Annotated in this window: 56 protein-coding genes and 2 tRNA genes (1 of these 58 running past the window's edge); 41 read left to right on the top strand and 17 right to left on the bottom strand. The window is 41.4% G+C overall.

The annotated features are described in order from the left end of the window. The 5 genes in view from PSU72_RS08090 to PSU72_RS08070 are tightly spaced (at most 17 nt apart) and all read left to right on the top strand, a layout consistent with a single transcriptional unit that may run on beyond the window. Nucleotides 1-345, top strand: the 3' portion of a protein-coding gene (locus PSU72_RS08090) for an O-antigen ligase (protein ID WP_300431818.1). Its footprint begins 975 nt before the window's first position; the window shows 345 of its 1320 coding nt (coding positions 976-1320); its start codon lies off the left edge, out of view; the stop codon is at nucleotides 343-345. Next, nucleotides 342-1196: a glycosyltransferase gene (locus tag PSU72_RS08085; protein WP_300431817.1), complete on the top strand. Its 855-nt coding sequence runs from the start codon at nucleotides 342-344 to the stop codon at nucleotides 1194-1196. The genes PSU72_RS08090 and PSU72_RS08085 overlap by 4 nt, the downstream gene beginning before the upstream one ends. 2 nt (nucleotides 1197-1198) lie before the next feature. Continuing rightward, complete coding sequence (locus tag PSU72_RS08080) at nucleotides 1199-1963, top strand: glycosyltransferase family 2 protein (RefSeq protein ID WP_300431816.1); 765 nt, start codon at nucleotides 1199-1201, stop codon at nucleotides 1961-1963. After that, the gene (locus PSU72_RS08075) at nucleotides 1963-2877 is read left to right on the top strand and encodes a glycosyltransferase (RefSeq protein WP_300431815.1); all 915 of its coding nucleotides are present in this window, start codon (nucleotides 1963-1965) and stop codon (nucleotides 2875-2877) included. The genes PSU72_RS08080 and PSU72_RS08075 overlap by 1 nt, the downstream gene beginning before the upstream one ends. A 17-nt stretch (nucleotides 2878-2894) precedes the next feature. After that, nucleotides 2895-4034: a glycosyltransferase family 9 protein gene (locus PSU72_RS08070; RefSeq protein ID WP_300431814.1), complete on the top strand. Its 1140-nt coding sequence runs from the start codon at nucleotides 2895-2897 to the stop codon at nucleotides 4032-4034. Here the strand turns inward: PSU72_RS08070 and waaC are convergent. After that, the gene (gene waaC, locus PSU72_RS08065) at nucleotides 4000-5028 is read right to left on the bottom strand and encodes a lipopolysaccharide heptosyltransferase I (RefSeq protein WP_300431813.1); all 1029 of its coding nucleotides are present in this window, start codon (nucleotides 5026-5028) and stop codon (nucleotides 4000-4002) included. The two genes, PSU72_RS08070 and waaC, sit on opposite strands and share 35 nt — an antisense overlap. Before the next feature lie 305 nt (nucleotides 5029-5333). On the opposite strand from waaC, the gene PSU72_RS08060 reads away from it, so the two are divergent. From PSU72_RS08060 to dnaJ, 4 genes are all read left to right on the top strand, one after another. Next, on the top strand, nucleotides 5334-6227 hold the full coding sequence (locus PSU72_RS08060) for a lysophospholipid acyltransferase family protein (RefSeq protein ID WP_300431812.1): 894 nt from the start codon (nucleotides 5334-5336) through the stop codon (nucleotides 6225-6227). Nucleotides 6228-6356: 129 nt separating this feature from the next. Further along, complete coding sequence (gene grpE / locus PSU72_RS08055; protein WP_300431811.1) at nucleotides 6357-6881, top strand: nucleotide exchange factor GrpE; 525 nt, start codon at nucleotides 6357-6359, stop codon at nucleotides 6879-6881. A 180-nt stretch (nucleotides 6882-7061) separates the two neighbouring features. After that, nucleotides 7062-8987 carry a molecular chaperone DnaK gene (gene dnaK / locus PSU72_RS08050; protein ID WP_300431810.1) on the top strand — a complete coding sequence of 642 codons (1926 nt, stop codon included), beginning with the start codon at nucleotides 7062-7064 and terminating at the stop codon, nucleotides 8985-8987. 106 nt (nucleotides 8988-9093) lie between these two features. Continuing rightward, nucleotides 9094-10215 (top strand): molecular chaperone DnaJ, encoded by a 1122-nt coding sequence (gene dnaJ / locus PSU72_RS08045; RefSeq protein ID WP_013148712.1) that lies wholly within the window; start codon nucleotides 9094-9096, stop codon nucleotides 10213-10215. Between the two features lie 86 nt (nucleotides 10216-10301). Here dnaJ and parC read toward each other — a convergent pair whose 3' ends face one another. Beyond that, nucleotides 10302-12599, bottom strand: a complete 2298-nt coding sequence (gene parC / locus PSU72_RS08040; RefSeq protein WP_300431809.1) for a DNA topoisomerase IV subunit A — start codon at nucleotides 12597-12599, stop codon at nucleotides 10302-10304. After that, nucleotides 12599-14584, bottom strand: a complete 1986-nt coding sequence (locus PSU72_RS08035) for a DNA topoisomerase IV subunit B (RefSeq protein WP_300431808.1) — start codon at nucleotides 14582-14584, stop codon at nucleotides 12599-12601. Before PSU72_RS08035 ends, parC begins: the two co-directional genes overlap by 1 nt. A gap of 288 nt (nucleotides 14585-14872) precedes the next feature. Here PSU72_RS08035 and PSU72_RS08030 point away from each other — a divergent pair, with 288 nt between their 5' ends. The 4 genes from PSU72_RS08030 (at nucleotide 14873) to creD (ending at nucleotide 18843) form a co-directional block, all read left to right on the top strand. Continuing rightward, nucleotides 14873-15211 carry a thioredoxin family protein gene (locus tag PSU72_RS08030; protein WP_300431807.1) on the top strand — a complete coding sequence of 113 codons (339 nt, stop codon included), beginning with the start codon at nucleotides 14873-14875 and terminating at the stop codon, nucleotides 15209-15211. Between the two features lie 26 nt (nucleotides 15212-15237). Beyond that, a complete protein-coding gene (gene creB, locus PSU72_RS08025) occupies nucleotides 15238-15912 on the top strand; it encodes a two-component system response regulator CreB (protein WP_300431806.1) in 675 nt (224 codons plus the stop codon). A gap of 21 nt (nucleotides 15913-15933) precedes the next feature. Then, nucleotides 15934-17391 (top strand): two-component system sensor histidine kinase CreC, encoded by a 1458-nt coding sequence (gene creC / locus PSU72_RS08020; RefSeq protein ID WP_300431805.1) that lies wholly within the window; start codon nucleotides 15934-15936, stop codon nucleotides 17389-17391. 93 nt (nucleotides 17392-17484) lie between these two features. After that, nucleotides 17485-18843 carry a cell envelope integrity protein CreD gene (gene creD / locus PSU72_RS08015; protein WP_300431804.1) on the top strand — a complete coding sequence of 453 codons (1359 nt, stop codon included), beginning with the start codon at nucleotides 17485-17487 and terminating at the stop codon, nucleotides 18841-18843. A 77-nt stretch (nucleotides 18844-18920) separates the two neighbouring features. Here the strand turns inward: creD and PSU72_RS08010 are convergent, their stop codons facing one another. From PSU72_RS08010 to PSU72_RS07975, 8 genes are all read right to left on the bottom strand, one after another. Then, nucleotides 18921-19181 (bottom strand): hypothetical protein, encoded by a 261-nt coding sequence (locus tag PSU72_RS08010; RefSeq protein WP_300431803.1) that lies wholly within the window; start codon nucleotides 19179-19181, stop codon nucleotides 18921-18923. After that, entirely contained in the window at nucleotides 19174-19422 is a 249-nt protein-coding gene (locus tag PSU72_RS08005; RefSeq protein ID WP_013148720.1) for a GIY-YIG nuclease family protein, read from the bottom strand. The genes PSU72_RS08010 and PSU72_RS08005 overlap by 8 nt, the downstream gene beginning before the upstream one ends. A gap of 34 nt (nucleotides 19423-19456) precedes the next feature. Then, the gene (gene gloA, locus PSU72_RS08000) at nucleotides 19457-19846 is read right to left on the bottom strand and encodes a lactoylglutathione lyase (RefSeq protein ID WP_013148721.1); all 390 of its coding nucleotides are present in this window, start codon (nucleotides 19844-19846) and stop codon (nucleotides 19457-19459) included. A 30-nt stretch (nucleotides 19847-19876) separates the two neighbouring features. After that, entirely contained in the window at nucleotides 19877-20128 is a 252-nt protein-coding gene (locus PSU72_RS07995; RefSeq protein ID WP_300431802.1) for a YfhL family 4Fe-4S dicluster ferredoxin, read from the bottom strand. Continuing rightward, on the bottom strand, nucleotides 20128-20619 hold the full coding sequence (coaD, locus tag PSU72_RS07990; RefSeq protein WP_300431801.1) for a pantetheine-phosphate adenylyltransferase: 492 nt from the start codon (nucleotides 20617-20619) through the stop codon (nucleotides 20128-20130). The genes PSU72_RS07995 and coaD overlap by 1 nt, the downstream gene beginning before the upstream one ends. A gap of 9 nt (nucleotides 20620-20628) precedes the next feature. After that, nucleotides 20629-21201, bottom strand: coding sequence for a 16S rRNA (guanine(966)-N(2))-methyltransferase RsmD (gene rsmD / locus PSU72_RS07985; RefSeq protein ID WP_300431800.1), 573 nt, complete (start codon nucleotides 21199-21201; stop codon nucleotides 20629-20631). Between the two features lie 83 nt (nucleotides 21202-21284). Further along, nucleotides 21285-22595: a pitrilysin family protein gene (locus tag PSU72_RS07980; protein ID WP_300431799.1), complete on the bottom strand. Its 1311-nt coding sequence runs from the start codon at nucleotides 22593-22595 to the stop codon at nucleotides 21285-21287. Between the two features lie 171 nt (nucleotides 22596-22766). Then, nucleotides 22767-24092, bottom strand: coding sequence for a pitrilysin family protein (locus tag PSU72_RS07975; protein WP_300432505.1), 1326 nt, complete (start codon nucleotides 24090-24092; stop codon nucleotides 22767-22769). A gap of 308 nt (nucleotides 24093-24400) precedes the next feature. Here PSU72_RS07975 and PSU72_RS07970 point away from each other — a divergent pair, with 308 nt between their 5' ends. The 7 genes from PSU72_RS07970 (at nucleotide 24401) to rpoH (ending at nucleotide 30276) form a co-directional block, all read left to right on the top strand. Then, nucleotides 24401-25648 carry an OmpP1/FadL family transporter gene (locus PSU72_RS07970; protein ID WP_300431798.1) on the top strand — a complete coding sequence of 416 codons (1248 nt, stop codon included), beginning with the start codon at nucleotides 24401-24403 and terminating at the stop codon, nucleotides 25646-25648. A gap of 78 nt (nucleotides 25649-25726) precedes the next feature. Continuing rightward, nucleotides 25727-26158, top strand: coding sequence for a YeeE/YedE thiosulfate transporter family protein (locus PSU72_RS07965; protein WP_300431797.1), 432 nt, complete (start codon nucleotides 25727-25729; stop codon nucleotides 26156-26158). An 8-nt stretch (nucleotides 26159-26166) separates the two neighbouring features. Further along, nucleotides 26167-26595 carry a DUF6691 family protein gene (locus PSU72_RS07960; RefSeq protein WP_300431796.1) on the top strand — a complete coding sequence of 143 codons (429 nt, stop codon included), beginning with the start codon at nucleotides 26167-26169 and terminating at the stop codon, nucleotides 26593-26595. Between the two features lie 95 nt (nucleotides 26596-26690). Further along, entirely contained in the window at nucleotides 26691-27692 is a 1002-nt protein-coding gene (gene ftsY / locus PSU72_RS07955) for a signal recognition particle-docking protein FtsY (protein ID WP_300431795.1), read from the top strand. Nucleotides 27693-27728: 36 nt separating this feature from the next. Continuing rightward, nucleotides 27729-28415, top strand: coding sequence for a cell division ATP-binding protein FtsE (gene ftsE, locus PSU72_RS07950; RefSeq protein WP_300431794.1), 687 nt, complete (start codon nucleotides 27729-27731; stop codon nucleotides 28413-28415). Then, on the top strand, nucleotides 28408-29328 hold the full coding sequence (gene ftsX, locus PSU72_RS07945) for a permease-like cell division protein FtsX (RefSeq protein ID WP_300431793.1): 921 nt from the start codon (nucleotides 28408-28410) through the stop codon (nucleotides 29326-29328). Before ftsE ends, ftsX begins: the two co-directional genes overlap by 8 nt. A gap of 90 nt (nucleotides 29329-29418) precedes the next feature. Beyond that, nucleotides 29419-30276: an RNA polymerase sigma factor RpoH gene (gene rpoH / locus PSU72_RS07940; protein WP_300431792.1), complete on the top strand. Its 858-nt coding sequence runs from the start codon at nucleotides 29419-29421 to the stop codon at nucleotides 30274-30276. Between the two features lie 79 nt (nucleotides 30277-30355). Here rpoH and PSU72_RS07935 read toward each other — a convergent pair whose 3' ends face one another. Beyond that, nucleotides 30356-32326, bottom strand: coding sequence for a dynamin family protein (locus tag PSU72_RS07935; RefSeq protein ID WP_300431791.1), 1971 nt, complete (start codon nucleotides 32324-32326; stop codon nucleotides 30356-30358). Nucleotides 32327-32522: 196 nt separating this feature from the next. Between PSU72_RS07935 and PSU72_RS07930 the strand changes: the two genes are divergently transcribed. The 4 genes from PSU72_RS07930 to ubiB are packed head-to-tail and all read left to right on the top strand — an operon-like array spanning nucleotide 32523 to nucleotide 35874. Further along, nucleotides 32523-32900, top strand: coding sequence for a DUF971 domain-containing protein (locus PSU72_RS07930; protein WP_013148775.1), 378 nt, complete (start codon nucleotides 32523-32525; stop codon nucleotides 32898-32900). 15 nt (nucleotides 32901-32915) lie between these two features. After that, entirely contained in the window at nucleotides 32916-33680 is a 765-nt protein-coding gene (gene ubiE, locus PSU72_RS07925; protein WP_013148776.1) for a bifunctional demethylmenaquinone methyltransferase/2-methoxy-6-polyprenyl-1,4-benzoquinol methylase UbiE, read from the top strand. 1 nt (nucleotide 33681) lies between these two features. Further along, nucleotides 33682-34290, top strand: coding sequence for an SCP2 sterol-binding domain-containing protein (locus PSU72_RS07920; RefSeq protein WP_300431790.1), 609 nt, complete (start codon nucleotides 33682-33684; stop codon nucleotides 34288-34290). Between the two features lie 39 nt (nucleotides 34291-34329). Next, nucleotides 34330-35874, top strand: a complete 1545-nt coding sequence (gene ubiB / locus PSU72_RS07915) for a ubiquinone biosynthesis regulatory protein kinase UbiB (RefSeq protein WP_300431789.1) — start codon at nucleotides 34330-34332, stop codon at nucleotides 35872-35874. Between the two features lie 39 nt (nucleotides 35875-35913). On the opposite strand, the gene mutM is transcribed toward ubiB, so the two are convergent. The 5 genes from mutM to PSU72_RS07890 form a co-directional block, all read right to left on the bottom strand. Further along, entirely contained in the window at nucleotides 35914-36729 is an 816-nt protein-coding gene (mutM, locus tag PSU72_RS07910; RefSeq protein WP_300431788.1) for a bifunctional DNA-formamidopyrimidine glycosylase/DNA-(apurinic or apyrimidinic site) lyase, read from the bottom strand. A 108-nt stretch (nucleotides 36730-36837) separates the two neighbouring features. Then, complete coding sequence (locus tag PSU72_RS07905; RefSeq protein ID WP_300431787.1) at nucleotides 36838-37749, bottom strand: DUF4340 domain-containing protein; 912 nt, start codon at nucleotides 37747-37749, stop codon at nucleotides 36838-36840. A gap of 59 nt (nucleotides 37750-37808) precedes the next feature. Further along, a complete protein-coding gene (locus PSU72_RS07900) occupies nucleotides 37809-39194 on the bottom strand; it encodes a DUF4350 domain-containing protein (RefSeq protein ID WP_300431786.1) in 1386 nt (461 codons plus the stop codon). Nucleotides 39195-39242: 48 nt separating this feature from the next. Next, nucleotides 39243-39989 carry an ABC transporter permease subunit gene (locus PSU72_RS07895; protein WP_300431785.1) on the bottom strand — a complete coding sequence of 249 codons (747 nt, stop codon included), beginning with the start codon at nucleotides 39987-39989 and terminating at the stop codon, nucleotides 39243-39245. A gap of 15 nt (nucleotides 39990-40004) precedes the next feature. After that, nucleotides 40005-40955 carry an ABC transporter ATP-binding protein gene (locus PSU72_RS07890; RefSeq protein WP_300431784.1) on the bottom strand — a complete coding sequence of 317 codons (951 nt, stop codon included), beginning with the start codon at nucleotides 40953-40955 and terminating at the stop codon, nucleotides 40005-40007. Between the two features lie 324 nt (nucleotides 40956-41279). Between PSU72_RS07890 and PSU72_RS07885 the strand changes: the two genes are divergently transcribed. From PSU72_RS07885 to PSU72_RS07805, 17 genes are all read left to right on the top strand, one after another. Next, entirely contained in the window at nucleotides 41280-43019 is a 1740-nt protein-coding gene (locus PSU72_RS07885) for a tetratricopeptide repeat protein (protein ID WP_300431783.1), read from the top strand. Nucleotides 43020-43042: 23 nt separating this feature from the next. Next, nucleotides 43043-43705 (top strand): lipoprotein insertase outer membrane protein LolB, encoded by a 663-nt coding sequence (gene lolB, locus PSU72_RS07880; protein ID WP_300431782.1) that lies wholly within the window; start codon nucleotides 43043-43045, stop codon nucleotides 43703-43705. Nucleotides 43706-43872: 167 nt separating this feature from the next. Then, the gene (locus PSU72_RS07875) at nucleotides 43873-45147 is read left to right on the top strand and encodes a carbonic anhydrase family protein (RefSeq protein ID WP_300431781.1); all 1275 of its coding nucleotides are present in this window, start codon (nucleotides 43873-43875) and stop codon (nucleotides 45145-45147) included. A gap of 95 nt (nucleotides 45148-45242) precedes the next feature. Then, the gene (ispE, locus tag PSU72_RS07870; RefSeq protein ID WP_300431780.1) at nucleotides 45243-46127 is read left to right on the top strand and encodes a 4-(cytidine 5'-diphospho)-2-C-methyl-D-erythritol kinase; all 885 of its coding nucleotides are present in this window, start codon (nucleotides 45243-45245) and stop codon (nucleotides 46125-46127) included. Nucleotides 46128-46149: 22 nt separating this feature from the next. After that, nucleotides 46150-46226: transfer RNA gene (locus tag PSU72_RS07865), tRNA-Gln, on the top strand. Between the two features lie 186 nt (nucleotides 46227-46412). Continuing rightward, nucleotides 46413-47363: a ribose-phosphate pyrophosphokinase gene (locus tag PSU72_RS07860; protein WP_300431779.1), complete on the top strand. Its 951-nt coding sequence runs from the start codon at nucleotides 46413-46415 to the stop codon at nucleotides 47361-47363. 100 nt (nucleotides 47364-47463) lie between these two features. Then, nucleotides 47464-48072 (top strand): 50S ribosomal protein L25/general stress protein Ctc, encoded by a 609-nt coding sequence (locus PSU72_RS07855; protein ID WP_300431778.1) that lies wholly within the window; start codon nucleotides 47464-47466, stop codon nucleotides 48070-48072. A 68-nt stretch (nucleotides 48073-48140) separates the two neighbouring features. Continuing rightward, nucleotides 48141-48716, top strand: coding sequence for an aminoacyl-tRNA hydrolase (pth, locus tag PSU72_RS07850; protein ID WP_300431777.1), 576 nt, complete (start codon nucleotides 48141-48143; stop codon nucleotides 48714-48716). A 106-nt stretch (nucleotides 48717-48822) separates the two neighbouring features. Next, nucleotides 48823-49908: a redox-regulated ATPase YchF gene (gene ychF / locus PSU72_RS07845; RefSeq protein ID WP_300431776.1), complete on the top strand. Its 1086-nt coding sequence runs from the start codon at nucleotides 48823-48825 to the stop codon at nucleotides 49906-49908. Nucleotides 49909-50103: 195 nt separating this feature from the next. Beyond that, nucleotides 50104-50180, top strand: a tRNA-Met gene (locus tag PSU72_RS07840). A gap of 191 nt (nucleotides 50181-50371) precedes the next feature. After that, entirely contained in the window at nucleotides 50372-51595 is a 1224-nt protein-coding gene (locus PSU72_RS07835; protein WP_300431775.1) for an integrase arm-type DNA-binding domain-containing protein, read from the top strand. A gap of 168 nt (nucleotides 51596-51763) precedes the next feature. Next, nucleotides 51764-53002, top strand: coding sequence for a DNA (cytosine-5-)-methyltransferase (locus PSU72_RS07830; protein ID WP_300431774.1), 1239 nt, complete (start codon nucleotides 51764-51766; stop codon nucleotides 53000-53002). Between the two features lie 4 nt (nucleotides 53003-53006). After that, complete coding sequence (locus PSU72_RS07825) at nucleotides 53007-53984, top strand: HNH endonuclease (protein WP_300431773.1); 978 nt, start codon at nucleotides 53007-53009, stop codon at nucleotides 53982-53984. 145 nt (nucleotides 53985-54129) lie between these two features. Next, nucleotides 54130-54678 (top strand): hypothetical protein, encoded by a 549-nt coding sequence (locus PSU72_RS07820; RefSeq protein WP_300431772.1) that lies wholly within the window; start codon nucleotides 54130-54132, stop codon nucleotides 54676-54678. Between the two features lie 208 nt (nucleotides 54679-54886). Beyond that, a complete protein-coding gene (locus PSU72_RS07815) occupies nucleotides 54887-55738 on the top strand; it encodes a hypothetical protein (protein ID WP_300431771.1) in 852 nt (283 codons plus the stop codon). A gap of 130 nt (nucleotides 55739-55868) precedes the next feature. Then, a complete protein-coding gene (locus tag PSU72_RS07810; RefSeq protein ID WP_300431770.1) occupies nucleotides 55869-56108 on the top strand; it encodes an AlpA family transcriptional regulator in 240 nt (79 codons plus the stop codon). Nucleotides 56109-56155: 47 nt separating this feature from the next. Next, nucleotides 56156-57484 (top strand): DUF3631 domain-containing protein, encoded by a 1329-nt coding sequence (locus PSU72_RS07805; RefSeq protein ID WP_300431769.1) that lies wholly within the window; start codon nucleotides 56156-56158, stop codon nucleotides 57482-57484. Nucleotides 57485-57671 lie beyond the last annotated feature (187 nt).

Here is a 57671-nt window from a genome sequence, read left to right as displayed (position 1 = left end):
GAAATGCCAACTAAAATGACCGCGCTCACTGCTGGATTTCATAATGATATTACAGCTAACATGGTCAGATCAGGCATTTGGGGTTTAATATCTACATTAGCATTATTTTTTATACCTGCTATATTTTTTGTTAAGAATCTTCGTAGTGCAAATAAAAAAATACGAGATGTTGCTTTCCTTGCATTGGCTTTTTTAACCTGTCAGTTTATTAGTAGCTTAAGTATGGAGGTACTTAACTTACGTTATTCTGCTTCATTTTATGGCTTAACTTTAGCAATATTTTGTGGCCAAATTCTATTTTACAAGTCCCATGACGCAATGCACTTTAATGGTCGGATATCATGAACCCTCAAAAATACGCAATCACCTTTGCTTGTTATAACCAAGTGGAATACACAAAAATGTGTATCGACAGCATGATCAAGCATAAGTTAGATTTAAGTCGTCTAGTTGTTGTGGATAATGCTTCAACAGACAGCACTCGTAGTTATCTTGAATCATTACCATTAGGTGGACTTATACTCAATAAAACTAACCTGGGTTGTGGCACAGCCTGGAATCAGGGTGCACTTGCTTTACAGGCGGAGTGGACGATTATTATGAATAATGATGTAATCGTTACTGAGCATTGGATTGAAAATTTAATCGAAGCTGCTGAAAAAAATAATATAAAAGTGATTTCACCTTCATTGATAGAAGGACCTCTCACAACAAACTCCATTTCCAATGGTATTCTTGATTATGATCTGGATGAGTTTGCTAAACAATCAAATTTAAAAATGCAAGATGCGATGCGAGTAGGTGGGCATCATGCTGTTTGCTTAGCGGTGCATCAATCAGTTTGGTTAGATATTGGGTACTTTCAACCAATCCCTAAACTATTAGGCTTTGAAGACACCATGTTTTTTAACGAGATGGCTAAAGCCAATATTACTGGCGCGATGACTGGTGCAACTTGGCTGCACCATTTTGGCTCCATCACCCAAAGTGCGATGAAGCAAGAGCGCGGCTTATCAGAAAAAGATGGTCTAGGTTATCGTTATAACTACCGCTTACTCAAACATAGTTGGTTCACACGTAAACTAAATAAAATGAGAAAGAGTCGTCAAAAAAGACACTGGTTATCCAAAGAACTGATGGAATATTCTATGTCTATGCATGGCACCCGTGTTAAGGGTAGTTTTGTTTGGCAATAAAAATGAACTCCATAAAAAGTCTTAGCCTTTCAGTCATCATCATCACCAAAAATGAAGCGCATGATATTCGTGACTGTTTGACTTCAGTGGCTTGGGCAGATGAAATTATTGTATTAGATTCCGGTAGTACTGACGAAACGCTTAGTATCGCTCGGGAATTTACTTCCCTCGTTTATACCTCGGCAGACTGGCAAGGTTTTGGAGTACAAAAGAATCGCGCCTTAGCTTATGCAACTAAAGACTGGGTGCTATCTTTAGACGCTGATGAACGTATAGATGCTACTTTGCAGAGTGAAATTCAAGATGTATTAAAATCTCCACAATTCGACATCTATTTTATGCCGAGACTATCCAGCTTTTGTGGTCGATTCATCCAACACTCAGGCTGGCGACCAGACTATGTGGCACGCCTATTTAAACGCGACAGTGCAAAATTTAGTAATCATTTAGTACACGAAAGCTTATTGATAGCTATGCCCGCTGGTTATTTAAAACAATCTTTACTACATCTTAGTTATCAAAATCTTGATGAGGTCTTAGATAAAATGCAACGTTATGCAATGTTAGGTGCAGCAGAACTCTATGCTAAAAACAAACGTACAAACCTATGTGGCGCTATAGGGCATGGCATGTGGGCATTCATTCGGACCTATATTATTAAACGAGGGTTTTTAGATGGTTCACACGGTTTGATGTTAGCGTTTAATAATGCAGAAACGACTTATTATAAATACTTACAACTCTATTTTTTAAATAAAAAAATTTAATGCAAGCTTCCTTTTTATCTAAAGCGCCTACAGTTAGCAAACACCACGGCACAATCAACTCAACAGACGAAGTGTTTTCAATCGTTATTCCAAGTTGGAATAATTTAGACTTTTTAAAAACCTGTATCAATAGCCTGAGAAAAAACTCCCGTTACTCACATCAAATTATTATCCATCTTAATGAGGGAATAGATGGCTCGCTGTCTTGGGTGAAAGAACAAGGCTTAGACTATACTCATTCAGTAGAAAACATTGGTATTTGTTATGCCATGAATATAGCTCGTACACTCGCCACAAGTAAATTGTTGGTCTATTTTAATGACGATATGTATGCTTGCCCAGATTGGGATTTTTGGTTGTACGAAGAGGTAAAGAAACAAACTTCCCCCTATTTTTTCCTATCTTGCACCATGATAGAACCACGTGAATCAGGAAATATGTGTGTAATCGCACCATTTGATTTTGGTAGCAACCCTGAAAACTTTAACGAAACCACACTTCTGGAACACTTCTCTAAACCGATTAAGGATGACTGGAACGGTGCCACATGGCCACCAAGTGTGCTGCCTACAATGTTATGGGACTTAGTTGGTGGATATAGTACGGACTTTTCACCTGGTATGTATTCTGATCCTGACTTTTCAATGAAACTTTGGGAGTTTGGCGTGAGAGACTTTAAGGGCATAAGTCAAAGTCGCGTTTATCACTTCATGTCTAAATCTACCGGAAAACTTACTTTTAAAAAAAATGGCAGCCATTTATTTTTGCGTAAATGGGGCATAAGCTCTAATCTGTTCACTCAATACTATTTACGCAGGGGACAAAGCTGGAGTGGTCCGCTCAATCTACCTAGCAATACGTTTAAATTTAAAATGAAACTCTGGCTAAATAAAATGAAACGAAAATTCATTTAACCACTGGTACTTCATTCATGTTTAAAGACACCCCACCAAAAAAAGTGATACTCATTGCCACGCAACAAATTGGCGATGTCTTATTGTCTACTCCTTTACTAAAATCAATGCGTACAGCTTGGCCAAATGCAATTATTGACGTACTAGTCTATCGTAATACCAGTAGCATATTAATGGGAAACCCAGATTGCAATAATATTATTGAAAGCGACAACCACCCGTCTTTAGGCGCATATTTAAAACTAATAAAAACTTTATTCAGGAAATATGACCTCGCGGTTACCACACAGGGCAACGATAGAGCACACCAATACGCGTTTATAGCTGGGAAAAAACGTATTGGTTTAATTCCAAACCTTAAGAAAAAGCATTGGTGGAAGAAACTATCTTGTCTGCGCTGGAGTTTACTGGATGAAGAAAATACGCATACCGTCGTGCAAAACTTACATTTAGCTGACCTCATGGGTATTGAAAGACAGTATGCATTAACGCCCACAAAAGCTGACTCAAGCGATGCAATAACACACCTTAATGAACAGTTGAGGTTCAATTTAACAGAGATTCCTTACACCATCATCCATCCAATGCCAATGTGGCATTATAAACAGTGGACAGATAGTGGCTGGATTGCCTTAATAGAGCACGCAATCAACTTAGGACACCACGTCATTATTACAGGTGGGCCTGCGATTGCAGAACAGAATTATGCTCTTCAACTTACTAAGCATTTTGTAGGAAACGAAACTGGCTTTGTAACCAGCCTAGCTGGAAAAACCAGTTTTGCAGAAATGAGTACGCTTTTAAATCATGCAGCTGCGTATGTTGGCCCAGACACCGCTACAACACATCTCGCAGCCGCTTGTGGAACGCCCACATTAGCAATTTTTGGTCCTACCAACCCCGTAAAATGGGCACCATGGCCAATGGGCTATCATGAAAGCAAAAGCCCTTGGCAACGGTATTCTCCAGAATATCAAATGGTGAGCAATGTATTGCTACTTCAAGGCCGCGGTGAGTGTGTGCCTTGTCACAAAGCGGGTTGCGATGATAATAATAATAGTTATAGCCAATGTTTAGACACCCTTGAGGCTAAGCGTGTCATTCAGGCATTTAGGCGACTTATTAAGGTTGATATTGAGGTTGTACCTGTTCGATAGCGGCTATTACTTGCGGCACACTTGGTGGCTGACCAACATCACCTAAGTTTCTAATCTTTTCACTCCAAAAACCTTCTGTTTTCCAACGTGGGGAATCACAATAAAGCTCTATAGTAGGTTTACACATAATCGCTGAAAGATGAGTAAGCCCTGTATCCACACCAAGGACTATCTGTGCGCCAGCCACAATAGTAAAAGCCTGTGTCAAATTGAAAGCCTCTGGCACCACAGCATTTGCAATGTGTCGACACAACCTCTCACTCACCGCTTTTTCTGCTAAATTGCCCCATGGCAAAATCACACGGTAGCCTTTCGCAGCTAAGTGTTGACCTATCTCAACCCAGTGACTTTCACTCCACATTTTCCCTTCGCGCGCGGTTGCATGAAAAATCAGGATATACGGCACATTAAAATTAGCATTTATTTTTTGATTATTTTTAGCGAGCATTTCCACAAATGCCTGTGGATAGAATTTTGGCGTACTTAATACAGTAGAAATATTCATCGCAGCCGCAGCGACCAAGCGTGAGCGCTCCACAGCGTGGCATTGCTTTGGCACTTGCACACAATGCGTATAAAACCATCTCGCGATGGGTTCATACCCCGAACCTTCAGTAGCATTACCAAGACCAGTAATTGTCCCACCTACATTACGTTTTGCTAAACGACTAACGACGGCAGACTTTAGCAAACCTTGAGTTTCAATCACCAAATCATAGCTGACATACTGAAAATTCCTGCGAAACTCGCTAATCTCCATAAAAGTCTTTTTGCTAAAAAGACTTTTCTTCCATCGTCGAAATCCAAGCGGGATAATGCGATTGATACCCTTAAATTCAGCATTCTTTTGTAATGGCTCGATTAGGTGCACATAAGCCTCTTCTACTACCCAATCAATATTGGCTTCCGGGTACTGCGCTCGCAAATCCCAAAAAATTGGCAAGTTATGCAATACATCTCCCAAAGATGAGAGTTTTACTATCAGAATATTCAAGAAAAAACCTTAATAGAGGTAAATAGACAGCAACTTATTTAGCATTCTCTCCAGCACTTTGATTGGGAGTGTTTCTGGATTTTTTAACACATTCTTAGGCAAATGACTGTGATTACACAACCTCTTCAATCCTTGCCTAACTAGATTATTATCAAACCTTAACCCTAGCGGTTAATGTTTATCTAGACTTCCCAACACAAACTACCTTATTGCAACATTTTAGCTCTGGATAACCTCATGCATAATACTTGTGTTATTGTAACTCACAGCAACCGTACAACTTAACGTATTAAATACGATTTCGAATGAATTCAAAAAAATCTACTTTTAAAAGCAATGTCATCTTACTTGCAGTAGCCTGCCTAAAACTTTTGCGATATTTACCCCTACCAGTCATTCATGGCCTTGGTGCAATGCTGGGTTTAATGAGTTACCTATTTAATAAAGATCATCGTGACCATGCTATACGTAATCTTAAGCAATGTGCTTTAGCCACGAATAAAACTCAGTTCAACCAACTACTTTTTAAAAGCACTTTAGAAAATAGTAAAGGTGCACTAGAAACATTTGCCATTTGGTTTAAACCTCAAAGTGAAGTTATAAACTGGGTAAAACGAGTATTTGGTTGGGAAGCGGTTGAACAGGCACTACAAACGAGCAAAGGTGTGATCTTTCTTACTCCGCATTTAGGTTGTTTTGAAATTACATCACTTTACTACGGCGCACACCACCCTATGGCGGTACTTTACCGCCCTCCACGCCAAAAATGGCTGCTACCTCTTATTACAGATGGAAGAGAGCGAGGGCAAATCACTTTAGCACCTGCCAATGCGCAAGGCGTGAAGCAGCTATTACAAGCACTTAAACGTGGTGAAGCTATTGGCATTTTACCCGATCAAGCCCCCTTGGCAGGGGAAGGCGAATGGGCACCATTCTTTGGTCGCCAAGCCTACACTATGACGCTTGCCTCAAAATTAGCACAAAAGACTGGCGCTCAAGTATTTATGGCGTTTGGAGAGCGTTTAAGTTTCGGACGTGGCTATAACATTCATATTCGTGCAGTAAATGCTGAAGGTATTGATACACCCACTTTACTGAATGCAGAAATTGAACGTACCATTCAGCAATGCCCCGCCCAGTACTTATGGATGTATGATCGCTATAAAGTTCGCAACCAGCCCCCCCCACCAGCACTCTAATGTGCCTTTACAACTAGATGCTACCCTTTAATTTCATTTTTTTTATTTGAATGCTTGAGATTTAAAAAAATGCCTCCATTATCTGTTCATTGTTCTAAATCGTTACTGACAAATAATTAGGGAAACTTCATGACTGAAAATACACAGGACTCACAAAACAACATCTCACAATCTGAAGAAGATTTACAACAAAGTGGCGCTGCAGGCTCATTAGATGATCGTATTGGTGAACTAGAAGCTCAACTCAAAGAAGCGCAAGCCGCAGTTTTATACGTAAAAGCTGATGGTGAAAATATTCGTCGACGCGCGATGGACGATATTGAAAAAGCGCGCAAGTTTGCGTTAGAAAAATTCTCAAATGAATTACTTGCTGTAAAAGATAGTTTAGATGCTGCCTTGCTGATAGAAGCGGCTGACGTGCAAAGCTATAAAGATGGCGTGCAAATCACCACCAATCAATTAGCTTCTGTATTTGATAAATTCAACATTGCTGAAATTAATCCATTAGGTGAAAAGTTTGATCCTAATAAACATCAAGCCATCAGTATGCTGGAAAATAGTGGCGAGCCTAATACAGTGACATCTGTATTGCAAAAGGGTTACACACTAAATGATCGCGTACTACGCCCAGCTTTAGTGATGGTGGCTAAGTAATTGATTGAAAAATTAAGCTAGATTTTCAATTAAATCAAAATCTTAATTAAATTTAGCAATCTCAGACCCTTGAAATAACAAAAACAATCACCACAATAGCTTCAAGGTAAAAATTTAACACCGCTGTTTACCGCAAAGTAATGCAGCAAATTAATTAGTAAAAAATAAGGAATAGGAATTATGGGAAAAATTATTGGTATTGACTTAGGAACAACGAACTCTTGCGTAGCTGTGATGGAGGGTGGAAAACCTCGCGTTATTGAAAATGCTGAAGGTACACGCACTACACCTTCTATTATTGCGTATCAAGAAGATGGTGAGATTTTGGCTGGCGCTCCAGCAAAACGCCAAGCGGTGACTAACCCTAAAAATACGCTATACGCAGTTAAGCGTCTGATTGGTCGTCGTTTTGACGAAAAAGAAGTACAAAAAGACATCGGTTTAATGCCGTACACCATTGCAAAAGCGGATAACGGCGATGCATGGGTTGAAATTCGTGGCGTAAAAATGGCACCTCCGCAAATTTCTGCTGAAGTGTTACGCAAAATGAAAAAAACGGCTGAAGACTATTTAGGCGAAGAAGTGACTGAAGCGGTGATTACTGTGCCAGCTTACTTTAACGATAGCCAACGTCAAGCGACTAAAGATGCAGGCCGTATTGCAGGTTTAGATGTTAAACGCATCATCAACGAGCCAACTGCAGCTGCACTTGCGTTTGGTTTAGACAAACAAGAAGGCGATCGTAAAATTGCTGTGTATGACTTGGGTGGCGGTACATTTGACGTTTCTATCATCGAAATTTCAAGCATTGATGGCGAACATCAATTTGAAGTGCTTTCAACCAACGGTGATACATTCTTGGGTGGTGAAGACTTTGATAACCGTCTAATCGACTTTTTAGCAGATGAATTCAAAAAAGAAAATGGCGGCTTAGATCTACGCAACGACTTATTGGCAAAACAACGTTTGAAAGAAGCGGCTGAGAAAGCAAAAATTGAGCTTTCTGGCGCAACGCAAACTGAAGTGAATTTGCCATACATTACTGCCGATGCAACAGGCCCTAAACACTTAGTCGTAAAAATCACGCGTGCAAAATTAGAAAGCTTAGTAGAAGATTTAATTGAACGCACAATGGCACCATGCCGTGTAGCGATTAAAGACGCGGGCGTTTCAATTGACGATATTACCGATGTAATTTTGGTTGGTGGTCAAAGCCGCATGCCAAAAGTACAAGAGAAAGTAAAAGAGATTTTTGGTAAAGAACCTCGTAAAGACGTTAACCCAGATGAAGCAGTAGCTGTTGGTGCTGCGATTCAAGGTGGTGTGTTAAAAGGTGATGTTAAAGATGTATTATTGCTTGATGTAACCCCATTATCACTAGGTATCGAAACACTTGGTGGTGTAATGACTAAAGTGATTAAGAAAAACACAACGATTCCAACCAAAGCATCACAAACATTCTCTACAGCTGATGACAACCAAAATGCTGTGACGATTCAAGTGTTGCAAGGTGAGCGTGAAAAAGCTGCTGCGAATAAATCGCTTGGTCAATTTAACTTAAGCGATATTCCACCAGCACCACGTGGTATGCCACAAATTGAAGTGACATTTGATATCGATGCCAACGGTATTTTGCATGTTTCTGCTAAAGATAAAGCCACTGGTAAAGAAAATAAAATTACCATTAAAGCGAATAGCGGCTTGTCTGAAGCTGAAATTCAACAAATGGAAGAAGATGCCATTAAATATGCAGATGAAGATAAGAAATACCGTGAATTAGTTGATGCACGTAATGCTGCAGATGGCATGGTACATAGCGTGAAAAAATCATTGGCTGAACATGGCGATAAATTAGATGCTGCTGAAAAAGAAGCCATTGAAGCGGCTATTAAAGGTGTTGAAGAAGTGTTGCAATCAGATGATAAAGATGCGATTGAAGCTAAAACAACAGTATTGACTGAAGCATCACAAAAACTAGGTGAAAAAGTCTATGCTGCTGAGCAAGCTGAAGCCAACACACAAAGTGCTCAACCTAGCCAAGAAACTGAAAAAACAGTCGATGGTGACGTGGTAGATGCTGAGTTTGAAGAAGTGAAAAAAGACTAATTCACAATTTTTAGTCTTTAGCTTATAGTCGTTAGCATCACACAATGATGCTAACGACTTTTCGCTATCAACACCCTGCTAACAACAACTAAATACTGACTGAATTATGGCAACTAAAAGAGATTATTACGAAATATTGGGCGTTAATAAAGACGCTTCAGAAGAAGAGATTAAGAAGTCTTATCGCAAACTTGCGATGAAGCACCACCCAGATCGTAATCCAGATAACCCAAAAGCAGAAGAACAGTTCAAAGAAGCTAAAGAAGCTTATGAAATGCTGTCTGATGACCAAAAGCGTGCAGCTTACGATCAATACGGCCATGCAGGTGTAGAGCAAGGTGGCGGTGCAGGCGGCTTTGGTGGCGCAGGTTTCGGTGATGCCTTTGGTGATATTTTTGGCGATATTTTCGGTGGTGGTCGCGCTGGTGGACAACGCAACAACGTATATCGCGGCGCTGACTTACGCTATAACATGGAAATCTCACTTGAAGATGCAGCAAAAGGTACTGAATCTAAAATTCGTATTCCTGTGCAATCTACTTGTGAAACCTGTAAGGGATCGGGCGCACGCCCTGGTACGCAGCCTGTAACATGTACGACCTGTGCGGGCCACGGCCAAGTACGTATGCAGCAAGGCTTTTTTTCGGTACAACAAACCTGTCCAAAATGCCACGGTAATGGCAAAATGGTCAAAGACCCTTGCCCAACTTGTAGCGGCGCGGGCAGAACCAAACAGAACAAAACGCTCTCAGTAAAAATTCCAGCTGGTGTAGATGAAGGCGATAGAATTCGTTTAAGCGGCGAAGGTGAAGGCGGCGTGAATGGCGGCCCAACCGGTGATTTATATGTTGTGATTCACCTAAAAGAGCACAACATTTTCCAACGTGAAGGCGGAAACTTACACTGCGAAATGCCAATTAGCTTTAGTACAGCAGCTTTAGGTGGCGAAATCGAAGTGCCAACCTTAGGCGGCTCTGCCAAAATGAAAATTCCAGCTGAAACGCAAACCGGTGGCGTATTCAGGTTACGTGGTAAAGGCATTAAACCGCTACGCCAATCTGAAAGTGGTGATTTGATGGTGCACGTAGTTGTGGAAACACCAGTTAAATTAACGGAAAAACAGAAAGATTTACTTCGTGAATTTGAAACCAGCACTCAAGCGGACTCTGGTAAACATAGCCCAAAAAATAAAAGCTGGGTAGATAAAGCAAAAGATTTCTTTGGTTAAACTACTCTTAAAACAAAACAGCCCGCAATAGCGGGCTGTTTTATTTTAAGGCTTCATTGAAATGAGAAACCAAATTCAACTATAGATTAAAAGAGTGAAACTTGGCGCTTTACTGGAGCTTTAGTTTCCTTCACGTCATGCCCTTTTCTAGCACGTTTGAGCAAAAATTTACTTAGAGCTTCTCCCTCAAGTACTTTCACTTTACCTCTAACAATCACATTAGCTGAAAGTCCATCACTTAGCTCAATACGAGACAATGAGGCCTTATCTGGAATATCCATCATACGTACGCCCTTGCCGCCATTTGGGTACTCGTTCACTTCGCTGATAGGGAACACCAAGAATTTATTTTCGGATGAAGTCACCGCAACGTGCGTACGCTCATCCAATTTGATTGGTGGCAATACCAAGGCACCATCCTCTGGCTTCATAAAAGCTTTACCTGCTTTAGGTCTTGCCACTAAGCCTTTCAAAGGCGCAACAAATCCGTAGCTATTCGATGTGGCGAATAAATATCGGTCATCGTCTTTTCCGGAAAGCGCATGCGCTAATTTAGCGCCGTTTTGCACTTCAATGATTGAACTGAGCGGAATACCATCGCCCTTACCGCCTGGCACTGTAGATGCATCAAAGGCATAACATCTGCCGTTGGTATCTAATAGGACAATCGGTAGCACTGTGCGTGTCTCAATCACAGCAAACTCGCCGTCGCCTGATTTCCACGCAATAGACTCGCGCTCAACGCCATGGCCTTGTCTAGCTCTAATCCAACCATTCTTAGAGATAAGAATAGTCACAGGTTCATCTACCACAAAGGCTTTTTGACCGCCTTGCGCTCGCTCTACTGGCTCGATTAAAGTTCGGCGGTCATCGCCATATTTTTCCGCATCTTGCTTGATTTCTTTTGCAGTGAGTTTGCGTAATTTATTATCGCTACCTAAGATATTCTGCAAACCGTCGGCTTCTTCGCGTAAATCTTTTAATTCTTTTTCAATTTTAAAGCCTTCTAATCTAGCTAACTGACGTAGCCTGATTTCCAGAATATCTTCGGCTTGTATTTCACTTAATTGAAACGCTGCAATCAAATCCGTTTTCGGTTCATCTGAGTTACGAATCACGCGAATCACTTCATCTATATGCAAGAAGGCGATCATGCGTCCTTCTAGAATATGGATACGTTTGTTGATTTTGTCTAAATCAAACTGACAGCGTCTGCGCACCACATTCAGGCGGAAGGCAATCCACTCTTTAAGAATCGCAATCATGCCTTTTTGCGCAGGGCGACCATCGGTGCCTATCATGACCATATTCACTGGGCATGAGACTTCCATGCTGGTGTGTAGCAGCAAGAACGCCATCAACTCATCGCTGGAAACCTTACTGGTTTTTGGTTCGATAATCAGACGAACATCTTTTTTGCCTTCGCTTTTCACCGTATCTATCATGCTCAAGGCAGATTGCTTCACTAGCAACTGATCTTGATCTATGGTTTTTTTGTCTTTTTTCGGTTTAGGATTCGATATGGCAAGAATTTCATCTTGTATCGTTTCCACAGAAACCCCATGCGGCAATTCATGAATGATTATGCGCCATTGTCCGCGCGCCATCGGCTCGACTATCCATCTAGCGCGCAGCCTTAATGAACCGCGACCTGTTTCATAGGTAGAAAGAATGTCTGCAGTTTGTGTAATCAGCTGACCACCACCTGGAAAATCTGGGCCAGGCACATGCTGCATAAAATCAGCAGTGGTAGCGTCTGGGTTGTCCATCACATGCAATACCGCATTGGCGATTTCGCGCATATTGTGCGGAATCATTTCAGTCGCCATACCCACAGCAATACCAGAAGCGCCATTCAACAGCATCATTGGTAAACGAGCTGGCAGCAACACGGGCTCTTGAAAAGCGCCATCATAATTACTTTGGAAATCGACTGTGCCGCGATCAATTTCGGACAATAACAAATCAGCAATAGGTGATAAGCGCATCTCGGTGTATCGCATTGCAGCGGCACCATCGCCATCACGTGAGCCGAAATTACCTTGCCCATCAATCAGCGGGTAACGTAACGTAAAATCTTGCGCCAAACGAACCGCCGCCTCATACGCAGAGCTATCGCCATGCGGATGGTACATACCGAGTACATTACCAACCACGCGAGCTGATTTGACTGGTTTAACGCCAGCCACCAAGCCCATTTCTTTCATTGCAAACAGAATGCGGCGCTGCACAGGTTTTTGGCCATCTTCAACAGAAGGCAGCGCACGACCTTTCACTACGGAAACAGCATAAGCTAAATAAGCTTCTTCTGCATATTCGCCAATTGGCACTGCATTTTCTTCATTATTATTTTCTAACATGTTTGTATTTATCGTTGTATCCATTAAACATCCGCCTCTACATCATTACCGCGACGTTCTATCCATTCTTTTCTGGCTGCAGATTCATTCTTAGCCATCAACATATCAAACATTTTAAGTGCACCTGCGACTTCGCCTTCGGGCAAACGTACCTGTACCAAACGACGCGTATCTGGGCACAAGGTGGTTTCCCACAACTGCTCTGGGTTCATTTCGCCAAGACCTTTGAAACGCTGTATGCCTAGCTTTTCTTCAGCGATACCTTCGCGCTTGAGCTTTTCTATCGTAGACATTTTCTCAGCATCATCTGACACGTAGATTTTACGTAATGGCTTCGTTTTACCTTGTGCTGGCACGTCAATGCGGTACAGCGGCGGCTGTGAGATATACACATGACCGCGCTCTATCAGCTTAGGTGCGTGCCTCAATAGCATTGTGAGTAATAGCACCTGTATGTGCGAACCATCAACGTCCGCATCAGACAATATGCATAATTTACCGTAACGCAAACCCGAAAAGTCCGGATTATCTTTAAGTGTGTGCGGCTCAATACCTAGCGCCACAAATATGTCATGCACTTCGGAGTTGCCGAAGATGCGCCCTGCGTCAACTTCCCATGTATTTAAGACCTTACCGCGCAAAGGCAGTAAGGATTGGAACTCATTATTGCGCCCCATCTTCGCGCTACCGCCAGCGGAATCACCTTCTACTAAGAACAATTCCGCTTCCATCGTCCCTGCCGCTTCACAATCAGTCAATTTTGCTGGCATCAGATTAATGCCGCTTGATTTACGCTTTTCAATTTTTTGCGTAGATTTATTACGTGCCGCCGCAGAACGGTTCACCAAGTCAGAAATGCGCTTTGCATGGTCTACGTTTTGACTTAGCCAAGTTTCCATATAAGGCTTCACGGCAGACGCCACCATTTTCATGGCATCGCGGTTGGTCAGCTTCTCTTTGGTTTGACCTTGAAATTGCGGATCCAACACTTTTGCCGCCAATACATAGCACACGTTATTCCATACATCTTCTGATGAGACTTTAACGCCGCGTTGCATCATGCTGTGATGCTCCATAAACGACTTAACCGCCTCAAATACCCCATTACGCATACCAGCCTCGTGCGTACCGCCAGAGAGCGTAGGAATCAGGTTCACATAAGACTCACCGCGCCCGCCACCTGATCCAAAAGATAACGCCCAAATCGCGCCCTCGCCTTTTGATATACCATCAGTATTCTCATTATGGTAAAACTCACCCGAGATGATAGGAATCGGCGTTTCGTCATCCTCGTACTCGCGCTCGCCGATTAACTCATCCAAATATTGCGGCAAGCCGTCAACGTAAGTCCAAGAGCGTTCTTCAAAGCCGTCATTGCCTTCAATTGACAACGTCACGCTTACACCACGCAGCAACACCGCCTTTGATTTAATAAGATGCTCTAGCTGCTGAAGTGAAACCTTGGGCGAATCAAAGTATTTAGGGTCAGGCCAGCACTTTACCGTGGTACCAGTATCTTTTTTAAGGCACTTGCCTGTTTCTGTTAACGGCGTAACGCAGTTGCCATTTTCAAAAGAAAGGCTATGCACTTTGCCATCACGCTTAACCGTCACGTCTAATCTTGTAGATAGCGCATTGGTGACAGAAACCCCTACTCCATGCAGACCGCCTGAAAAGCGATACGAACTATTTTCGTCTTCTTTATCAAACTTACCGCCAGCGTGCAATTGTACGAAGACAAGCTCAACGGCCGGCTGTGTTTCACCTTTTGGAATTTCAACAGGAATACCACGACCGTTATCAGTGACTTCAACCGCACCATCTTTAAAAATAGTGACTTGAATAGTGGTCGCATGACCACCCAATGCTTCATCGGCCGCGTTATCAATCACCTCTTGCACAATGTGCGTAGGAGATTCTGTGCGTGTGTACATGCCGGGTCTGGCACGTACAGGTTCTAATCCTCTCAGAACCTTTACCGAGTCTGCGTCGTATTCTTTTTCTGCCATTACTCTAACCTTTGAAATTGATGTTGCACGTCTAATTAAATCCAGCTTAATTTATTGAAGTTTAATTGACTTGGCGCTATTTTAAAGAACAAATTAACTTTTTGAGCGAGTTGCGATTAAAAATTCACTTTAACAGAGATTTGCGATATAACTGCAATAAGGATTCTGGTGATAATGAGTCTCCACAATTTCTGTGGATAACATTGTGAGGTGTGTGGGGATATAAGCGCTAAGTCACTGCTATGCCTATGAATCCGGAAATCGAAACAATTTTAAGCAAGCCCTGCAATGAACCTAAATAATCATGATGCAAAATACTCAATGAATAAAGCAGAAATCGAGCAATTAAATGGTCTTACTGTCATTGAGTTTGGCGCCAATTGGTGTACTTATTGCCAAGCCGCTCAAGCAATCATAGCTAAAGCCCTACTTAATTATCCTAATGTGAAACATATCAAGATTGAGGATGGTAAAGGGCAGAGATTAGGACGTCTGTATGCAGTCAAACTCTGGCCCACATTAGTATTTCTAAAAGATGGTATCGAACTTAGTCGCCTAGTACGCCCGAATGATGAGCAAGCCATTAGCGATGTCTTATATCAGATAAGTAATGAAACATCACATTAAAAGCTTTTCTCATCTAAAATACTGGCATGCCACTCCATGTACTGATTATTGAAGACGAACCTGCAATCGCTGAAACGCTGATTTATGCTTTTAAGGAGGCAGGTATCGCCACCACACACAAGCTTTTAGGTGGCGATGCGATGACGCAAATTAAACAGCAGACTTTTGACTTTGTGATTTTAGACGTAGGCCTGCCAGACATGACAGGCTTTGATGTATGCAAACTGATTCGTGCTGAATCTAACATTCCCATACTATTTTTAACCGCACGCAATCATGAAATTGATCGTATTGTTGGCTTAGAAATAGGCGCCGATGACTATGTCACCAAGCCGTTTAGTCCTCGCGAGGTTGTAGCGCGTGTGAACGCAATACTGCGCCGCACAGTGTTAAAACAAGAAACTCGTGATAAAAATAATTCATTTATAGTGGATGAGTTAGCCAATCGCATTCAATACCGTAGTCAACTGTTAGATTTAACGCGTTATGAATTCTTACTGCTTAAAACTTTGATTCAGCAACCGCAACGCGTATTCTCACGTAATCAATTGATGGATATTGTTTGGGTGAATGCCGAGAATACGTTGGAGCGCACTGTGGATGCGCATATTAAAACTTTGCGTGCGAAACTACGCGCGGTTGATACGCAAACTGAAGCCATCATTACCCATCGTGGTATGGGCTATAGCCTGCAGGCTTAAAAATTCCCATGAAAATGAATCATGAAAATTAGTCTTAAAATTTTCTTAGGTTATTTCTTACTGGTGGGCCTTGCGGCTTGGTTTGTGCTGTATGTGTTTGTCGATGAAGTTAAACCTGGCGTACGCCAAGCCATGGAAGATACGCTGGTAGATACAGCAAACGTTCTGGCTGAACTTGCAGCCAACGATGTAAAAACCGACACGATTCAGACTGGCAACTTTGCACAAAGCCTCATTAAATATCAGTCACACGCCACCAAAGCGAATATTTGGGGTATCAAAAAACAGTCTGCAGACTACCGCGTTTATATTACCGACACCAATGGCATTGTTATTTTTGATTCGGCGAATCTAGCACTAGGCCAAGATTATTCCAAATGGAACGATGTTTATCTCACGCTTAAAGGCAAGTACGGTGTACGCTCGAGCCCCGTTGTGATTGGCGATGAAGAAAGCGACACGATTATGTACATTGCGGCGCCGATTAAAGTCGGCGGTAAGATTATCGGCTCACTCACGGTAGCTAAGGCTAACCGCACGCTATTGCCATTTATTGAGCGTGCGCAAAATAAAATCATTCGTTGGGGCGCTTTACTGTTTGGGCTTTCACTCATTATCGGCGTGCTGTTCACATGGCGATTTACCCGAAAAATTAACGCATTGCGCGACTATGCAGTAAAAGTTACAAATGGTGAAAAAGCTGCGCCGCCTACATCCAGTAATGACGAACTCACTGAACTCGCCAAAGCCATGCAAACCATGCGTGGCGAGTTAGATGGCAAACAATATATTCAAGACTCCGTTCAGCACTTAACACATGAGTTAAAAAGCCCAATTACGGCCATTCAAGCAGCTTTAGAGCTTATTTCACCCAGCATGCCACCAGAAACCCAAGCGCATTTTTTAGCGCAAATTAAAACGCAATCAAATCGCGTACAGACCATAATTCAAAACATGCTGGGCTTGGCAACCTTAGAACATCAACAACAATTACAACATTTAACTAACGTAAATTTAAATGATTTAGTGCAAACGCAGATTATGCACTTAACTAACAAAGCCGCACAAAATCATGCCCAGTTTAAATTTTCACCACTTAATCCAATTGAGATTCAAGCTGATACATTTTTACTCGGTCAGGCGATATATAACATACTAGAGAATGCGCTTGATTTTAGTCCCCAAAATGGTGAAATTAACGTAGCGACTGAAACTAGCCAAACGCAAATAAAACTCACTATAAACGATATAGGAAGCGGAATCCCTGACTATGCTCTAGACAAGGTGTTTGATAAGTTTTACTCATTACCTCGCCCTGATTTTTCAATCAATGCTGGGCAAAAAAGCACGGGGCTAGGGTTAAACTTTGTACAAGAAGTTGTTAAGCTGCATGGCGGCTCGGTCACGTTAGAAAACACACAACAACCAAATGGCGACATACATGGCGCAGTTGCCACCATCACATTACAAAAAAAATAACTCAATACTTCACGCTCACTTCACACAAGCACATCAACACTTCACCTGTGCCCACTATTCTGCTAACTCCACATTACACATTCGGAGTTCATCATGAATCGGGCATTTATTTTTAAAGTCATCGGAATTTTTCTTCTCACCATGGTCATGTCGTGGGCGGTGATGTACATCAACTCGCTAATTTCAGAACGACAAAATCGGCAAAATGAAGTTAAACAGGAAATCGCAAAAAGCTCTGCTGGCGAGCAAACCATTACTGGCCCATTATTAGTAGTGCCATATATTGAGGAATACGCAGAAAGCACCACGGAAAACGGCATTAAAAAAACCGTCAATGTACGTGAGCAACACTGGAAGTTTATTCTGCCTGAAAATCTAGAATTGAGAGGTGGTTTCACCAATCAGTTTAAAAAGCTAGGTATTTATAAAGCGCTGACGTATGAATTAGGCGGAAATTTTAAAGGTACATTTAAACTCCCTGCTCATTTAGGCATTAGTGCGCAACGCCAGAACAGCACCCTTAGCATTCAGCCTGCTTACATCGCTATCGGCATTAGCGACCCACGTGGCATTAGCGGGCAGCCAGAATTTACTTGGAATAGCCGCACGCTTAATTTTGAGCAAGGTAGTAATGTTCGATTATTAGGTAATGGCGTTCACGTGCAAGTTGGTCAGATTGAAAATACTTACGAACAAAATATTGCTTTTGAATTCAAGCTGAACCTGCGCGGCATGGAAAATTACAACTACGTGCCTATCGCGGAAAACAACGTGATTAATTTGCAATCGAGCTGGCAGCACCCTCATTTTGGCGGTAGCTTCTTACCAGACCCAGCCACTCAAAAAATCTCACCAGCAGGCTTTCAAGCACAATGGGCGGTCTCTTCACTTTCTAGCAGCAACCAAGCTTCATTAATTAGCAATCTTGAAAGCGGTGAAAGAAAAAATGAATTAGAAACACTCAATATAGGCTTTGTAGAACCAATTAACGTCTACAGCCAAGCCGACCGCGCAACTAAATACGGACTACTTTTCATAGGGTTAACTTTTGCGGGCTTCTTTATTTTTGAAATCTTAAAACAATTACGCATCCACCCAGCACAGTACACCTTTGTTGGCTTAGCTATGGCTTTGTTTTACCTACTACTTATTTCGCTATCAGAACATATCAGCTTTGCAGCAGCCTACTTTTCAGCCAGCTTAGCCTGCGTAAGCTTATTGGGCTACTACCTGAGCTATGTACTCAAAAGTAAAGCTAATGGTATGCTGTTCGCTGTCTTGCTAACGTCTCTTTACGGCGCCTTGTACGCAATATTAGCCTCAGAGGATAATGCATTACTTATGGGCTCATTGCTGGTGTTCGGCTTACTGGCTGTGACTATGGTGATTACACGTAAGGTGGATTGGTATCAAATCAGCGCTAAAGAATCCCCTTCATTTAACAACATATAAATATTGTGAATAATGGATTGATTACCAGGCATCTTGATTAGTTAGTTACAAAAAAAAGCCCGTAACTGCGGGCTTTTTTATAAACTTAAACTTGTCAGAATCGCGTTCAACTCTTTAGTGATATCAGTAAAATCTTCAAACTTTTTACCCGCTGTTTTAGCATACCAATACTTGCTGTTCCACTCGTCACCTTCAATTTTATGCAGTACAGCATGCAGCCAATTGGCAGTGGTATTTTTATAGTCTTGAGCGATATTATGTGCATTGTCCCAGTCACCATCGAGCGCAGCTTGCACGGCTAATTTTAGTTCCGCTATATTCAACTCGGTGTTATTCATTAAAATATTGCAGCTTTTTATTTCTCGGTAGACTCTTCAATTGCGCCTCTGCCACACTGGCGCTAGATCTATCTGGATATGGTTTTGAAGCGATAATTTTGATTGGTGGGTTCGCGCGAGTATAACGCGCGCCTTTGCCTGATACATGAGTGGCGAAGCGCGCTTCTACATCATTGGTAATACCTGCGTAATAAGCGCCGTTATTGCATTCCAGCAGGTATAAAAACCAAGAAGTAGTCATGAGTTTTAAGCGACTAATTTACAAACAATTTAACTTAATAAGTTCCAGCTTGGATGAATTCAACTTTATAGCCATCTGGGTCCTCAACAAAAGCAATTACAGTGGTGCCGTGCATCATTGGTCCTGCTTCACGCACGACTTTTCCACCTGCATTTCGTACAGCCTCACAAGCTTTATACGCATCATCAACTTCTAATGCGATATGTCCATAAGCTTTGCCCATATCGTAGCTTTCTACGCCATAGTTATAAGTAAGCTCAAGCACTGTATGGTCACTTTCTGCGCCATAGCCTACAAATGCCAAAGTGAACTTGCCATCTGGAAAGTCGTTATGGCGTAGTACTTTCATGCCTAAAACTTCGGTATAGAACTTGATTGATCGCTCCAGATTACCAACACGGAGCATGGTGTGTAGCATGCGCATATAAATTCCTTTTTCGTTATTGTGTAACTATTATTTAACAGCGGTAAGTTGATAGTATTTATGCATCAATTGGTCTTTAGATTCAACCACGTCAGGATTGAATGGAATGCAGTCAATTGGGCACACGATTTGGCATTGCGGTTTGTCGTAATGCCCTACGCACTCGGTACATTTATTGGGGTCGATTTCATAAATCTCTTCACCCTGATAAATAGCACCATTAGGACATTCTGGCTCGCAAACGTCGCAATTAATGCAATCATCGGTAATCATTAAGGCCATTATTTGCTGCCTAATTTTTCATTAATCGCATCTTCCACCATGGGTGATACGAAAGCATGTACATTGCCGCCCAGCACGGCTACTTCGCGCACTAAACTTGAAGAAATGAACATGAATTGTTCTGATGGCGTCAAAAATAAGGTTTCAAATTGCGGATAAAGTTTACGGTTCATACCTGCTAGCTGAAACTCATATTCAAAATCGGAAGCTGCACGCAAGCCTCGAATCACCATTTTTGCGCCTTGGTCTTGCACAAACTGCATCAGCAAGCCGCTAAAGCCGACCACTTTAATATTATCGGCATGTTCAAAGACACTTTTAGCCAACACTACGCGCTCTTCTAAGCTAAATAGCGTTTTTTTGTTTGTGCTGCCAGCAACAGCCACAATCACTTCATCAAACAAATCCGCCGCACGACGCACAATATCCTCGTGCCCCAAGGTAATTGGGTCAAAAGTACCAGGGTAAACTGCGATACGATTTTTACTCATATTCGTCACTTAGTCGTTAGTATGGGTTAATTTTAACAGATGATAAAACACATTACCCGCTTTGCTTTGCTTGACGACTTGCCAGCCTGCTGCAAACTCGGCATTCTCATCTAATGCATATTCCGCTTCTGCGTACACAAACCCATCAGGCTTTAAATGCTGCAAGAGCAAAGGCAATACTTTTGGGAGCCATTGCTGATTGTAAGGTGGGTCTAAGAAAATCAGGTTGAATTTTTGTTGATTAGCATTCAGAAAAAGCATGGCATCTTGATGCAAAACCTGCGCTTGTTCGGCTTTTAATAGCTGCTTATTCTCAAGCATGGCTTTATAGGAGGGAGTGGACTTCTCTACTAAGGTGACAGAGCTTGCACCGCGAGATAGTGCTTCAAAACCCATCACGCCAGTACCTGCAAATAAGTCCAAACAGTTTTGACCTGTTAACTCCTGCCCAAGCCAATTAAATACCGTTTGCCGCACGCGCTCTGGTGTAGGGCGCAAGCCTGTCGCATCAGGGAACTTGATTAAGCGGCTTCGCCACTCGCCCGCATTAATGCGCACGGTATTTAGTTTTTGTGTTGCCATCTGGGTATGCTGGTTTTGCTAGATATAAAACCAGCATTTTACTACTAAAGACCTTGGCAAATTTATGAAGCTACTTCAAAACCCTACTTTGCAGCATCACCGACAATAATTGTTACAAAATTCTCAGCTTTAAGTCTGCGATTAAATGCTTCTTTAATTTGCGCGGTAGTGACGCTGGCTACTTTTGCGTTGTAGTCATCTAGATAGCTAAGCGGCAATTTGTAAAAACCAATCACAGCTAAATAGTCCAAAATCTTGCCATTGCTATCAATGCGCATAGGAAAGCCACCAATAATATTGGCCTTTGCGGCTTTTAACTCAGACTCTGTAACGCCATCTTTGAGAAATTTATCTAAAGTTTCACGCACTAACTTCAAAGCATCATCTGCTTGGTCTTTTTTGGTCTGTAAGCCAATTTGGAATGGGCCTAATTCTGCCATCGGCATAAAGTAACTGTAGACGCTGTATACCAAACCACGTTTTTCACGGACTTCTTCAGTTAAACGCGACACAAAGCCACCTCCACCTAAAATGTAGTTACCAACATATAAGGGAAGTAAATCTGGGTCACCACGTTTAATGCCAGGGTAACCTAATAGAATATGGGATTGTGATGCAGGATGCACAATGCGCTGCTCTACTGCTTTAGTCGGATATGCTACAGGTGGAATCGGCGCAATCACGACTGATTTTGGTAGTCCGCTCGATATATTCTCAGCAATCTTATTTGCTTGTTCGCGTGTTAAATCGCCAATCATGGCAATCACTGCGCCCTTTGCACCGTAATATTGGCTGTAGAAATTCTGTAAATCTTCACGCTTAATTTTAGCAACGGTATCTACCTCACCACTTTCATCCAAGCTATACGGGTGCGAGCCATACAGCGCTTTCATAAAAGCCTTGTTTGAAATACTTTCTGGTTGCGTTTCAGCTTCTTGCAAGCCAGAAATAATCCGTGCTTTTTCACGCGCTAACACCACTTCTGGAAAGTCTGGTTTTTGTAGAACTTTTGTAAATACCTCTAGCGCAAGCGTTTGTTCACGTGTGCTGCTTAAAGTACGTAATTTAAACCCTGAGCGATCAGCATCAAAATCCCCACTCAAAATAGCACCAATATCCGCCATTTTATTGGCGATGACTTCATCAGTCATGCCATCCGCACCCAATGTCATCATGTATTTGGTAATACCAGCTACGCCTGATTTCTCAGCGGTATCATGCGCGCTACCTGCAGCAAAATTGACGCTTAAATCGACAATCGGCAGATCATGATTTTCTACAAAATAAACCTCAGTACCTGTGCTGGTTTGCCATTGCTGGATTTTGACTGCAGCGTTACTGTTAAGCGCAACTAAGCTACTCACTACAATTGTTAAAATTTGAATTATTTTCATTTTATTACCTTAACTGGATTCTCACCTACGCGGAAATGACGAACTTTAAAATTAACTTAACTCAGTCAATTGAAAATGGCTAAGCAAGACTAGGCGCTCAATGCCGACGTGTATGTTTTATACACGAGGTGTTGTGCAACAACGTATTGCGACGCTATTTTCAATTGACGCTCAATGTACATGGGGCTTGCCTTGCGGCTTCGCATTCGGATCTATCGGCTGCGGATCTAAAGTCGCAATGGTTAAATTATCTTTAACTAGATATTTCTTAGCGACTGCTTGCACTTGTTCTGACGTCACCGCGCGCAATTTTGCTTGGTAACCATCTAAAATTCTCCAAGAGAACCCTATCGTTTCCACCGTACCTATCTGCATGGCTTGGTAAAACATAGAGTCGCGCTGATAAACGTCTGAGGCAATTACGCCCGCTTTAACGCGATCAAGCTCTTCAGTGGTCACACCAGATGTTTTGATTTTTTCTATTTGTTGCAACAAAGCCGCTTCTACTTCATTCACGGTTTTGCCTTCGCTTGGCGTGCCGTCTAACTCAAACAAGCTCAAACGTCCGCGTTCCAAAAGGTCATAACCTGCACTCACATCAACAGCCAACTGCGTATCTCGCACCAAGCTTTGATTAAGTCGCGCAGCGGGATTTCCACTTAACACGCCTGCTAACACCTCTAGTGCATACGGCTCCCAGTCTGACTCTGGGTTATTCAATGCAGGTACATGGTAACCCATGAGAATATAAGGCTGTTTAGCGGGTGCTTTAACTATAATGCGGCGCTCGCCAATTTGTGGCGGCTCTACTTGTGGCTTGCGAGCAGGCAATACTTTTGGCGTTAGTTTGCCAAAATATTGTTGGGCAAGCTTGTAAACATCACCTGCTTTTACATCCCCCACAACGACTAGCGTGGCATTATTAGGCGCATACCAGTTGTGATACCACTCACGCGCGTCTTCATAAGTCATATTTTCCAGATCGTTCATAAAACCTACAACAGGTCGTGCGTATGGGTGGGCGCGATAAACCGTACCTTGAAAAGCCTCATTCACCATGGCTTGCGGCTTATCATCGGTGCGCCAACGACGCTCTTCCATCACCACTTTAATTTCTTTATCAAACTCTTCTTTAGTCAGTTGTAGATTCGCCATGCGGTCAGCTTCTAACTCAAAAGATAGTGGTAATTGTGACTTTTCAAGTTGCTGAAAGTAACAAGTGTAATCAGCACCAGTAAAGGCATTCTCCTTACCGCCTGCTGCTGCGATTAAGCGTGAGAACTGACCTGCTTTCACTTTTTTAGTGCCTTTAAACATCATATGTTCTAGCACGTGCGCTACGCCAGTTTTACCATTCACTTCATCCATGCTACCGGCGCGATACCATACCTGCGAAACCACTACCGGCGAACGATGATCTTCTTGCACCACAAGTTTTAAACCATTATCAAGTTTGAACTCCTGTATTGAACTTTCTGCAAAAACGGTAATTGGCATTGCTAATATTAAAATCAATAAGCTTTTGATACGCACCTTGTACTTCTCCAAATTCTTGTTAATGACTATCTTCTAAATAAATCTTGTCTGATTATAGCTTGGCTAAGGTTTTAAAGTCTCCATCATTCTAAACCAGCTGTGTGACATGAATAGTTACGCGTTAGTTCATCACAGAAAAATACCAAGCTAAAACGCAATTTATATTATTCTAAATAATTATATGCATATCCTAATAAAGTATTTTATCTTATTTAAATTAGTGACTAAAGTTAGCGACATACAATTAATCACCGCAACAAAGGCAAGCAATGAAACTTACACTAAAACTCCTACCTCTCATTATTATTGCAGCATCTGCCGAGGCCAAAGCCACCGATGGCTACTTTGCACATGGTTATGGCGTTAAATCTCAAGGGATGGGTGGCGTGGGCATTGCATTACCACAAGATGCACTTGCTGCAGCAGCAAACCCAGCCGGTATGGGTTTAATTGGTGACCGTGTTGATTTCGGTGTGACTTGGTTCAGGCCGCAACGTGAAAGTCAGATCACTGGTAACGGCGCGCCTATACCAAATATCAATAACACCTATGACGCTAACGATACTGAAAACTTTATCATTCCAGAGTTTGGTTACAATCGTCAAATTAACCCCAACTTAACGTTAGGCGTGAGTGTTTATGGTAACGGTGGGATGAATACCGATTATAAAAATGGCATTCCTTTATTCGGCAGTACAGGGAGTGCAGGTGTTGATTTGATACAGGTATTCGTTGCGCCTACCGTCACTTGGAAACTTACCCCAACTCAAACCATAGGCGCCTCTCTAAACTTAGCTTATCAACGGTTTGAAGCGAAGGGGCTGCAAGGTTTTGCCCCAGCAAGCTCATCCCCCAGTGATCTGACTAACAATGGTCACGACAACTCTTACGGCGCAGGTCTGCATTTAGGCTGGATTGGACAAATCAATGACGTAGTGAGCTTGGGTGCAAGCTACCAAAGCCGTACCTACATGAGCAAGTTTGACAAATACAAAGGCCTGTTTGCCGAGCAAGGTGATTTTGACATCCCTTCGACGTATGGCATTGGTATTGCAGTCAAAGCGACACCACAACTCACACTAGCAGCGGATGTAGAGCGTATAAATTACAGTGATGTTAATTCTATTGCTAATGCTTCTTTATCAAATCTCGGAAATGGCCTAGGTTCTGATAATGGAGCGGGGTTTGGATGGCGTGACGTGACAGCGACAAAGTTAGGCGCCAGCTATGCCTATAGCGATGCACTCACACTTAGAGCAGGCTACAATCACTCAACACAACCGATTCGTCAAACGGATACTTTGTTCAAAATACTCGCTCCTGGAGTGGTTCAAGATCATGCAACACTAGGTGCAACTTGGGTACTTGCCAATAAATCTGAAGTTTCACTCTCATATATTCACGCATTTGAAGAAAAGGTCAATGGAAATGGCTCGCTCCAAGGCTTTGGCGGCGGTGAAGCCAACTTAAAAATGTATCAAGACTCACTGGGCATTGCTTACGGCTGGCAGCTTTAGTTTAACTAATAACCCAAGTAACAAAGCCGCGCATATAATATGTGCGGCTTCTTTATTATTTAACGCTAATAAACACTTATGACAATCTACTGGAATCACTTCACGCCTTGGTCTGCACTAGCTGGTGGTGGGCTAATCGGCATTTCCGTAGCACTTTTAATATTATTAAACGGCCGCATTGCTGGCATCACTGGCATTATCGGCGGACTATTTAAACCTGCTAAAGGTGACGTAGCTTGGCGCATTGCTTTTACTTTTGGGTTAATTATCGCGCCTATTATTTGGCTTCTATTCGGAAAATTACCTGAAATCACCATTGATGCAAATTACGGCTTACTTGTCGTTGCTGGGTTAATTGTTGGCTTTGGCGCACGTCTAGGCTCAGGCTGCACCAGCGGCCATGGCGTATGTGGAATTTCTCGCTTATCGCCACGCTCCATCATCGCCACGCTCGCCTTTATGGGCACAGGCTTCTTAACTGTATTTATTGCGCGTCACTTACTGGGTTGATTGTAAAAATGAAAAGTCGTTTAAGTGTTATTACCGCATTGCTTTCTGGTCTTATATTTGGCTTTGGACTTATGCTAGCGGGTATGGCGAACCCCGCCAAAGTATTAGCCTTTTTAGATATTACTGCACTATGGGATCCTTCTTTAGCGCTCGTGATGGGCGGTGCAATAGCCGTTGGCTTTATGGCGTTTAAAATTGCAGGTAAACGTACAAGCAGCGTTTTAGGCTTACCTATGAACATTCCTACTTTGCGCGCAATTGATAAGAATTTAGTGCTTGGTGCGCTAATATTCGGCATTGGCTGGGGTTTAGCTGGCATCTGCCCTGCACCTGCATTTGTGTTATTCGGCACGGGTAGCATCAAAGGCATTGTATTTCTAATTTCTATGTTAGTTGGCATGGGCGTCTTCGAACTGATTGAAAGTCGCCATAAGTAACACTTCTCAACTAAGGATTAAAAGTAACTTCACGGCATGACCTGAAAATTAAGATAAAATAGCGCTTATCAAATCAGCCAAATTATTGAGTAGCTATGTTCGATTTTTTCAAAAAAAAACCAGCCCAACCTGAACACGAAGACACTACTGAGCAAGTAGATACAGCAATCACCGAGGCGCCAGTAGCCACACAAAGTTGGAGTGAGCGTCTAAAACAAAGCCTCAGCAAAACACGTAAACAGCTTGGTAACCAACTCGCTAGCTTGTTTGGTGGCGGAAAAATCGACGCAGAAGTTTATGAAGAACTAGAAACCATTTTAATTACTTCAGATGTAGGCGTGAATGCTACTAAAAACCTGCTTGCCGACATCAAAAACCGCGTAAAAGTGCAAAGTCTAGATGATACAGTTCAGCTCAAAGCTGCGCTAAAAGAAGCGATGTCTGATTTACTCACACCACTACAAAAGCCGCTCGATACCAGCGGTCACAAGCCATTTGTGATTATGCTAGCGGGTGTGAATGGCGCAGGTAAAACAACCTCAATTGGCAAACTTGCTCATGCATTTCAAGCAGAAGGCAAATCTGTACTTATTGCCGCAGGTGATACATTTAGAGCTGCAGCACGCGAGCAATTGCAAATTTGGGGGGAGCGCAATGGTGTACATGTGGTTTCGCAAACCAGTGGTGATGCTGCTGCCGTGATGTTTGATGCCATTAACTCTGCAAAAGCTAAAAATATCGACATCGTACTGGCAGACACTGCAGGTCGCTTGCCCACACAAATGCATCTAATGGACGAAATTGCTAAAGTGAAGCGCGTAATGGATAAAGCATTGCCTGGTGCGCCACATGAAGTGTTGTTAGTGCTAGACGCTAACACTGGCCAAAATGCCGTGACGCAAGTAAAAACCTTCGACGACGCACTAGGTGTTACAGGCTTGGTTCTTAGTAAGCTAGATGGTACCGCTAAAGGCGGCGTCATTGCGGCGATTGCTGAAGCACGCCCGATCCCAATCCGCTATATTGGTATCGGCGAAAGCATAGATGACTTACGACCGTTTATTGCTGCTGATTTTATTGATGCAATGATTGATTAATAATTTCATTCACCATTTAACGATATAATCTGTCCAATGATTAAATTTGACCAAGTCACCAAGCGCTACCCCAGTAGCAACGAAGCCTTAAAAAACGCCAGCTTTACCATTGAAGCTGGTGAGCTGGTATTTGTGACAGGACATTCTGGTGCAGGTAAAAGCACGTTACTCAAGCTGATTGCGGCGACTGAAAAACCGACTAGTGGCACGGTACTGATTGCTAACCAAAATATTAGCAAACTTAAACCTTCCGCCATCCCATTTATGCGTCGCAAATTTGGTTTGATTTTTCAAGACCATAAGTTGCTGTATGACCGCAACTGCTTCGAAAATGTGATTCTACCGTTGCACATCAACGGCATCACTGGCAATGAAGCTGCAAAACGTGTGCGCGCAGCTTTAGATAAAGTTGGTTTACTGCAAAAAGAAAAAGCCATGCCGATAACACTATCCGGTGGCGAACAACAGCGTTTAGCCATTGCACGTGCAGTGGTAAGTCGCCCTTCTATATTGATTGCAGATGAACCAACGGGCAATTTAGATGCCAGTTACGCGGCAGATATTATGGCAATTTTTCATGCATTCCACCAAGTTGGCGTAACGGTAATCGTAGCCACGCACGATGCACTCGGTATGAGTGCTGTTCAAAACCGTGTGCTACATCTTAATCAAGGTCAACTGACGCATACTCAATCTGGGCTTGATGGAGTTCATCATGAATAACTGGCTCAACCAGCACATACAAACCATTAAACTGGTGCTTGGTCGTATGCAAAATAATGCATTATCTACATTTATGATCAGTCTAGTGATTGCCGTTGCACTGTGTGTGCCTGGGCTGTTTTATTTAGGTGTAGATCATTTATCAAAATTTACCAATCACATGCAAGATGAAACAGAGATTAGTCTTTTTCTAAAGCTTGATGCAGATAAAGATGCCGTGACTGAAATCGGCGAGGTTTTAGCAAAAAACGATTCTATTAAAAACTTTCATTTAGTCACCAAAGAAAATGCATGGCAGGCACTTAAGAGTAAAGCCGAAGCTGACAATGAAACAGACAGTAAAATTGCCGATTTAGAAAAAAACCCGCTACCAGATGCATTCTTTATTCAAGCTAAATCTACTGAGCCAGAGACGCTAGAGGCACTAAAAAAAGAGCTTCAAAGCATTCCTGGTGTTGAACATGTACTGTTGAATACCGACTGGGCAAAGCGCCTATCTGCGCTATTAGCACTAGGCAAAAAAATCATATTATTTGTAACCGCCCTACTTGCTGTCGCTTTGCTAGTTATTATAGGCAACACCATACGCATGCAAATACTCACGCAAAAAGATGAAGTCATTGTGAGTAAGTTAATAGGAGCCACTAATAGCTTTATTCGAATTCCATTTTTGTATGCTGGCATTCTGTACGGCTTATTTGGCGGGCTGCTTGCAATCATCATGCTGGTGTTGGCGGTTAAGGTGTTCAATCTATCGGTGCAACAACTATCCAGCTTGTACAGCAGCGACTTCAGCTTGCCTTTATTCAACGGTCAGCTTTTTGTCGGCATCATCGGCTTCGCCATTTTCATTGGCTGGCTGGGATCATATCTCGCGGTTTCTCGCTCTATAGCCTCAATTAAAATTAATTAAGCTATTTTTACCTATTATTTGAACCATTTAGCCACTAGCACTCTAATAGCAAGAGTGCTAATATATTAGCTATTGGAGGAAATAAGTTCAATGAGTAACGCATTAACATTACCAGTATTAACCGCATCTGACAGCCTAGAGCATTACTCTAGGGTGATTAAGGCATATCCAGTTCTGTCCGCAGAAGAGGAGTATTCACTTGCCGTGAAGTTTAGAGCTGACAATGATTTAGAAGCTGCGCGCCAGTTAATTGTCTCGCATCTGCGCTTAGTCGCCAGTATCGCGCGTGGCTACAACGGTTACGGCCTGCCTCAATCAGACTTAATTCAAGAAGGTAATATCGGTCTGATGAAGGCAGTAAAACGCTTTGACCCAGAGCGTGGTGTGCGCTTAGTGTCTTTTGCGATGCATTGGATTAAAGCTGAAATGCACGAGTATATTGTGCGCAATTGGCGTATGGTAAAAATTGCGACAACCAAAGCACAACGTAAACTATTCTTTAATTTACGTAGTATGAAAACTGGTTTAAATAGTTTGCAACCAGCTGAAGTAGCGCATATTGCTAGAGAGTTGAATGTTAAGCCTGAAGAAGTGCTGGAAATGGAAGCGCGCTTAAATGGACATGAGATTTCGCTTGAAGCAAATATTGACGATGATAGCGATGAGCAGTACAGCCCAATAGCTTACTTACCTGACGAAGGTTTAGAGCCACTAGAAGCTTTGCAGTCTAAGCAAACTGAAATGGCTGAAACCACAGGTTTAGCTAATGCGCTTCAGAACTTAGATGACAGAAGCCGTCGTGTTGTTGAAGCGCGCTGGTTGCAAGATCAAGGCGGCAAAACTTTACATGAACTAGCTGATGAGTTCGGCGTTTCTGCTGAGCGTATTCGCCAAATCGAGCAAAAAGCTATGCAAAAAATGAAGACTTTGATGTTAGCTAGTCGTTAATATTTAGGTTTTAGTAAGAGTTAAATAAAAAAGGCTGCAATGCAGCCTTTTTTATTTTCTATTAACGAACACTGTTAAATTACGCAGCCATTTCAATTTCAACTGGCTCAAACGCTAGCGCATTTTTCATGTGCATACGCAATACTTTCAGGTCATCCAACTGGGCTTGTATACTCTTCTCAATCGCTTCTAACTCTAAAATACGGTCTTCCAAAGTATCAGTCGCTTTATAAATACGTTTAATACTTTCTAAACGACGACGCAATTGCAATTGATGCTCACGCACTTGTGACTCCATTGGCGAAATCACTGCTTTTAGCCAATTTTCAATATCACGATTTGCCACTTCATACACATGAATCACACGACTAGCCAGCGTTTCAAAGAATTTAGTGGTAAGCGTCATTTTCTCATTGGCAATCATATTAAATGCAGTATTAAATTGCTCTTTATATGCACGTTCTAATTTAGCCAGTTCTTTTTGATAGCGTAATGTTGAAAAAGCAGGTGGATCGGACTTGCGCAGACCATGCTCTTTAGAGAACTTCTCATACATTACATCCATCATTTTTTTAATTTCATCTATTTGTGCATCAGATGAAACCAAGCGTGTTTTCAACTCACTGAAAAAATTATCCATCGCATCACGAATAGTTTTAGTGAAACTTGCGCTCTGCATAGTCTCACGTGTCGAATGCACATGCGTTTTAAGCGCTTCCATGCCTAAAAGTGTGAACAAGCGATTGGTATGTTGAGAGAAAATACTACGCAAGGCTTGAAAGCGCTGTAGACCTTTCTCGAAGTTCTCTTTATCAACCTTGACCTTATTCATCATGTGTTCAACAACGTCTTCATTCTTACCACGCAAGCCACGCAACTCAAGCAGCTGATCATTGATGCCTGAAATACGCGCATCTAAAATCAAGTGAGAATTGGCGATTAAATCTTCGATTTCGTTTTGCGTATTATCACGAACGATTTCTTTTTTAGATGGAATCAGTTCGTCAGACAAAGCACGCTCTAGCTCTAAAATACGACTCTTTTCGAGTAACTCTGGATCGTTGTTAACCTTAGCTAACAAACCCTTTTGGGCAGAAATAGGGAATATTTGGTTGGTTTCTAAGCCCAATAAATCTGCACTTGATTTGATTTGCTTAGTCAGTTCCTTTTGAATTTCTTCTTCGTCTTTTAGCTCGTCCCAGAGGCCATCAATTTTATTAAGTACAGCTAAACGACCCTTTTGCTTCCAGCGTGTGCCGCTAATGTATTGGCGCCACACATCAATTTCCGATTTAGTCACACCAGTATCCGCAGCCAATATAAATAATACAGCATGGGCATTTGGCAACATATTCAAGGTTAATTCAGGCTCGGTACCAATTGCATTCAAACCTGGTGTATCTAAAATAACCAAGCCTTGCTCAAGTAGCGGATGCGGGAAGTTAATCATCGCATAGCGCCAACTTGGCACATCAATAGTGCCGTCCTTGTTAACGCTTAGCGCGTCATCTGCACTGTTTGGATCAAACAAGCCATATTTTTCAGCTTCTAAGACTGACACAGCTTTAGTATTACTCACCTCTTTAAAAGCGCTGACCATGCTTTCGTTAGACTCAATGTCAAAGGTGACTGTTTTCCACTCTTCTGGATAACGTTTATATTCTGTGGTGGTGGCATCAGATAAGCGCGTTTCAATTGGCAACAACATAATTGAACTTGGCTTAGTTTTGTCGTAGAGCAACTCTGTCGGGCACATGGTTGTGCGGCCTGCGCTTGAAGGCAATAACCTTGTACCGTAACCTGCAAAGAAGATTGCATTAATAAGCTCAGATTTACCACGAGAAAATTCCGCTACAAATGCAACGTTTAATTTATCTTCACGAAGTCTATCTAACAGATGCTGTATACGTTGATCAACTTGACCGTCATTGAGTTCTTGCTCATTCAGCCAACTCCTATAATCAGATATAGTATCAACCAAGGCTTTGCGCCATTCGGTATATGCTGCAAATTGATTCGCCAGCTTGCCATTAGATTTTTCTTGAGCCATGTCAATCCTTACCTATTTTTACTTAATAGAACTTTATCATTATTTATATAATAATCAACCGAATCAATTAACTATTATTTACATTTAAAATAAAATTTAGATAGACGGGCTAAATTTGATGACGAACGGCGCACTGATGCATCATCATCAAGCCATGCCATTCTGTTATCATCTTATTTTACCTAAAAGAGTCATCATGAGCGGCTTAACCAACAACACTCCTCGTCCAATTGACATTCGATTGCACCAAGCTTCGCGTCTGTTAGAGATCAAGTTTGATAACAATATGGAATGCCAGTTATCTTGCGAATTTCTACGTGTTTACTCTCCTTCGGCGGAGGTAAAAGGACATGGTCCTGGGCAAGAAGTATTACAAGTTGGTAAAGAAGATGTGAATATCACAGCTATCGAACCAGTTGGTAATTATGCGGTCAAGCTTACATTCTCTGACGGTCATAATACAGGTTTATATTCATGGGACTACTTATATGACCTGGGCCGAGACTATGAAGCGCTTTGGCTAGAATATTTAGGCAGATTAAGCGCTGCTGGTATTAAACGCAAAGAAAGTTAATACGGATAACGTTAAATGACGACTGAACACAACATAAATCAAGACGGCAATCAAAACACACACTTTGGCTTTAAAACCGTTGCTGAAAATGAAAAAGCAAAAAAAGTAGGTGAGGTTTTTCATTCTGTGGCGAGCAAATATGACCTGATGAACGATGTCATGTCAGCAGGCTTGCATAGAGGTTGGAAGCGCTTTGCTATAGAAATAAGTGGTGTAAAAGCAGGTGATAAAGTGTTAGATATTGCGGGTGGCAGCGGCGATTTATCCAAGTTATTCGCAAAAAAAGTTGGTGCTGACGGCCAAGTCATACTGACCGACATTAACGCCTCCATGTTGGCTGTTGGACGTGACCGCATGCTGGATGCCGGTTTAAGCGTGCCAGCGTTACAGTGCGATGCAGAAAAACTGCCCTTCCCCGACAACCACTTTGACTGCGTAATAGTCGCGTTTGGTTTGCGCAACATGACACACAAAGATAAAGCCTTAGCAGAAATGCAGCGCGTGCTTAAAGTGGGCGGTAGATTGCTGGTACTTGAATTTTCAAAAGTGTGGCAGCCGCTTTCTAAAATATACGATGTATATTCATTCAAGCTATTACCCTTTATGGGCAAAATTCTCGCTAAAGATGCAGAGAGTTATCAATATTTGGCTGAATCTATCCGCATGCATCCAGACCAAGAAACGCTCAAGCAAATGATGACTGATGCAGGCTTGAGCAAAGTCGATTACTACAATCTTGCCGCAGGGGTAGTTGCTTTGCATAAAGGTTATAAAACTTAATATGCTCAAAGCACTGTCAACGCGTTTATTGCAACATCTAATCTCGCAAAATAGTTGGGCAAGTAATCTGCTAAAGCCATTTGCAGGTAAATCTATACAGATTAATGTGAGCTTTATCTCAGCTAGTTTAGTGATATTAGAGAGTGGCAATTTAGCCATGGCGGGTGAAACTAACATTCCCGATGCCGTGGTAACGATTCCGCCGAGCTTACTGTTACGCCTGCTCGCTAAAGACGAAGCCGCAAAAAGGCAAATTAATATTGAAGGTGATACGCATCTAGCCGCAGAGTTAGCCAAAGTATTCTCGAATATGCGTTGGGATTACGAGGATGATTTAAGCAATTTGATTGGCGATATTCCTGCAAATAAAATCGGTACATTTACACGTGATGCAGCAAATAAATTGAAAGAAACTAGCGTCAATCTGGCAGAAATGTTGAGCGAGTATTGGCAAGAAGAAATGCCACTTATAGCCAAAAAGCGTCATGTTGAGCAATTCAATGCGGAAGTTGATACCTTAGGTGCAGATGTAGCGCGCTTTGAAAAAAAGCTAGCCAAGCTGGCTAAGAATATCAAAGCCAACTTAGACAACGGTCTATTAGAAAATTAAACAAAAACAGCAATGCTGTAGATAGCAACGACTAAACATATGCGCATTTTTCGGCTCTTTTATATTATTTATATTGCACTACGTTTTGGCCTAGATGAATTCATTTTAAGCCATACCAAATTAAAACCACTTCAGAGCATCATCAATGTTTTACTATTTTGGCGTGACAAAAGCAAACCTCGCGGCGAACGTCTAAGGTTAGCGCTCGAGGCATTAGGTCCAATTTTTGTCAAATTCGGGCAGATGCTATCCACTCGGCGCGACTTAATTCCGCTAGATATTGCTGATGAACTTGCCAAACTACAAGACCAAGTACCTCCCGTTGCGTTTACTGAAATCGAGTCAGTTATACATGAAGCGTTTAACTTACCGCTTAATCAAGTGTTTTCAAGCTTTGAAGAGAAAGCGATTGCCAGCGCATCTGTCGCACAAGTGCATTTTGCTTACTTACTCGATGGCACGCCAGTTGCCGTAAAGGTATTGCGCCCCGGCATTGCAAAAGTTATTAATCATGATTTAGAACTTTTAGATACCGCCGCATGGTTATTGCAAGGTATATCCGCCGAGGTTAAACGCTTAAAACCACGTGAAGTCGTTGCAGAGTTTGCAGAACATACCCATAGCGAGTTAGATTTAACGCTAGAAGCCGCCAACTGTACGCGACTGTCCAGCAACTTCCCAGATAAGCGCTTATTAGTTCCACATGTGCATTGGGACTGGTGCCGCCAGCAAGTGATGGTAATGCAGCGTATGGTGGGTACGCCCATTAGCAAAGTTGACGTGCTGCGCGCCAAAGGCATAGACATCCCTAAGCTTGCGCACGATGGCGTAGAAATATTTTTCACACAAGTATTTCGCGATGGTTTCTTTCATGCCGACATGCACCCTGGCAATATTCAAGTAGCCGATGATGGGCGTTATATCGCGCTCGATTTCGGTATTATGGGCACGCTGACAGATAATGATAAATACTATCTCGCGCGCAATTTTCTAGCCTTTTTCAATGGCGATTATCGTGACGTAGCAGTTGCGCATATTGAATCTGGTTGGGTACCAAAAAATACCAATGTTGAAGCACTAGAAACCGCTGTACGTGCAATATGTGAGCCAATATTCGACAAGCCACTTAAAGATATTTCATTTGGGCGCACGTTATTAAGCTTATTTCAAATGTCGCGTAAGTTCGGTGTGATTATTCAGCCACAGCTTGTCATGTTGCAAAAAACCTTACTGAATATTGAGGGCTTAGGCCGTGATTTAGATCCTGATATAGACTTGTGGCAAACAGCTAAACCATTTTTAAAACGTTGGATGAGCGAACAAATAGGTTGGCGCAGCATTGTAAAAACAATGAAAAAAGAGCTGCCTTATGTTGCAAAAAATCTGCCGCAAATGCCGCGCTTAGTACATCAGTTTTTAACACAGCAAACGCGTGCCGAACAAGATGCGCCTATCAGACAGGCCATTGATGCATTAATTAAAACTCAAGAAAATCAGGCGCGTTGGCAAAAAAGATTAACCCTAGCTGTAAGCCTGCTCGTATTGCTTCAAGTGGCGGGATTATTGATATTTTGGTGCTTATAGATTTAAAGCTTAATTCTAGAACTCAGAAATAAACTTAATCTATCGCTTCTGACACTTCTCGCAATAAAATGTAGAGCGTTGACCTAAGCGTATACATTTAATCGGCTTTGTGCAGACTTTGCATGGTTCATCAGTGCGCGCATAGACAAAGTACTCTTGCTGAAAATAGCCAATATTGCCGTCAACGCCAAAAAAATCTCGCAGACTGCTACCGCCCGCAGACAAGGCATCATTTAAAGTACTTTTGATTTCCACCACTAACCTCTCACACTGCCTTAAAGTCAGTTTGCTAGCTGATGTTTCTGGATGAATGCGTGCTCGAAATAGCGACTCAGAGGCATAGATATTACCTACACCCACCACGATATGGCCATCCATAATGGCATTTTTGATAGCTAGCGTTTTATTACTTAATGCAGTGTGCAGATATTTAGCGTTGAAGCCCTCTTCTAGCGGCTCTGGACCTAGGCTATTCAACAGCACATGGTGATTATCTTTGTTATCTATCCACAATACTGCGCCAAAGCGACGTGGGTCGCGCAGCCGCAATACTTGACCATCAGTAAACTCAATATCGAAATGGTCATGCTTTTCTGGTGGATAATTTGTATCCAGCAATTGAACACGTCCAGACATGCCTAGGTGCAACAACAAAACACCAGTGTCGTACTCACACAAAATGTACTTTGCGCGACGTGTAAGGCCGCGTAGTGTTTGATTGGGTAATGTTTGAAGCAGAGTCTGAGGGATAGGCCAGCGCAGCGTAGGATGGCGAATGGTAACCGATTTAACCACCTTGCCGACAAGAGGCAAAAGCCCACGGCGGGTGGTTTCTACCTCTGGGAGTTCTGGCATAAACTTTACTCCATTTCTTTATTAATAATGTCTAGGCGACAAGCCGAAGACAGTGCTATAGCACGGCAAGGTGAAGGCAACAACGACAGTGTTGATAAAGAAATGGAATTACTTGCTAGGAATGTTAATTGGTGGATTCAACATCGTGAAACCAGCATCCGCCGGGAAGTTGTAGATCAAACCTTCGTCTGGACGGGCTAACAGTAAATCAGGTGACTCCTGAATCTTATCAAAACGCACTTTGCTGCCGTCCGCTAATTTAATCATTACATATGGGTAAGTGATTTTACGATCTGGCGTATACATTTCTACAGATTTCGCTGGATTATGCACCCATGAAAAATCTAACCACTCGTTCATTTCGTTCTGTTGTGGCTTGGCTGCTGCGATTGAAACGTTCCATTTTCCATCAGCTAAATCAACATTCAACCTTGTGTCTGACCATTGCTCTAAGTGACTAAAATCAAAACCGGCTATTTTCTCAGTTGGTTTTAGTGGTGACTTATCAATCAACTCAATAACCTGTGTAGAAGCCGCTTCAGCATAGTTGTTAGACACCAAATACACTGCATTTCTGTGAGCAACATATTGCTCATCAGTCACAGGGTTGTGTGTGCCGAATGTGAATTCTTCTACACTGTTTTTATCTTGGCTGTTTTTGTCTCTAATAAGCTTCAATTTAAGCGCAGGGTTGTTTAAACCGAATTTTTCTAAATCAGGATTGGTAATTTTATCTTTTGATCTTGCTGCAATAATAGACAAAATACGTTGCACTGAAGCTTGGTCCGCGCGCATGTTAATCGGCGCACTCAAACGCCAGAAACCGCTCACTTTGTCCAACTTAACTGCCGCTTTAGCTGGGAACTCCACACTAATTGCATTGAATTCAGCTAGCTTATATGCAGAGATATCATAGCTGGCTTCTTGTTCTGCAGTTTGTTTAGGACGCAAATATAAAAATGCCACCAAACTTGCCACTACACACAACATCACCAAATTAAGTAACCAGCGTTTTTTCATGTATACCTTAATTTATCTCAATTTAAACTTAAAACTCACTTACTTAAATACTTACTAGCTTAAGCTTTTCTGCGTTTCCACCAGAAATAGAAGCCCGCAATCATCATGCCAAACGGGATGAAGTATTGAAAGCCATGGAACACAGTCCAAGCAACCATGCGGCCTGTATCAGTATCTGGAATAGTCACATTAATATCTTTAAGTGGCATTGGCTGTATGGTAATGAGCTTATCGTCGCCCGCAAGCCAGTTCACCATATTGACGCCTAAGTCTAGGTTTCCGCCATTAGTAATAAAGGTATTAGATAAGAAGTTACCGTTACCCATCACAACTACGCGCTGACCTTTTTTGCCATAGGTACGCTCTAAAGCTACGCCGATGTTGATTGGGCCACGTTTGTCTTTTTTCTCGTTAAATGTAGGTTTAGCATCTTTAGCTAATTTTTCTGATGCTAACCAACCATTTGGTGCAACTTCAACTAGATTACTGACTTTCCAGCCATTTTCATCTGTACCTTGCGCGCTGACTTCATGCGCCTCTGGGAACAAAGTGCGTAACATAAAGTTAGTAGTAATTGCATGCTCACCATACAAACTCGCAAATGAAACGCGCGCATCAGCGCCATACTGTGCTGAAGCCATATCTAACGCGATACCAGGCGAAACATGCAAGCCTAGATAATCTGCGACTTCTTTCATGCCGCGATAATTGTCGTCATCTAGCAACCAAAATAAATTACCGCCCGCCTCAAGATAAGCTTTGATTTTCTTCGCTTCAACTTCACTGACGTCCACTTGAGGACTAGCAATCACAAGCATCGAACCATTACTTGGTACGCTTTGCGCGATGGTTAAATCTGGATTGGCAAATTTAAAGCCTTTTTTCTCTAATTGTTTACCGAACTCGCCCAAATCAAAGTTCTTTACGCCTAATAAATTACGCTCGCCATGACCATCCAAATACATCACAGCTTGCTGGTTAGTACGTGACAATCGCACCAATAAGTTGGTCATTTCTTGTTCAGCAATTGGCGGAATAATATGTTCGGTGCGTTTGTTGTACTCAACAATCACTTCGCCATCCTCTTTAACACCAGCATCTTGTGCCAGCTTTGGCTCAATAGACGGGTTTACAAAAGTGAGGTTGATGTTTTTCTTTTCACGTTGATAGCGCGCTACAAAATCAATCATTCCTTTACGGAAGTTGTCGCCACCTGATGCATCATCTTTAGTCGCAAACACCGTAATATTAATAGGTGCGTTCATCTGCTTAAGCACGTTAACACTGCCTTGCGTAAGAATGTTGCGGTTAGCTTGTGTGATGTCTTTTGCAACACGATATTGACTCGCTAAATAGCCAAGCAGAATCACCAGCAATAAAAACAGTACGACAAAAAAACTGTTTTGCACTAACAATTGAAAACGTAATTTACGATTGATATTCATTTTACAAGACCTAATATTCTGCTGGGTTTAATATGAAACTAAGTTCGATTAGCCGCGTAAGCGGTCGGCATCTAAACGACGTACAGTTAACGTTAGAAATGTGATGATAAATAACAAGAAGTAGGCAATATCACCCGAGTCAATTAAACCACCTGAGAACGATTGAAAGTGTCGAGTAAGCGACAAGCTTGCTAGCATATTGCTTGGGTCACCTGCAAAAAAGCGATCCAAAAACATTAAAGCGAATAAAGCGATAAACGTTAAGATTGCTGCAATCACTGGTTGCTGCGTCATGCTTGAAAAATACAAACCTAGTGCAGAAAAGCTAGCAATCATGAGCAACAAACCGATCGAGTTGGCAATGATGAAGCCAAAATCAATGTCAGCCCAAATATTAAGCGTAGATAACATTAACGCAATAAATACGACCAAGATACTTAAAAATGCTACTAAACCTAGAAATTTACCCATTACGATTTCTGTGAGTGAAATTGGCGCGCTGAATAAGAATGGTAACGTTTGGCTGCGACGCTCTTCAGAAATCAATCGCATAGACAATAAGGGCACAGCAAATAACACCATAAATGACGCAAAGCCATAGACCATTTGCCCGACGAACTGCGTTACGCCTGTGCGTTCTGCAGGGCGCATTGCACCCGACATCACGGCAAAATAATCATTCACGCCGTTTAAGTAGTATGTACCGAATGAAAACATCAGTAAGGATAAAATTACCCAGCCCATAGGCGAGGCAAACATACTTTTAAGTTCTTTTCTTGCTACATTGATAATCATGATGAGACCTTAAGTTTACGCGGCAGGCTGTTCAGCAACAGGCTGTTCTTGATAGGTGAGTTGCACGAATACATCTTCCAGACTAGTTTGATCAGGCGCAATTTGATACAAGCCCCAACCATTTTTAACCGCTGTCTGCACGATAGATTCAGCAGGTGCAGTGTCATCAGCAAAGCGAACGCGCATTAAACCAGCAGAGACATTTTCAGCTTCAGTGACACCAGCAATTTTCAACATTTCATCTGCAGATGGCGCGTTGTGCATACCGATTAATAATTTATTGCCAATGCGATGCTTTTTAAGCACATCAATTGCACCGTTAAATACTAGCTTACCCTTATCAATAATTTGCACATGGTCACATACCATTTCAACCTCAGGCAAAATATGGGTAGAGATAATGACGCTACGTTCAGCACCTACTTCACGAATCAATGCACGAATATCACGAATTTGAATTGGATCTAAACCAACTGTTGGTTCATCTAGAATGACAACCATTGGATTATGAATAATGGCTTGGGCAATACCGACGCGTTGTTGATAACCATTTGAAAGGTTTTCAATCAGACGCTTGCTCATGTGACCTAAACCACAGCGCTCTTTTGCCACTTCCACCGCTTTTTTGATACTGCCAGAACTGACTCTATGCAATCTAGCCGCGATAGTTAAATATTCATCTACAGTCAACTCTTTATATAAAGGGCGCATTTCAGGCAAGTAACCAATAAGCGCTTTGGCTTCTTTTGGGCTCTCCATCATATCAATACCACAAATCTTGACTGAGCCATTACTTGGCGCAAGATTACCTGTCAGCATTTTCATGGTAGTCGATTTACCAGCACCGTTTGGGCCTAAAAAGCCCAAAACTTGACCTTTGCTTAAAGTAAAACTCACATTGCTGACGGCTTCCCTGCCACCGTATAGCCGTGTGAGTTCAGTTGCCTCTACTGTAAAATTATTCATAGTTACTCTATTTGTCATTACAAAAATACAGGTTATTGTGACTAAAAATCAATCAGTTATCTTTAAAAATCACAACCTGTCAGCGCCAAAAATTACTTCTGCGTTTGAGAAGCGCAATATAGGAAAGTTCTATTGACATTCATTGCAGTCAATCCATAATTATGGAGGAACTTGCAGCACCTGTCACGGACTAAGAAATAGGACAGTACAATACTGTAGTAATGGCTTATTATCTTACATATTAATTTGCCGCGACTATTAAACCTTATTTTTAAAGCTTATTCCCACTCATTTTTAATAATTACAAAATAACTTATGCGCCCAATGCCTCATCTATCTGAAACTAAACTCCATTCAAACAGAACTTTGTTCAAGATTAAAAACATCATCGGCACAAGCCTAATAGCTAGCGCCTTGTGCATGAGTGGTTGCGCGACAGTGACAGGTGGACCAGCCAATAAATCGGCACAAGCCAATCAGTTCAATGCTGAAGCGGATTTTGTTTTTAAATATCTAGTGGCTGAAGTTGCGGGGCAACGCGGTGATTTAGCAACTTCAAGCAAAGTTTTTTATGAGCTAGCAAAAACCTCCCAAGATGCCAGCTTGGCAGAGCGCGCCGCCAAAGTTGCGGCTTACGGTAACGTACCTGGCATGACAGTACCTGCAATAAAGCTTTGGTCTGAACTTGATCCGACTTCTAACGAAGCGCAACAAGCCATGACTGAAATACTCATCGCGACAGACCAATTAGATGCAGCCAAACCCTACTTAGCGAAACTTTTTGACAAGGAAGAGACACGTGCTGGCGGTTTTTTATACCTTAACAACCTGCTTAGCCGCAGCAAAAACAAAGCTGGCGTGTTGAATCTGGTTCAGTCACTTGCCGCACCATATCCAGATTTGGCTGAAGCGCAATTCGCAATTGCACAATCGGCCTATGCGGCAAACCAAAACAACGTAGCGCTACAGGCACTTGATAAAGCCGAAGCGCTTAAGCCAGGCTGGAATGTTGCAGCGTTACTCAAGGGACAAATATTATTTAATCAAGCGCCTCAATCTGGCATAGATTTTTATCAATCATTCTTAGATCAATATCCTGAATCAAATGAAGTTCGCGTCAACATGGCTAAAATCATGGTGAATCAAAAGCAATATGATGCCGCGAAAAAACAATATCCAACCATATTGCAATATGGCAAAAATAGTCCAGAAGTAACGGCTGTTATTGGCTTACTATCGTTTCAAGCTGGCGACTTTGCAGGTGCTGAGGGTTATTTTCAGCAATCTCTAACACAGGATTTTAAAGATACAGACCAACTATATATTTACTTAGCACAAGTCACTGAAAAACAAAATCGCGATGCGGATGCAATGGCTTGGTATAGCAAAGTGCAGCCAGGGCCACGCTTTTTAGAAGCTCAGATTGGTTTGACGAACATCATCGCACGCACTCAATCAGTTGATAAAGCCATTGAAAAGCTTGATGCTTTGGAAGATTTAACGACTGAGCAGCAAATCATCGTTATTCAAACAGAAGCTTCGTTGCTAGCAAAAGCTAAGCGCGATAAAGATGCGTTTGATTTACTGGATAAAGCCGTTAAAAACCTCCCCAATACTCCAGAGTTGGTTTACGACTACGCACTATCTGCTGAACGAGTTAACAAACTAGATATTATGGAAAGCGAATTACGCAAAACCATCGCAGCGAAGCCTGACTTTGCTGCAGCTTACAATGCACTGGGCTACTCATTCGCTGATCGCAACATCAAGCTAGATGAAGCCGTCACGCTAATAGAAAAAGCCTTAACTATCAGCCCAAATGATCATTACATGTTAGATAGTCTTGGTTGGGCGTACTACAGAAAAGGTAAGTTAGATAAGGCAATCACATACTTGGAACAAGCTTACCAAGTGAATCAAGACCCTGAAATAGCCGCACATTTAGGTGAGGTTTTATGGCAAAAAGGTAAGCATGATGAGGCTAAAAAACTCTGGACCGATGCACTTAGCAAAAATCCAGATAACGAAGTATTGATTACAACAGCCAATAAATTCAAATCGTAATTCTTTTCACTTAAGATTTACAGATGAAGCAAGATTTACAAATGAAGTTCGTTCGTTTATTTATTGCCTTAAGCTTTGTTACTACGGTGACGGGTTGCACTAGTCTACCTAAGCCTGATGTTAACCCTAACTCAGCCTCCCAAGATCGCCATCAAGCGCATTTGCAGGATATTGCTGGCATAGACCAATTCAGCATTAAAGGTCGCATTGGCGTGCAAGCAGAAGGTAAAGGCTTCTCTGGCAGCCTGACTTGGCAGCACAGCAAAATAAACGATGACATCGCCTTGTACTCACCCCTCGGTGGGCAACTGGCGAGCATTAAAAAAACCTCTGAGAACGTCACTCTAGAAGATGCTAAAGGAAACAGTATTACCGCCGCAGATGCTGAAACACTCACTCAAAAAACGTTGGGATGGCAATTGCCACTAGCCGGTCTTGCAGATTGGTCACTAGGACGTCCGAGTAGCAGCGCCATTCAAGCCAGCACATGGAATGAACAAGGTTATTTGAGCACCTTAAAGCAAGATGGCTGGGATATTCAATACGAAAACTATACCGATCAAAATGGTCACTTTTTGCCGAGTAAAATCTTACTTAGAAACGAAAAGGTCTATTTGAAATTATTGGTTGAAAGTTGGTCTCGTATTACAAATTCAAGCATTGCGAACTCAAATACCTCCAATTAACTCAAAGCAATTGATTCAAGCTCACGCTAGCTTTTAATCATTCAAACTTCAAGCCCAATATTCCAAATCTAGGAATTAAGGTCTAAACCCAGCCGTACTTTATCATTAAAAACCATCACTATTTCCGCATAATTTAGGCTGAAATAAATTTGTTGAAGGCTCCAATTATGATGAACGTAGATACAATGAAAAAATTAATCGCACTATTCATATTCTGTTTTGCTATATGCAACAATAGCCAAGCAGCACAATGGGTCAAGCTTAGCGACAACAATATTGAAAAAATAATGCTGGATAAGCAATCTATATTGCAGCAAGATAAATATAAAAGAGCTTGGGTGAAGGTTGAATACAAAACCCTTCAAAAAAATCCAGAAACCATAGACAAACAATATAACTTATCCAAATTACTCTGGTTTTTTGACTGCTCAGCACAAAAATCTGCGACTTCTCAAGTTTTTCAATATTTAAATAGCGAGTTGGTTTATTCAGCAGGCATCGATGCTAAAAGTGCCGAGTTTATAGAACCTGTGCCAGAAACAGACATGGATATAGCCATGCGCTATGTTTGCCAGGCAGAAAAACCTACCATTACGGCTGTGGCGACAAAACCTGCTGCTGCCAAAACCAATGTAGAAACGCAAAAATCTACAACAAAGCCTGAAGCGCCGGCCAAACCAGTAGCAGAAAAACCAACCGACACTAAAACTGCCGCCGTCACAGCCAAATCGACAGCAATAAAACCTGCCGATATTAAAAAAGGCGGCCACAAACCACACTGGGCCTACGAAGGCAAAGAAGGCCCTGAGAATTGGGCAAAACTCAGCCCTGAATTTGCGACCTGCGATGCAGGTCGCAATCAATCGCCAATCAATATTGAAGACAGCATTCATGCAGCGATTAAATCTTTAAAGGCGATACAGAAATTCCCCGCAAAAGATATTTTCAACAATGGCCATACCGTGCAAATTAATTTTAAAGAAGGCAATATGCTTGCACTCGATAACGGTGCCTTCCAAATGAAGCAAGTGCATTTCCATGCACCTAGCGAAAACACAATACACGGCAAGTCTTTTCCGCTGGAAGCGCACTTTGTGCATGCTGATGCTAAAGGCAACCTAGCGGTGATAGGCGTAATGTTCACCGAAGGAAAAGCTAACCCAGCATTAGCTAAACTTTGGGAACAACTACCCGAAGAAGAAGGCGAACCAATCGCACTAAAAAATCGCGTCATGCCCAGTGAGTTCATGCCAGATAATAAAAACTATTACCGCTTTAGCGGCTCATTAACCACACCTCCTTGCAGCGAGGGCGTACGCTGGCTATTAATGAAAAATCCTATCACCGCTTCAAAAGAGCAAATTGACGCCTTTAAGAAAGCTGTGCATCACAGTAACAACCGTCCGGTGCAAGCTTTGAATGGCAGGGTGATTATTGAGTAGTGCAGATGCAACAATTTTGCATAAATATTAAAACTGCTAATTAAAATTAGTTTGGTCAATCTAACGGCAGGCTAGATGCGCTAAAATACGCATCTATGCAAGACTTTCAATCATTTTTAGCGCCGGCAAAAATCAATTTATTTCTGCACATTACAGGCCAGCGAGCAGATGGCTACCATTTGCTGCAAACCGTTTTTCAGCTAATCGACTTATATGACACTATAAAACTCAAGCCTACTTCAGACGGCGTTGTAAAACGTGTCAATGAAGTAGCTGGCGTTCCTGCAGAGCAAGATTTATGTGTTCGTGCGGCTAAATTGTTACAGCAATATACGCAATGCCCACTTGGTGTAGAAATTTTGATTGAAAAACGCATCCCTATGGGTGGCGGCTTAGGTGGCGGTAGCTCAGATGCTGCGACTGTGCTTTTAGCTTTAAACAACTTGTGGCAACTTAACTTAAGCCGCAAAGAACTCATGGCATTAGGCTTGAAATTAGGTGCTGATGTACCTTTTTTTATTTTTGGAAAAAACGCTTGGGCAGAAGGCATAGGCGAGCAATTAACGGAGATAAATCTGCACAATTCCTACTATGTTGTGCTGAATCCGAATGTACATGTATCAACAGCGCAAATATTTGCCAATAAGCAATTGACAAAAAATACGAATCCTAAGACAATGTCGGACTTTTCTGGGACGGCTAAATTAACAGCAGGTAATTTAAATGCTGAATTTATAAATGACTTGGAAAGAGTAGTTTGCAGTGAATACCCCGCTGTTTTAGATTGTTTAACTTGGTTAAATCAATTTAAGCTTAGCCAATTTGGCGATGCAAGAATGAGTGGTTCTGGTGCTTCGGTATTTTTAGAAGTAGCAGATAAGAAAACTGCAGTAGATATATGTGATCAAAAACCTAAAGGTGTTCAGGGATTTGTTGCAAAAGGGTTGAATCAGCACCCGCTAATGAACTTTACAAGTTGATTAGATAGTCTGATTAAAATATTGGGGAGTCGCCAAGTTGGTTAAGGCACTGGGTTTTGATCCCAGCATCCGAAGGTTCGAGTCCTTCCTCCTCAGCCAAATTTAGAAAGCAGATTAAAGCTGCTTTTTCATAGATAAAAGCGTGTAGATTTTTGATTTACGCGCTTTTATTTTTTGTAAGTTTTTATAGCTATATTTTTACTAATAGCAAAGTTTTTATTGATAGTTTGATGCTGAGGCTTTAAGCACAGTGTTTACAAGCACGGTTTATTAGGAAATCAACAGATGTCTAACGGCAACTTAATGGTCTTTACTGGCACGGCTAACCCAGTGCTTGCGCAAGAAGTAGCTAAGCACTTAGGCATTCAGCTTGGTCAAGCGCACGTTGGCACATTTAGCGATGGCGAAACCACTGTTGAACTGCTTGAAAACGTACGTGGTAAAGATGTATTCGTATTGCAATCTACCAGCCACCCAACCAATGACAGCCTAATGGAAGTCATGGTCATGGTGGACGCGCTACGTCGCTCTTCTGCTGGCCGTATCACTGCTGCAATCCCCTACTTTGGTTACTCACGTCAAGATCGCCGTCCGCGCTCAGCACGTGTAGCCATTACCGCTAAAGTAGTTGCTAACATGCTCACAGGCGTTGGTGTTAACCGTTTACTAACGATGGATTTGCACTCAGATCAAATTCAAGGCTTCTTTGATATCCCTGTTGATAATATTTACGCCACACCGATTTTGTTAGCAGATTTATTAAAACAAAATCATGATAATTTAATGGTTGTTTCACCTGATGTTGGTGGTGTTGTACGTGCGCGTGCGGCAGCTAAACAATTAAATTCTGATTTAGCGATTATCGATAAACGTCGCCCAAAACCAAACGTCGCTAAAGTGATGAACATTATTGGTGACGTTACTGGCCGCACCTGTGTCATTATGGATGACATGGTTGATACGGCAAATACGCTTTGCGAAGCAGCTGCAGCACTTAAGAAATTTGGCGCCAAGAAAGTAATCGCATACGCCACACACCCAGTATTATCTGGCGGTGCAGCTGATCGTATTATGAACTCAGAACTAGATGAGTTAGTAGTGACCAACACCATTGCACTCGGTGCTGAATCAGCTAATTGCAAAAAGATTCGCCAATTAAGCACAGCAGAACTATTAGCTGAAACGATTCGTAGAATTAGTAGTGAAGATTCCGTAAGCTCATTGTTTATGGATTAAAAGTTTTTAACCCTGCATACTGGTCGCGGTATGCAGTTTTTGTGTAGTGAGGCCATCAAAAGCCTAGCAGTAAAAGTAGTATCAAATTAGGAGTAGTAAAATGTCTATCGAAATTAATGCAGTAAAGCGTGATGTAAAAGGTACGGGTGCGAGCCGCCGTCTTCGTCGCGCAGGCACAGTTCCAGGTGTTGTTTACGGTGCTGGTAAAGAAGCCGTAACACTTGAAATTAACGCTAAAGAATTATTCTTAGAGTTCCGTCATGAAGCATTCCATGCTTCAGTATTAACATTGAACTTAGAAGGCAAAAAAGAAAACGTATTGTTACGTGACTTCCAAATGCACCCGGTTCGTAACACTATTCAGCACATTGACTTTCAACGTGTAAGTGCTACTGAAAAAATCCACGTTAAAGTGCCATTCCACTTTATCAATGCTGACATCGCGCCAGGCGTTAAAACAGGCGGCGGTATCGTTGCACACATTTTGACTGAAGCTGACGTAAGTTGCTTGGCTAAAGATTTGCCAGAGTTCCTTGAAGTTGACTTAGCTGGTTTAGAAATGGGTCACTCAATTCACTTGTCACAAATCAAATTGGCAAAGGGCGTTGAATTTGTACAATTAGCTCACGGTAACGATGCAGCTGTTGCAGCTATTGCTAAAACACGTGGCGGCGTTGCAGATGCTGCTGAAGAAACACCAGCTGCTTAATTTACAAGTATGCTAACTAACGCGCACTTTACTATGAAGTGCGCGTTTTTTATTGGTACTATTGCTTTATGACTGGTATAAAACTCTTTGTTGGCTTAGGTAATCCTGGCGAAAAATACACCGCAACCCGGCACAATGCAGGCTTCTGGTGGATAGATGAAGTCGCCGCACAAACCAATAGTAAACTGGCCCTAGACGCCAAGTTTTTCGGCGTAGCTGGCAAGTTAGCATCGAAAGCGGATACTTGGCTGCTTAAACCAACTACGTTTATGAACGCTAGCGGCAAATCAGTGGCCACATTAGCAAATTATTACAAAATCACACCCGCTGAAATATTAGTGATTCATGATGAACTGGATTTACCTGCGGGCGGTTTAAAACTAAAAGTTGGTGGTGGCCATGGTGGTCACAATGGCTTAAAAGATATTGAGGCTGCACTAGGCACAAAAGACTTCTGGCGCTTGAGATTGGGCATCGGTCACCCAGGCGATCGAAACGAAGTGGTTAATTTTGTTCTAAAAGCGCCAACAAAAGATGAGCAAGCGGCTATAGACGAAAAAGTGTATGAAAGCACCAAGTTGATAGATTCATTGCTAGCGGGCGAATTTGAAAGCGCAATGTTAAAGTTGCATACTAAAAAATAAACATACCTGCGTCATTCCGACGAAAGTCGGAATCTAGTGACTTACATAAAGACGCTAGATTCCATATCAAGCACGGAATGATAAGGTAAAAATGATTGGAATTTAGATGAAATGCGGAATTGTTGGTTTACCAAACGTGGGCAAGTCCACACTATTCAACGCTATTACCAAAGCTGGTATTGCGGCAGAGAATTACCCTTTCTGCACGATTGAGCCAAACGTAGGCATTGTAGAAGTGCCTGACACGCGTATGCAAGCGCTCATCGACATCGTAAAACCGCAAAAAGTACAACCTGCGATTGTTGAGTTTGTTGATATCGCTGGCTTGGTAGCGGGCGCTTCAAAAGGCGAGGGTTTGGGGAACAAGTTCTTAGCTAATATCCGCGAAACTGATGCTATTGTCCACGTGGTGCGCTGTTTTGAAGATGGCAACGTGATTCACGTTTCAAACAAAATTGATCCACTGTCAGACATTGAAGTAATTAACACCGAACTTGCACTTGCCGACATGGAAACTGTAGAAAAAACCATGCAGCGCGAAAACAAAAAAGCTAAAAGCGGTGATAAAGACGCGATTGCACTATTAAAAGTTTTAGAAAAAGTAGTGCCATGTTTAGACCAAGCCAAAGCTGTGCGTACACTAAACCTAGACGCCGACGAACTTCAACTACTTAAACCGCTATGCCTCATTACCGTAAAACCAGTGATGTACTTAGCCAACGTAGATGAATCTGGCTTTGAAAACAACCCGTTATTAGACAAAGTAGTTGCGCTAGGCAAAGCAGAAAATGCACCAGTCGTATGTATTTGCGCAAAAATTGAAGGTGAAATTTCTGAGTTAGACGAAGAAGATAAGTTGTTATTCTTATCAGAACTCGGTCAAGAAGAACCAGGCCTAAACCGCGTAATTCGTGCCGCTTATGATTTACTAGGCCTACAAACTTACTTTACCGCTGGCGTGCAAGAAGTACGTGCTTGGACAGTGAAAAAAGGTGCAACCGCTCCACAAGCTGCAGGCGTCATTCACACAGACTTTGAACGCGGCTTCATTCGTGCAGAAGTGATTCAATACGAAGAGTACGTGAAAAACAAAGGCGAACAAGGCAGCAAAGAAGCCGGGAAAATGCGCTTGGAAGGCAAAGAATATATTGTGCAAGATGGCGATGTAATGCACTTCAGGTTCAACGTTTAGCACTTTTGCATGAAATCGCCATTGCACGGCGTTGCGCTCACTTGTCGTACTGATTGTACTACCTACGTTTCACGCGCCTTGTTCAATGTCAATTTGCTGCAAAATTAAGGGCAAAAACTGCAAACTAGCTTTGACAATTTGCGCCTAAACCACTAGAATTGCGCCCTTGCTAAAGTTTTGGCAACCGATTTAAACGGTGATGTAGCTCAGCTGGTTAGAGCACAGGATTCATAATCCTGGGGTCGAGGGTTCAAGTCCCTCTTTCACCACCATTTCACTGTATTACGGAATACAATACAGTACACAAAACCCGCATAAACAAACAGTTTGTGCGGGTTTTTTGTTTATCCTCGTACATTCCAATTCATTGCAATTTAAACCTCATTGGGGGCATAATACAGATAGTTATGCCCCCAATTGATTTTTGATGCCCCCAAGGCAACTTTTTAATAGGTTAATTTAGATGAATCTTTCAGATATTCAGGTTAGAAAAAGTAAAGCTGAATCAAAGGCTTACAAACTTTCAGACGGTGGGGGCATGTATCTTGAAGTGATGCCTAACGGCTCAAAATATTGGCGATTAAAATATCGCTTCGATGGGAAAGAAAAAAAGCTCGCTTTGGGTGTATATCCCGATGTGTCTTTAGCACTTGCTAGAGAGCGCAGACAAGATGCTAGAAGCTTATTAGCAAAAGGGGTTGACCCTAGTGAAAATAAAAAAGCCGTTAAAGCTGCTAAATTTGAAAAATCAGAAAACAGCTTTGAGGTCGTAGCGCGTGAATGGCTTTCTTCTCACATGGCAAATAAAGCAGCTAGCCATAGAGAAAAAGTCATTAGGCGTTTTGAAAATTATATTTTCCCTTGGCTCGGCAGCAAACCAATTGCGGATATTACCGCTCCACAAGTGCTAGATACAATAAAGCGTATTGAAAGATTAGGCATTCTAGAAACCGCTCATCGTGCGTTACAAACATGCGGTCAAGTATTCAGGTATGGAGTACAAACTGGTAGAGCCCTTAGAGATGTAACAGTCGATTTAAAGGGGGCTCTACCCCCCTCTAGAACTGAGCATATGGCATCATTTACAGAACCTAACGATGTTGCTGAGTTATTAAGGGCTATAGAGGGGTTTAAGGGCACAATAACAGTGCAATGTGCATTACGCCTAGCACCCTTAGTTTTTGTACGTCCTAGCGAGCTAAGGATGGCTAAGTGGGCAGATATAGACTTAGAGACTGGTGAATGGAGGTACCTAGTAAGTAAAACAAAAACAGACCACTTAGTACCCCTGCCCCGTCAAGCAATAGAGATACTAAAAGAAATTCATGGATTTTCAGGACATCGTGAATATGTCTTTACTGGGGGGCATTCTCCACTTAGACCAATGAGTGAAAGTGCTATCAACGCAGCACTTAAACGCATGGGATATGACACTAAAACGCAAATTACAGGGCATGGCTTTAGAGCTATGGCACGCACAATTCTGCATGAGCGTCTGAACATTGATCCGCATATTATTGAACATCAATTGGCTCATAAAGTACCAGACACACTTGGAGCAGCATACAACCGAACAAAATTCATTGAGCAACGAAAGTCAATGATGCAAGTTTGGGCAAATTATTTAGATAATTTAAAAGTAAGCACACAATCTTTCTCATCGAAACAAGTGTTACTGAAAATCTAGCTTGTAATTAATTTAATATTTAAACAAAGGTTTGATTTTTACAGTACTTATGAGCAAAAAATCGTACTATTTAAAACTCACAATCAACGAATACTTAAAGTTAAAAGATTCTATTTTTAATATATAATTATCACTAAACGTATAAGGTTAGTTGCAAGTTAAAAATCTATGTCTCTTAACATCCAACTCCAAGAATTAGCTGCTTACAGCCAGCAAACTGAAATCCAATATGACGATCACGAGTCATGGGTGGATAAACATCTTTCAAATACCTCAGCAAAAATTAATGTTGCAACCTTATTCAGCGGAATTGGTGCAATAGAACATTCATTAAGCCGCCTAGGTTTAGACCATAAAATTGTATTCGCAGGCGATATAGATGGATTTTGTAAAACTAGTTATTTTGCAAACTACAATATCGACGAGGCTGACTGGCATGATGATGTAACAACTTTTGATGCTACAAAATATAAAAATCAAGTAGATTTATTAGTTGGAGGAAGCCCTTGTCAAGCTTTCTCCATGGTTGGAAAAAGGTTGGGGTTAGATGACATAAGAGGAACTTTATTTTATGACTTTGCAAGAGTAGTGAATGAGTGCGAGCCAAAAGTATTCATTTATGAAAATGTTAAAGGGCTAATTAATCATGATGAAGGTAGAACTTGGTTAGTTGTTCAGGATGTTTTTAAACAACTCGGCTATAAAATATCAACACAATTATTGAACAGTAAGGATTATGGAATTCCACAACATAGAGAGAGAATTTTTGTTGTAGGCTTTAAAGATAAATCCGAGAGTTATGAATTTCCAAAAAAAATCGATTTAACTCATACTATGCAAGATTTTTTAGAGGATTTCACAGAATCAAAATATTACCTAAGAAATAAAGGGGTAAAGTTCGTAACGAAATCTTGGAATAGACAAAAAAAGTATACGCAAATAAATGGTGACATTGCGCTTTGTCAAAAAGCAAATCAACAATTTAACTGGCATGGTGACTTTGTATTCGAAGGAGCTAATGAAGACGAAGGTTTTGACGACTTTATTTTCAATATTAATGACGTGGAAGAAAAGTATTATCTTTCCGAAAAAGTAAAGACATATGTACTAGCCGGTGGAACAAAAACATTCAAAACTAGTAACAAAACAGACCTGCAAATAGCTAGACCATTGTTACAAAGCATGCACAAAATGCACAGAGCTGGTGTTGATAACTATGTGACCCACAACAAAGGCCGTATTAGAAAGCTTACTCCAAGAGAGTGCTTAAGACTAATGGGGTTTAGAGATACGTTTAAAATTAGTGTTAGTGATACGCAGATGTATAGACAGGCTGGCAATAGCATTGTTGTGGATGTACTAATTGCAATATTAAAGCAAATGGATATTACAAGATTCGGAAGATAGCATATTGAATATTGACGGTAAAGAATACCAAAGACTTGATAGCATAGACAAAATTACTATAGCTGATTCCTTTGTTGCACCTTCAAACAAACTAGGCTCTGCCAATGGGGAAGCAAAGCTATATATAGGTCAAGACAATCAAACAGTAAGAAATTTTTTTAATGGGCGAGGATTTAACGCCAGGTGCTTTTTATTAAAACAAGATCTACTTCTTTTTTTAGATGCTTTAAAACCCGAGTATTTAGCACCAAAATTAGATTATCGCCTTAAAAGTAAACTGCCGGAATACTACAAGGAAAGGCTTAAGCAGCTTCACGATTTACCTGAAATTGTTTGGTTTGAGATAGACGATCAAAATCAAATTGAAGGGCCTAGAATATATATAAATTCAGCATCCAAATATTACAAGCTGATTAGAACTCTTTCTCTGCCAAATGTTTGCCATCTTTCGATGATGAAGCTGGTCGCTGCTGATAAAAGTGTCATTTATTATTTACGATTATTTACTAACTACATGGATATTTTCGGATCTACTCTGCACCCTAATGAAATCGAAAGTGCGATAGAAGAAGTTGAAAGCCAAGACCTGACCCAAGCAGAAAAACTTCAAGTCATTAAAGCTAGGATTGGTCAAGGTAAGTATCGATCCAATTTACTGCGTGAGTGTCAGTTCTGCCCTGTAACTCTTATTGATGACGAAAAACTATTGATTGCTAGTCATATAAAACCTTGGACCAAATCATCAACTAAAGAAAAGTTTGATTCAAAAAATGGCTTTATGCTGAGTCCTACAATTGACTACATGTTTGACTCGGGTCTAATAACTTTTGCTGACGACAAACGAATACTTATTTCACCTTGGATATCAGCAAGCAATGTTGAAAAACTTAACCTCACACCAAATCTAGTTATAGATTTGCTTCCGATTGCTGGTAGAGAAAATTATCTTAAATACCATAGAGATAATATATTTAAACAATAGCTACTAAATAACTAAAATTACCGTCTGTAAGCTTTAAGACATAAGAGATATTTGGGAAAAGTATTCATTTTGTAAAAAACAATCGGATTGAAACTTTTATTATGAGTTTATAGTTTTAATCATGATATATATTTAGGATAAGTTGATGAGTAAATTGATTGAGAATATTCAAAATGTTCTGAACTTTTGTGCAACAAATTTTTCAAGAAAAGCTCTCAAAACCAGCTCTGGACAAGCAAAAATTACTACTCAGCATCTCCTGACAGTAGCTAAGTCTTTAAAATTATTAATTCCATCTACAAGCCTTGAAAAATTGGACATTACAATTTCCTATGGCTCCGGCTTCTTCCCGAAAGTACCATGGGTCGCAATAGTTCCAGTAGGTAAAAGGGTTTCGAACTCGATTTCAGTAGCAATTTGCTTTGGTAGCAATGGAGAAGGTCTAGTTGCAGGAGCAATGTTCCCTAATGCCGTAGATTTAGGTCCATTTAAAACTAAAAGCAGATCAGAAAGTGAAGAAGGTTCAAGTTATATAAACATTTCAGGAATCAATAATCGTACAAAATACAATGATAAATTCATCAACCCTAGGAATTTTACTAAGGAACAGATTTCTGAAGATGATTTAGTAAATCATTTAAATGAATCAATATTAATAATGAAACAATATCTTAACCAAGTTAATAAAGCCTAAATCAAGTAGATTAGATATTGACTCCAGTGGGTATTAGTTTCTTATTACCACAGAGACATTTGAATGTACCTCTAAAAAAATCAGTTAATGTGATGTAGTAAATTATTCAGCAATAACTAGATTAAGGCTGATATACGCTAATGTGGAATTCAATTAGGTATGAGATGTTAGGGTGATGAGTGAAAATAATTATAGGAGATTCTAATTCATGAGCAATCCTGTTAATGGGGCAATCGATTATTTCACGAAAAAGAAATTTGGCGCTCTTATAACTTCGTTGGCCCCTGCATTGGCTAACATGAGTAACTACAAAAACTCAGACTTTCCAAAGCAAGTAGCAGAAATTGAAGAGTTCAAAGCTTCGTTGCGCGGAATGCCTGTAAATGAATTATTAGCATTGCATAAGCAATCGATAGCAGAGGAAATTGAACGGACAAGGGTATACGCAATTCAGGAAGAAAAAAATCGTTTCTATAATCAGCATGAGGCCGATGCTGATTTCTTGCACTGGAGCAAAGCTGCATATTGGTCATTAGATGAAGCGATTGCGCTTTCATTTGGTAAAGATCCAAATAAAGTTACTTGGAAGAAAATTGAGCCTTTACAAGACAAGTCCGCGTTTGCAATTTCATTTGCAAAACGCAGAGACTTGGCATTACGCGCAACGCGCTGGAATAAATTTGGCAACACCATACCACCGGTAATTTTTATTAGCTGGGCAAAAGAACTGCAAATAGAGTTACCAAGTGAGTTAATAAGCGAGTTAGCAAAAATCGGACATACCGCTACAAACTGGCGTGAGCAATATTACAAACTGAAATCCGAGTTTGATAATCTAGAGAAAAAAGCGCCTGATAACACCCAAAAAACTGAAAACCTACTTAAAGCATTTGCTTGTATTGCAATTGATGCTTATGGATACGAGCCAAAAGCGGCTAAATCAACTACTACAAATGATATTTTGAAAGCACTTAAAAGCCATGGAAAGACGCTTGATCCCAAAACGATTAGAACATGGTTAAAGGAGGGTGTAGACCTTTTACCCACTAAACCCCTGTAAGTACTATCAGCAACGGGAATCCTCATTAAGCTAAAGGGAATCCACGTACGCCTCAGAGTTTGATGTATTAAATACGAACCCATACAAGACAATACCGTCTTGTGCAATCCAATACAAAAGGAACGCTTAAATGGAAAATACATCAAAATCGCAAGTGTTAGTCGCACCTCAGTTTTATAGATTACCTCAACTAAAAACTCGTATTGGAGTTTCAGGCTCAAGTATTTGGGCGTGGGTTAAAAAAGGCACATTTCCAGCACCTATAAAATTATCTCAAAACACAACTGCATGGCATATTTCAGACATAGAAGCATGGGAAAAGTCACGCATACTAGCTAGCCAAAAAATTAATGGTGAAAGCCATGTTTAGCACTTTAATCATAACGCTCCATAATCGATTAATTTTAGGTAATTGATATGATGGTATCAACTGAGAATAAAGAAATTGCTATTAATCAGCCTCGCCACAACGATGAGGAAGTAATCAGGCAGCTTGCAGCGCTTAAACCTTTGGAATATGACCGTGTTAGAAAAGAGCGAGCAAAAGAATTAAATGTTAGACCTGATACTCTAGATAAGCAAATTAAAGAGGCTCAATCAAACAGCAGTAAAGAAAACACACAGTTTGATGGTATCGAATCTTGGCATACGCCTATAAATCCTGCTGAATTATTAGATGAAATTACATCGACCATACAGCGTTTTATTGTGCTAGATATTCATCAAGCACAAGCAGCGGCTTTATGGGTAAGTGCATGCTGGTTTTTGGACGAAATTCATTGCGCGCCAATTTTGCTAATTAATGCACCTGAAAGAGCATGCGGAAAAACTCAATTACTCACCGTACTAGGAAAACTTGCGCCAAGAACGGCTCAGGCAAGTAGCATTAGTCAAAGCGTGTTATTCCGTATGATTGAATCCTATAAACCGACATTGTTTATTGATGAAATTGAGACGGTACTTGCAGATAACGAAGAATTGCGTGGATTAATAAATGCTGGACATACACGTGACAGCGCTCATGTGTGGCGATGCGTGGTGAAAGGTGATGATATTGATCCTAAAAAATTTAGTGTATGGGGAATGAAAGCAATTGCAGGTATTAATGCTGTAAAACTAGCTGAAACTGTCACAAGCCGCTCAATCATCATTGAGCTGAGGCGAAAAAAATCGGACGAAAAAGTGGAAAGGCTAAGGCATGCCGAATCGGACACATTTCAAAACTTAGCTGCGAAGCTTGCAAGATTTGCGGAGGATTTTCATCAACAAGTAAAAAATACCCGCCCGATGCTTCCTGATGATCTTGGCGATCGAGAACAAGACAATTGGGAGCCCTTACTTCAAATTGCAATCGTTGCTGGTAATCACTGGCCAAAAACAGCTTTAAATGTTGCTTTAACAATTTCTAGTATTATGCAAGCCCCGCAAAGCAGCGCGAATGAGTTATTGGCCGATATTAAAGAGATATTTTATGCCAAACAAGTTATTAAAATTACTACCACTGAATTAATTAATGCACTTTGTGAGGATACAGAAAAGTCATGGTATACATATAACCGTGGAAAGCAACTAACGCCAAGACAGCTATCAAATAAACTGAAAGATTATGGTATTGCATCCAAGACAATACGTTTTAGCGCTTATGAAACTGCAAAGGGATATGAAGCTTCGCAATTTAACGATGCCTTTGAACGCTATCTATCAGACTCCGATAATTTGCAGTTACAAAGTAACATTTCTATGTAAGCCAAAATTGACGGGGTTGTTAATGTTACGTATACACTAACTGTTACCGTAACATTAACAATAACGTAACGTAACGAGGCGCGTAAATGCTGGATGTGACAGTGTTACGTATATGTATACAGTCAGTACAGTTACAGTTACAGTTACAGTTACAGTTACAGTTACAGTTACAGTTACAGTTACAGTT

Source organism: Methylotenera sp. (assembly GCF_029945535.1).
GTDB lineage: Bacteria > Pseudomonadota > Gammaproteobacteria > Burkholderiales > Methylophilaceae > Methylotenera.
This window is presented reverse-complemented; position numbering and strand designations above follow the sequence as displayed.

What these genes read in the sequence shown, in the direction of transcription:
- PSU72_RS08085 (WP_300431817.1), top strand. Translation starts at nt 342, where the DNA reads ATGAACCCTCAAAAATACGCAATCACCTTTGCTTGTTATAACCAAGTG.
- PSU72_RS08080 (WP_300431816.1), top strand. Translation starts at nt 1,199, where the DNA reads ATGAACTCCATAAAAAGTCTTAGCCTTTCAGTCATCATCATCACCAAA.
- PSU72_RS08075 (WP_300431815.1), top strand. Translation starts at nt 1,963, where the DNA reads ATGCAAGCTTCCTTTTTATCTAAAGCGCCTACAGTTAGCAAACACCAC.
- PSU72_RS08070 (WP_300431814.1), top strand. Translation starts at nt 2,895, where the DNA reads ATGTTTAAAGACACCCCACCAAAAAAAGTGATACTCATTGCCACGCAA.
- PSU72_RS08060 (WP_300431812.1), top strand. Translation starts at nt 5,334, where the DNA reads ATGAATTCAAAAAAATCTACTTTTAAAAGCAATGTCATCTTACTTGCA.
- grpE (WP_300431811.1), top strand. Translation starts at nt 6,357, where the DNA reads ATGACTGAAAATACACAGGACTCACAAAACAACATCTCACAATCTGAA.
- dnaK (WP_300431810.1), top strand. Translation starts at nt 7,062, where the DNA reads ATGGGAAAAATTATTGGTATTGACTTAGGAACAACGAACTCTTGCGTA.
- dnaJ (WP_013148712.1), top strand. Translation starts at nt 9,094, where the DNA reads ATGGCAACTAAAAGAGATTATTACGAAATATTGGGCGTTAATAAAGAC.
- parC (WP_300431809.1), bottom strand. Translation starts at nt 12,599, where the DNA reads ATGGATACAACGATAAATACAAACATGTTAGAAAATAATAATGAAGAA.
- PSU72_RS08035 (WP_300431808.1), bottom strand. Translation starts at nt 14,584, where the DNA reads ATGGCAGAAAAAGAATACGACGCAGACTCGGTAAAGGTTCTGAGAGGA.
- PSU72_RS08030 (WP_300431807.1), top strand. Translation starts at nt 14,873, where the DNA reads ATGAACCTAAATAATCATGATGCAAAATACTCAATGAATAAAGCAGAA.
- creB (WP_300431806.1), top strand. Translation starts at nt 15,238, where the DNA reads ATGCCACTCCATGTACTGATTATTGAAGACGAACCTGCAATCGCTGAA.
- creC (WP_300431805.1), top strand. Translation starts at nt 15,934, where the DNA reads ATGAAAATTAGTCTTAAAATTTTCTTAGGTTATTTCTTACTGGTGGGC.
- creD (WP_300431804.1), top strand. Translation starts at nt 17,485, where the DNA reads ATGAATCGGGCATTTATTTTTAAAGTCATCGGAATTTTTCTTCTCACC.
- PSU72_RS08010 (WP_300431803.1), bottom strand. Translation starts at nt 19,181, where the DNA reads ATGAATAACACCGAGTTGAATATAGCGGAACTAAAATTAGCCGTGCAA.
- PSU72_RS08005 (WP_013148720.1), bottom strand. Translation starts at nt 19,422, where the DNA reads ATGACTACTTCTTGGTTTTTATACCTGCTGGAATGCAATAACGGCGCT.
- gloA (WP_013148721.1), bottom strand. Translation starts at nt 19,846, where the DNA reads ATGCGCATGCTACACACCATGCTCCGTGTTGGTAATCTGGAGCGATCA.
- PSU72_RS07995 (WP_300431802.1), bottom strand. Translation starts at nt 20,128, where the DNA reads ATGGCCTTAATGATTACCGATGATTGCATTAATTGCGACGTTTGCGAG.
- coaD (WP_300431801.1), bottom strand. Translation starts at nt 20,619, where the DNA reads ATGAGTAAAAATCGTATCGCAGTTTACCCTGGTACTTTTGACCCAATT.
- rsmD (WP_300431800.1), bottom strand. Translation starts at nt 21,201, where the DNA reads ATGGCAACACAAAAACTAAATACCGTGCGCATTAATGCGGGCGAGTGG.
- PSU72_RS07980 (WP_300431799.1), bottom strand. Translation starts at nt 22,595, where the DNA reads ATGAAAATAATTCAAATTTTAACAATTGTAGTGAGTAGCTTAGTTGCG.
- PSU72_RS07975 (WP_300432505.1), bottom strand. Translation starts at nt 24,092, where the DNA reads ATGCCAATTACCGTTTTTGCAGAAAGTTCAATACAGGAGTTCAAACTT.
- PSU72_RS07970 (WP_300431798.1), top strand. Translation starts at nt 24,401, where the DNA reads ATGAAACTTACACTAAAACTCCTACCTCTCATTATTATTGCAGCATCT.
- PSU72_RS07965 (WP_300431797.1), top strand. Translation starts at nt 25,727, where the DNA reads ATGACAATCTACTGGAATCACTTCACGCCTTGGTCTGCACTAGCTGGT.
- PSU72_RS07960 (WP_300431796.1), top strand. Translation starts at nt 26,167, where the DNA reads ATGAAAAGTCGTTTAAGTGTTATTACCGCATTGCTTTCTGGTCTTATA.
- ftsY (WP_300431795.1), top strand. Translation starts at nt 26,691, where the DNA reads ATGTTCGATTTTTTCAAAAAAAAACCAGCCCAACCTGAACACGAAGAC.
- ftsE (WP_300431794.1), top strand. Translation starts at nt 27,729, where the DNA reads ATGATTAAATTTGACCAAGTCACCAAGCGCTACCCCAGTAGCAACGAA.
- ftsX (WP_300431793.1), top strand. Translation starts at nt 28,408, where the DNA reads ATGAATAACTGGCTCAACCAGCACATACAAACCATTAAACTGGTGCTT.
- rpoH (WP_300431792.1), top strand. Translation starts at nt 29,419, where the DNA reads ATGAGTAACGCATTAACATTACCAGTATTAACCGCATCTGACAGCCTA.
- PSU72_RS07935 (WP_300431791.1), bottom strand. Translation starts at nt 32,326, where the DNA reads ATGGCTCAAGAAAAATCTAATGGCAAGCTGGCGAATCAATTTGCAGCA.
- PSU72_RS07930 (WP_013148775.1), top strand. Translation starts at nt 32,523, where the DNA reads ATGAGCGGCTTAACCAACAACACTCCTCGTCCAATTGACATTCGATTG.
- ubiE (WP_013148776.1), top strand. Translation starts at nt 32,916, where the DNA reads ATGACGACTGAACACAACATAAATCAAGACGGCAATCAAAACACACAC.
- PSU72_RS07920 (WP_300431790.1), top strand. Translation starts at nt 33,682, where the DNA reads ATGCTCAAAGCACTGTCAACGCGTTTATTGCAACATCTAATCTCGCAA.
- ubiB (WP_300431789.1), top strand. Translation starts at nt 34,330, where the DNA reads ATGCGCATTTTTCGGCTCTTTTATATTATTTATATTGCACTACGTTTT.
- mutM (WP_300431788.1), bottom strand. Translation starts at nt 36,729, where the DNA reads ATGCCAGAACTCCCAGAGGTAGAAACCACCCGCCGTGGGCTTTTGCCT.
- PSU72_RS07905 (WP_300431787.1), bottom strand. Translation starts at nt 37,749, where the DNA reads ATGAAAAAACGCTGGTTACTTAATTTGGTGATGTTGTGTGTAGTGGCA.
- PSU72_RS07900 (WP_300431786.1), bottom strand. Translation starts at nt 39,194, where the DNA reads ATGAATATCAATCGTAAATTACGTTTTCAATTGTTAGTGCAAAACAGT.
- PSU72_RS07895 (WP_300431785.1), bottom strand. Translation starts at nt 39,989, where the DNA reads ATGATTATCAATGTAGCAAGAAAAGAACTTAAAAGTATGTTTGCCTCG.
- PSU72_RS07890 (WP_300431784.1), bottom strand. Translation starts at nt 40,955, where the DNA reads ATGAATAATTTTACAGTAGAGGCAACTGAACTCACACGGCTATACGGT.
- PSU72_RS07885 (WP_300431783.1), top strand. Translation starts at nt 41,280, where the DNA reads ATGCCTCATCTATCTGAAACTAAACTCCATTCAAACAGAACTTTGTTC.
- lolB (WP_300431782.1), top strand. Translation starts at nt 43,043, where the DNA reads ATGAAGCAAGATTTACAAATGAAGTTCGTTCGTTTATTTATTGCCTTA.
- PSU72_RS07875 (WP_300431781.1), top strand. Translation starts at nt 43,873, where the DNA reads ATGATGAACGTAGATACAATGAAAAAATTAATCGCACTATTCATATTC.
- ispE (WP_300431780.1), top strand. Translation starts at nt 45,243, where the DNA reads ATGCAAGACTTTCAATCATTTTTAGCGCCGGCAAAAATCAATTTATTT.
- PSU72_RS07860 (WP_300431779.1), top strand. Translation starts at nt 46,413, where the DNA reads ATGTCTAACGGCAACTTAATGGTCTTTACTGGCACGGCTAACCCAGTG.
- PSU72_RS07855 (WP_300431778.1), top strand. Translation starts at nt 47,464, where the DNA reads ATGTCTATCGAAATTAATGCAGTAAAGCGTGATGTAAAAGGTACGGGT.
- pth (WP_300431777.1), top strand. Translation starts at nt 48,141, where the DNA reads ATGACTGGTATAAAACTCTTTGTTGGCTTAGGTAATCCTGGCGAAAAA.
- ychF (WP_300431776.1), top strand. Translation starts at nt 48,823, where the DNA reads ATGAAATGCGGAATTGTTGGTTTACCAAACGTGGGCAAGTCCACACTA.
- PSU72_RS07835 (WP_300431775.1), top strand. Translation starts at nt 50,372, where the DNA reads ATGAATCTTTCAGATATTCAGGTTAGAAAAAGTAAAGCTGAATCAAAG.
- PSU72_RS07830 (WP_300431774.1), top strand. Translation starts at nt 51,764, where the DNA reads ATGTCTCTTAACATCCAACTCCAAGAATTAGCTGCTTACAGCCAGCAA.
- PSU72_RS07820 (WP_300431772.1), top strand. Translation starts at nt 54,130, where the DNA reads ATGAGTAAATTGATTGAGAATATTCAAAATGTTCTGAACTTTTGTGCA.
- PSU72_RS07815 (WP_300431771.1), top strand. Translation starts at nt 54,887, where the DNA reads ATGAGCAATCCTGTTAATGGGGCAATCGATTATTTCACGAAAAAGAAA.
- PSU72_RS07810 (WP_300431770.1), top strand. Translation starts at nt 55,869, where the DNA reads ATGGAAAATACATCAAAATCGCAAGTGTTAGTCGCACCTCAGTTTTAT.
- PSU72_RS07805 (WP_300431769.1), top strand. Translation starts at nt 56,156, where the DNA reads ATGATGGTATCAACTGAGAATAAAGAAATTGCTATTAATCAGCCTCGC.